54 protein-coding genes, 2 tRNA genes and 1 pseudogene (1 of these 57 running past the window's edge) are annotated in these 55,905 nt (G+C 66.0%); 34 read left to right on the top strand and 23 right to left on the bottom strand.

Annotated features, from left to right (window positions below):
- Together BT183_RS16825 and BT183_RS20305 are read left to right on the top strand one after the other, a co-directional pair.
- On the top strand, positions 1 to 772 hold the 3' portion of the coding sequence (locus tag BT183_RS16825; RefSeq protein ID WP_084603622.1) for a sensor histidine kinase. It extends 1,355 nt beyond the left edge of the window; 772 of the gene's 2,127 nt are visible here — the last part of the coding sequence; its start codon lies off the left edge, out of view; it ends in the stop codon at positions 770 to 772.
- A 304-nt stretch (positions 773 to 1,076) separates the two neighbouring features.
- Positions 1,077 to 1,262: pseudogene (locus BT183_RS20305) on the top strand (transposase); the annotation flags it as partial.
- A 144-nt stretch (positions 1,263 to 1,406) separates the two neighbouring features.
- On the opposite strand, the gene BT183_RS16815 reads toward BT183_RS20305, so the two are convergent.
- Both BT183_RS16815 and BT183_RS16810 read right to left on the bottom strand, forming a co-directional pair.
- Positions 1,407 to 1,667 carry a hypothetical protein gene (locus BT183_RS16815; protein ID WP_072345653.1) on the bottom strand — a complete coding sequence of 87 codons (261 nt, stop codon included), beginning with the start codon at positions 1,665 to 1,667 and terminating at the stop codon, positions 1,407 to 1,409.
- Positions 1,668 to 1,676: 9 nt separating this feature from the next.
- Positions 1,677 to 1,751, bottom strand: a tRNA-Thr gene (locus BT183_RS16810).
- Between the two features lie 451 nt (positions 1,752 to 2,202).
- On the opposite strand from BT183_RS16810, the gene murA reads away from it, so the two are divergent.
- From murA to BT183_RS16760, 9 genes are all read left to right on the top strand, one after another.
- On the top strand, positions 2,203 to 3,495 hold the full coding sequence (gene murA / locus BT183_RS16800) for a UDP-N-acetylglucosamine 1-carboxyvinyltransferase (protein ID WP_072345650.1): 1,293 nt from the start codon (positions 2,203 to 2,205) through the stop codon (positions 3,493 to 3,495).
- On the top strand, positions 3,495 to 3,905 hold the full coding sequence (locus BT183_RS16795) for a VOC family protein (protein WP_084603621.1): 411 nt from the start codon (positions 3,495 to 3,497) through the stop codon (positions 3,903 to 3,905). The genes murA and BT183_RS16795 overlap by 1 nt, the downstream gene beginning before the upstream one ends.
- A gap of 83 nt (positions 3,906 to 3,988) precedes the next feature.
- Positions 3,989 to 4,447 carry a DUF2948 family protein gene (locus BT183_RS16790; protein ID WP_072346321.1) on the top strand — a complete coding sequence of 153 codons (459 nt, stop codon included), beginning with the start codon at positions 3,989 to 3,991 and terminating at the stop codon, positions 4,445 to 4,447.
- Complete coding sequence (gene hisD / locus BT183_RS16785) at positions 4,447 to 5,742, top strand: histidinol dehydrogenase (RefSeq protein ID WP_072345648.1); 1,296 nt, start codon at positions 4,447 to 4,449, stop codon at positions 5,740 to 5,742. The genes BT183_RS16790 and hisD overlap by 1 nt, the downstream gene beginning before the upstream one ends.
- Before the next feature lie 3 nt (positions 5,743 to 5,745).
- The gene (locus tag BT183_RS21225) at positions 5,746 to 6,708 is read left to right on the top strand and encodes a UPF0262 family protein (protein WP_072345646.1); all 963 of its coding nucleotides are present in this window, start codon (positions 5,746 to 5,748) and stop codon (positions 6,706 to 6,708) included.
- A gap of 85 nt (positions 6,709 to 6,793) precedes the next feature.
- A complete protein-coding gene (gene infA, locus BT183_RS16775; RefSeq protein ID WP_035082742.1) occupies positions 6,794 to 7,012 on the top strand; it encodes a translation initiation factor IF-1 in 219 nt (72 codons plus the stop codon).
- Between the two features lie 24 nt (positions 7,013 to 7,036).
- Complete coding sequence (locus BT183_RS16770) at positions 7,037 to 7,675, top strand: Maf-like protein (RefSeq protein ID WP_072345645.1); 639 nt, start codon at positions 7,037 to 7,039, stop codon at positions 7,673 to 7,675.
- A 5-nt stretch (positions 7,676 to 7,680) separates the two neighbouring features.
- Positions 7,681 to 7,902, top strand: coding sequence for a DNA gyrase inhibitor YacG (gene yacG / locus BT183_RS16765; protein WP_072345644.1), 222 nt, complete (start codon positions 7,681 to 7,683; stop codon positions 7,900 to 7,902).
- 119 nt (positions 7,903 to 8,021) lie between these two features.
- Positions 8,022 to 8,097: transfer RNA gene (locus tag BT183_RS16760), tRNA-Phe, on the top strand.
- Positions 8,098 to 8,189: 92 nt separating this feature from the next.
- Here BT183_RS16760 and BT183_RS16755 read toward each other — a convergent pair.
- Positions 8,190 to 8,507 (bottom strand): hypothetical protein, encoded by a 318-nt coding sequence (locus tag BT183_RS16755; RefSeq protein WP_143145857.1) that lies wholly within the window; start codon positions 8,505 to 8,507, stop codon positions 8,190 to 8,192.
- A 595-nt stretch (positions 8,508 to 9,102) separates the two neighbouring features.
- Here BT183_RS16755 and BT183_RS16750 point away from each other — a divergent pair.
- The 4 genes from BT183_RS16750 (at position 9,103) to BT183_RS16735 (ending at position 12,922) form a co-directional block, all read left to right on the top strand.
- The gene (locus BT183_RS16750) at positions 9,103 to 11,025 is read left to right on the top strand and encodes an ice-binding family protein (protein ID WP_084603620.1); all 1,923 of its coding nucleotides are present in this window, start codon (positions 9,103 to 9,105) and stop codon (positions 11,023 to 11,025) included.
- An 80-nt stretch (positions 11,026 to 11,105) separates the two neighbouring features.
- Complete coding sequence (locus BT183_RS16745; RefSeq protein WP_072345641.1) at positions 11,106 to 11,627, top strand: L,D-transpeptidase; 522 nt, start codon at positions 11,106 to 11,108, stop codon at positions 11,625 to 11,627.
- Between the two features lie 63 nt (positions 11,628 to 11,690).
- Entirely contained in the window at positions 11,691 to 12,503 is an 813-nt protein-coding gene (locus tag BT183_RS16740) for a LicD family protein (protein WP_084603619.1), read from the top strand.
- Positions 12,500 to 12,922, top strand: a complete 423-nt coding sequence (locus BT183_RS16735; RefSeq protein ID WP_210185496.1) for an FAD synthase family protein — start codon at positions 12,500 to 12,502, stop codon at positions 12,920 to 12,922. The genes BT183_RS16740 and BT183_RS16735 overlap by 4 nt, the downstream gene beginning before the upstream one ends.
- A 2-nt stretch (positions 12,923 to 12,924) precedes the next feature.
- On the opposite strand, the gene BT183_RS16730 is transcribed toward BT183_RS16735, so the two are convergent.
- A complete protein-coding gene (locus BT183_RS16730; protein WP_072345639.1) occupies positions 12,925 to 13,836 on the bottom strand; it encodes a uroporphyrinogen decarboxylase family protein in 912 nt (303 codons plus the stop codon).
- Positions 13,837 to 13,961: 125 nt separating this feature from the next.
- Here BT183_RS16730 and BT183_RS16725 point away from each other — a divergent pair, with 125 nt between their 5' ends.
- Complete coding sequence (locus BT183_RS16725) at positions 13,962 to 14,327, top strand: DUF2200 domain-containing protein (RefSeq protein WP_072345638.1); 366 nt, start codon at positions 13,962 to 13,964, stop codon at positions 14,325 to 14,327.
- 1 nt (position 14,328) lies between these two features.
- Here the strand turns inward: BT183_RS16725 and BT183_RS16720 are convergent, their stop codons facing one another.
- From BT183_RS16720 to hemP, 9 genes are read right to left on the bottom strand one after another with little or no spacing between them, the layout of a single operon-like run.
- Positions 14,329 to 15,471, bottom strand: a complete 1,143-nt coding sequence (locus BT183_RS16720; protein WP_072345637.1) for an energy transducer TonB family protein — start codon at positions 15,469 to 15,471, stop codon at positions 14,329 to 14,331.
- Positions 15,471 to 15,917: an ExbD/TolR family protein gene (locus BT183_RS16715; RefSeq protein ID WP_072345636.1), complete on the bottom strand. Its 447-nt coding sequence runs from the start codon at positions 15,915 to 15,917 to the stop codon at positions 15,471 to 15,473. Before BT183_RS16715 ends, BT183_RS16720 begins: the two co-directional genes overlap by 1 nt.
- Positions 15,917 to 16,603: a protein TolQ gene (gene tolQ / locus BT183_RS16710; RefSeq protein ID WP_072345635.1), complete on the bottom strand. Its 687-nt coding sequence runs from the start codon at positions 16,601 to 16,603 to the stop codon at positions 15,917 to 15,919. The genes BT183_RS16715 and tolQ overlap by 1 nt, the downstream gene beginning before the upstream one ends.
- Before the next feature lie 3 nt (positions 16,604 to 16,606).
- Positions 16,607 to 17,041: a hypothetical protein gene (locus BT183_RS16705; RefSeq protein ID WP_072345630.1), complete on the bottom strand. Its 435-nt coding sequence runs from the start codon at positions 17,039 to 17,041 to the stop codon at positions 16,607 to 16,609.
- Positions 17,041 to 17,859 carry a heme ABC transporter ATP-binding protein gene (locus BT183_RS16700; protein ID WP_072346307.1) on the bottom strand — a complete coding sequence of 273 codons (819 nt, stop codon included), beginning with the start codon at positions 17,857 to 17,859 and terminating at the stop codon, positions 17,041 to 17,043. The genes BT183_RS16705 and BT183_RS16700 overlap by 1 nt, the downstream gene beginning before the upstream one ends.
- 5 nt (positions 17,860 to 17,864) lie before the next feature.
- The gene (locus tag BT183_RS16695) at positions 17,865 to 18,962 is read right to left on the bottom strand and encodes a FecCD family ABC transporter permease (RefSeq protein WP_425290580.1); all 1,098 of its coding nucleotides are present in this window, start codon (positions 18,960 to 18,962) and stop codon (positions 17,865 to 17,867) included.
- 15 nt (positions 18,963 to 18,977) lie between these two features.
- Entirely contained in the window at positions 18,978 to 19,841 is an 864-nt protein-coding gene (locus tag BT183_RS16690) for a heme/hemin ABC transporter substrate-binding protein (protein WP_177282602.1), read from the bottom strand.
- A complete protein-coding gene (locus tag BT183_RS16685) occupies positions 19,838 to 20,893 on the bottom strand; it encodes a hemin-degrading factor (RefSeq protein WP_244545365.1) in 1,056 nt (351 codons plus the stop codon). The genes BT183_RS16690 and BT183_RS16685 overlap by 4 nt, the downstream gene beginning before the upstream one ends.
- An 8-nt stretch (positions 20,894 to 20,901) precedes the next feature.
- Complete coding sequence (gene hemP, locus BT183_RS21060) at positions 20,902 to 21,015, bottom strand: hemin uptake protein HemP (RefSeq protein WP_244545364.1); 114 nt, start codon at positions 21,013 to 21,015, stop codon at positions 20,902 to 20,904.
- A gap of 238 nt (positions 21,016 to 21,253) precedes the next feature.
- Here hemP and BT183_RS16675 point away from each other — a divergent pair, with 238 nt between their 5' ends.
- From BT183_RS16675 to BT183_RS16655, 5 genes are all read left to right on the top strand, one after another.
- Complete coding sequence (locus BT183_RS16675; RefSeq protein ID WP_072345628.1) at positions 21,254 to 23,392, top strand: TonB-dependent receptor domain-containing protein; 2,139 nt, start codon at positions 21,254 to 21,256, stop codon at positions 23,390 to 23,392.
- A 427-nt stretch (positions 23,393 to 23,819) separates the two neighbouring features.
- Positions 23,820 to 24,305, top strand: a complete 486-nt coding sequence (locus BT183_RS16670) for a hypothetical protein (RefSeq protein ID WP_072345627.1) — start codon at positions 23,820 to 23,822, stop codon at positions 24,303 to 24,305.
- Between the two features lie 105 nt (positions 24,306 to 24,410).
- On the top strand, positions 24,411 to 27,281 hold the full coding sequence (locus BT183_RS16665) for a hybrid sensor histidine kinase/response regulator (protein WP_072345625.1): 2,871 nt from the start codon (positions 24,411 to 24,413) through the stop codon (positions 27,279 to 27,281).
- A gap of 8 nt (positions 27,282 to 27,289) precedes the next feature.
- The gene (locus BT183_RS16660) at positions 27,290 to 28,519 is read left to right on the top strand and encodes a threonine synthase (RefSeq protein ID WP_210185495.1); all 1,230 of its coding nucleotides are present in this window, start codon (positions 27,290 to 27,292) and stop codon (positions 28,517 to 28,519) included.
- A 74-nt stretch (positions 28,520 to 28,593) separates the two neighbouring features.
- Positions 28,594 to 29,337 (top strand): hypothetical protein, encoded by a 744-nt coding sequence (locus tag BT183_RS16655; protein ID WP_072345619.1) that lies wholly within the window; start codon positions 28,594 to 28,596, stop codon positions 29,335 to 29,337.
- On the opposite strand, the gene BT183_RS20840 is transcribed toward BT183_RS16655, so the two are convergent.
- Complete coding sequence (locus BT183_RS20840; protein WP_177282600.1) at positions 29,318 to 29,482, bottom strand: hypothetical protein; 165 nt, start codon at positions 29,480 to 29,482, stop codon at positions 29,318 to 29,320. The two genes, BT183_RS16655 and BT183_RS20840, sit on opposite strands and share 20 nt — an antisense overlap.
- A 228-nt stretch (positions 29,483 to 29,710) precedes the next feature.
- Between BT183_RS20840 and BT183_RS16645 the strand changes: the two genes are divergently transcribed.
- Positions 29,711 to 30,217: a CAP domain-containing protein gene (locus BT183_RS16645; protein ID WP_177282598.1), complete on the top strand. Its 507-nt coding sequence runs from the start codon at positions 29,711 to 29,713 to the stop codon at positions 30,215 to 30,217.
- Positions 30,218 to 30,389: 172 nt separating this feature from the next.
- Here the strand turns inward: BT183_RS16645 and glpK are convergent, their stop codons facing one another.
- Positions 30,390 to 31,937, bottom strand: a complete 1,548-nt coding sequence (gene glpK, locus BT183_RS16640; RefSeq protein ID WP_072345602.1) for a glycerol kinase GlpK — start codon at positions 31,935 to 31,937, stop codon at positions 30,390 to 30,392.
- Entirely contained in the window at positions 31,934 to 33,454 is a 1,521-nt protein-coding gene (glpD, locus tag BT183_RS16635) for a glycerol-3-phosphate dehydrogenase (RefSeq protein WP_072345600.1), read from the bottom strand. Before glpD ends, glpK begins: the two co-directional genes overlap by 4 nt.
- A gap of 57 nt (positions 33,455 to 33,511) precedes the next feature.
- Here glpD and BT183_RS16630 point away from each other — a divergent pair, with 57 nt between their 5' ends.
- On the top strand, positions 33,512 to 34,447 hold the full coding sequence (locus tag BT183_RS16630; protein WP_072345598.1) for an AEC family transporter: 936 nt from the start codon (positions 33,512 to 33,514) through the stop codon (positions 34,445 to 34,447).
- A 76-nt stretch (positions 34,448 to 34,523) separates the two neighbouring features.
- Here BT183_RS16630 and BT183_RS16625 read toward each other — a convergent pair whose 3' ends face one another.
- Genes BT183_RS16625 through BT183_RS16615 form a run of 3 tightly spaced genes read right to left on the bottom strand, consistent with a single transcriptional unit; the run spans position 34,524 to position 37,768 of the window.
- Positions 34,524 to 35,390, bottom strand: a complete 867-nt coding sequence (locus BT183_RS16625; protein WP_072345596.1) for a transglutaminase-like domain-containing protein — start codon at positions 35,388 to 35,390, stop codon at positions 34,524 to 34,526.
- 9 nt (positions 35,391 to 35,399) lie between these two features.
- Positions 35,400 to 36,350 carry an alpha-E domain-containing protein gene (locus tag BT183_RS16620; RefSeq protein WP_072345594.1) on the bottom strand — a complete coding sequence of 317 codons (951 nt, stop codon included), beginning with the start codon at positions 36,348 to 36,350 and terminating at the stop codon, positions 35,400 to 35,402.
- A complete protein-coding gene (locus BT183_RS16615) occupies positions 36,347 to 37,768 on the bottom strand; it encodes a circularly permuted type 2 ATP-grasp protein (RefSeq protein WP_072345592.1) in 1,422 nt (473 codons plus the stop codon). Before BT183_RS16615 ends, BT183_RS16620 begins: the two co-directional genes overlap by 4 nt.
- 139 nt (positions 37,769 to 37,907) lie before the next feature.
- Here BT183_RS16615 and BT183_RS16610 point away from each other — a divergent pair, with 139 nt between their 5' ends.
- Together BT183_RS16610 and BT183_RS16605 are read left to right on the top strand one after the other, a co-directional pair.
- Positions 37,908 to 38,840: a 2-hydroxyacid dehydrogenase gene (locus tag BT183_RS16610; protein ID WP_072345590.1), complete on the top strand. Its 933-nt coding sequence runs from the start codon at positions 37,908 to 37,910 to the stop codon at positions 38,838 to 38,840.
- Positions 38,841 to 38,931: 91 nt separating this feature from the next.
- On the top strand, positions 38,932 to 40,569 hold the full coding sequence (locus tag BT183_RS16605) for an alpha-glucosidase family protein (RefSeq protein ID WP_072346300.1): 1,638 nt from the start codon (positions 38,932 to 38,934) through the stop codon (positions 40,567 to 40,569).
- Positions 40,570 to 40,572: 3 nt separating this feature from the next.
- On the opposite strand, the gene BT183_RS16600 is transcribed toward BT183_RS16605, so the two are convergent.
- From BT183_RS16600 to BT183_RS16590, 3 genes are all read right to left on the bottom strand, one after another.
- Positions 40,573 to 40,878, bottom strand: coding sequence for a hypothetical protein (locus tag BT183_RS16600; protein WP_072345588.1), 306 nt, complete (start codon positions 40,876 to 40,878; stop codon positions 40,573 to 40,575).
- A gap of 147 nt (positions 40,879 to 41,025) precedes the next feature.
- On the bottom strand, positions 41,026 to 42,081 hold the full coding sequence (locus BT183_RS16595) for an AbrB family transcriptional regulator (protein ID WP_072345586.1): 1,056 nt from the start codon (positions 42,079 to 42,081) through the stop codon (positions 41,026 to 41,028).
- Positions 42,078 to 43,244: a M20 aminoacylase family protein gene (locus BT183_RS16590; protein WP_072345584.1), complete on the bottom strand. Its 1,167-nt coding sequence runs from the start codon at positions 43,242 to 43,244 to the stop codon at positions 42,078 to 42,080. Before BT183_RS16590 ends, BT183_RS16595 begins: the two co-directional genes overlap by 4 nt.
- A 195-nt stretch (positions 43,245 to 43,439) precedes the next feature.
- On the opposite strand from BT183_RS16590, the gene BT183_RS16585 reads away from it, so the two are divergent.
- The 7 genes from BT183_RS16585 (at position 43,440) to BT183_RS16555 (ending at position 51,765) form a co-directional block, all read left to right on the top strand.
- On the top strand, positions 43,440 to 44,624 hold the full coding sequence (locus BT183_RS16585) for an amino acid aminotransferase (protein ID WP_072345582.1): 1,185 nt from the start codon (positions 43,440 to 43,442) through the stop codon (positions 44,622 to 44,624).
- A gap of 88 nt (positions 44,625 to 44,712) precedes the next feature.
- A complete protein-coding gene (fsa, locus tag BT183_RS16580; RefSeq protein WP_072345580.1) occupies positions 44,713 to 45,366 on the top strand; it encodes a fructose-6-phosphate aldolase in 654 nt (217 codons plus the stop codon).
- A gap of 66 nt (positions 45,367 to 45,432) precedes the next feature.
- The gene (locus BT183_RS16575) at positions 45,433 to 46,509 is read left to right on the top strand and encodes an Mrp/NBP35 family ATP-binding protein (protein ID WP_072345579.1); all 1,077 of its coding nucleotides are present in this window, start codon (positions 45,433 to 45,435) and stop codon (positions 46,507 to 46,509) included.
- Between the two features lie 59 nt (positions 46,510 to 46,568).
- The gene (locus BT183_RS16570) at positions 46,569 to 47,876 is read left to right on the top strand and encodes a GH1 family beta-glucosidase (RefSeq protein WP_072345577.1); all 1,308 of its coding nucleotides are present in this window, start codon (positions 46,569 to 46,571) and stop codon (positions 47,874 to 47,876) included.
- A gap of 204 nt (positions 47,877 to 48,080) precedes the next feature.
- Positions 48,081 to 49,448, top strand: coding sequence for an ABC transporter substrate-binding protein (locus tag BT183_RS16565; protein ID WP_072345575.1), 1,368 nt, complete (start codon positions 48,081 to 48,083; stop codon positions 49,446 to 49,448).
- 104 nt (positions 49,449 to 49,552) lie between these two features.
- On the top strand, positions 49,553 to 50,569 hold the full coding sequence (locus tag BT183_RS16560; RefSeq protein WP_072345573.1) for a carbohydrate ABC transporter permease: 1,017 nt from the start codon (positions 49,553 to 49,555) through the stop codon (positions 50,567 to 50,569).
- The gene (locus BT183_RS16555; RefSeq protein WP_084603617.1) at positions 50,569 to 51,765 is read left to right on the top strand and encodes a carbohydrate ABC transporter permease; all 1,197 of its coding nucleotides are present in this window, start codon (positions 50,569 to 50,571) and stop codon (positions 51,763 to 51,765) included. Before BT183_RS16560 ends, BT183_RS16555 begins: the two co-directional genes overlap by 1 nt.
- A gap of 42 nt (positions 51,766 to 51,807) precedes the next feature.
- On the opposite strand, the gene BT183_RS16550 is transcribed toward BT183_RS16555, so the two are convergent.
- On the bottom strand, positions 51,808 to 52,887 hold the full coding sequence (locus tag BT183_RS16550) for a LacI family DNA-binding transcriptional regulator (protein ID WP_072345572.1): 1,080 nt from the start codon (positions 52,885 to 52,887) through the stop codon (positions 51,808 to 51,810).
- Positions 52,888 to 53,088: 201 nt separating this feature from the next.
- Between BT183_RS16550 and bglA the strand changes: the two genes are divergently transcribed.
- A complete protein-coding gene (gene bglA / locus BT183_RS16545; RefSeq protein ID WP_143145891.1) occupies positions 53,089 to 54,747 on the top strand; it encodes a beta-galactosidase BglA in 1,659 nt (552 codons plus the stop codon).
- 32 nt (positions 54,748 to 54,779) lie between these two features.
- Entirely contained in the window at positions 54,780 to 55,784 is a 1,005-nt protein-coding gene (locus BT183_RS16540; protein WP_072345568.1) for an ABC transporter ATP-binding protein, read from the top strand.
- Positions 55,785 to 55,905 lie beyond the last annotated feature (121 nt).

Here is a 55,905-nt window from a genome sequence, read left to right as displayed (position 1 = left end):
CGCTACGATGAACGCCGCGCTTCAGCAGGAGGTGGAGCGGCGCCAAGAGCTAGAACTCAAGCTCAGGCAATCGCTCGTTTCCATCAACGATGCTCTCTCGGCCCAGCGCGATTTCGTCGCTTTGGTCTCCCACGAATTCCGCGCCCCCCTGTCGGTCATCGCAGCGGCTGCCGACAATCTTTCCATGTCGGCATCGGCGGGGGCGGACTATGTCGTCTCCCGCGCCGCAAAGATCCGCCAGACGGTGTCGCGGATGTCTCTGCTGATCGAAAACGTCCTTGCCGGCGAGCGTCTGGATTCGGGTCGAACGCGTGAGGCTGCCGAGCCCTTCGAGCTCAGCGAGGTTCTAGTGGCCGTTGTGGGCGGGCTCGATGACAGTGCTGCCGATCGGATCCAGCTGGCAGTCAACGGCAGTGGCATGGTGGCCGGCGAACGCAATCTCATCGAGATCGTCGTGCTCAACCTCATTCAGAACGCTATTAAATATTCGCCTGCGGCCAGCCCGGTCAGCGTCGCATTGGCGACCGATGGCGCCCAGGCCATCATCGATGTCACCGATCACGGCGGCGGCGTGGCGGACGAGCACCGCGATCTCATCTTCACGAAATACTATCGGGGGCACACTGCCGGCGTCAGCGGTTCCGGGCTGGGCCTGTTCATCTCCCGGGAGGTAGCCCGGCACTATGGCGGCGAACTCACTCTAGCCGCCAGCTCCGAAGACGGTTCAACCTTTCGCCTCGTGCTACCCATCTCGGGGCAGGCGGGAGCATAGCGCCTGCGCCTAAGCTATCTCGTAGGTGGAGGTGTACTCGGCGGGCCCTGGTGGCGAGAACCCAGTCGACTGCCTGTGCGGCTCCACACTGGGCTGCCGGCTGATGCGTTACATGCTACCCGGAATGCGCTTATTTCTCCGCGCCATTGATCAGGATCAACGGCTTGCCCCTGCAGCCAGCAAAAGAGGCCTCGATCATTTCACCGTTCGGTTGAAACGGCGAAATGCTCCAAGCGGCTGTGACGTTGCCCCTTGGGCCTCATCCAGTTTGAAGGAGGCTCTGGCCCCCCGACAAGGGCCAGAGATGAAGCCCAGCAGCTTCACCGAAGAGCAGATCATCGGGGTATTGAAAGAGTACGAGACTGGCGTTCCGGTTGCGGAGCTGTGCCGCAAGCACGGCGTGAGCAACGCCAGCTTCCACAAGTGGAAGGCCAAGTATGGCGGCATGGATGTCAGCGAGGCCAGGAAGCTGAAGGCGCTCGAGGACGAGACCCTGCTCCCATCGCTCCAGCAGGTCAGGGCGACGGTGGCGGCCTGGCGGGCCGACTACAACATCATTCTCCATAGCCTTCCCGCGCGTCGGTGGTCGAGCGGCTGCCCATCATGACGTCACGCGCTTCCTTGTCCATTTCCCCTATGCGGCTTCCTTGGTGCCGAGCGAGACCTTCAGTTCTGCGCCGATTTTGTGCTGAGCGATTCGTCCAGCGATCACGACGGTGACCGTCTGGCCCTTCGCGGGGCGCTTTATGTCCGCTGAGACGCGCTCGCGGTACCACCAGACGCCAGTCTTGGGATGACGGTGGGGATGAGGCATTGAGAGAACCATGTCGATCACCGCTGTGTATAACCGGCAAGCCGATTTGTGCAGCGACTCCAGATCGTTCTGGATAATCAACGGGAAAAATGGTGCTGTGAGAGAGGATTGAACTCTCGACCTCTCCCTTACCAAGGGAGTGCTCTACCACTGAGCTACCACAGCAGGGATCAGCGGGGAACGCTGTCCGGAACGCCGGGGTTACTGCCACAGGCCCGGCGTGTGTGCAAGCGAAAATCCGCCGCGATCGACGTTGGAGCGATCGGTTTCATCTTTGGCCATGACGCGCTAGTGTCTGGAGACTGCGTTAACCATAAGCCGCTACCATCCGCCTCATGAGCACATCGGACAGCGCCGCCGAGGGCGCACGCCAGCGCGAGCAAAGATTGGCCGCAAAGCTTCGGGAGAACCTCAAGCGCCGCAAGACCCAGGCCCGGGCCCGCGCCGAAGGCGGGGGACAGCCGGCCTTGGAGGAGGGCGAGGACCGCCTTCCGGGGCACAACGAGCCGCCGGGACCCGCGCCGCAGGATTGACCGCCGGGCGTTCGCCCATCACAAGGCCGGGCTTCGTCCCGCCAGCAGTTACGGGCGCTTCGCCCCAATACAAGGACCGTTCCATGGATCGCATTCGCCTCGTCGGCGGCAACAGTCTCAACGGCGAGATTCCGATCTCGGGCGCCAAGAACGCCGCGCTGCCGCTGATGATCGCCTCGCTCCTCACCGACGAGCCGCTTGTGCTCGAGAACGTGCCGCGCCTCGCCGACGTCAAGCAACTCGAGCGCATCCTCGAAAATCACGGCGTCGATATCGCTGTGCATGGCCGGCGCCGCGGCGCCGACCAGATGGACGGGCAGCGCATGACCTTCCATGCCGGCGAGATCGTCGACACCACCGCGCCCTATGAGCTCGTGTCCACCATGCGCGCGAGTTTCTGGGTCATCGGCCCGCTGCTGGCGCGGATGGGTGAGGCCCGCGTTTCGCTGCCGGGCGGTTGCGCCATCGGCACGCGGCCGGTCGACCTTTTTCTCTTCGCGCTCGAGCAGATGGGCGCCGAGATCGAGATCGATGGCGGCTATGTGGTGGCCCGCGCCCCGGCCGGCGGCCTGCGCGGCGCGCGAATCACCTTCCCCAAGGTCACGGTGGGCGCGACCCATACCGCGCTGATGGCGGCGACCCTGGCACGCGGCACGACCATCATCGAGAACGCCGCCCGCGAGCCCGAGATCGGCAATGTGGCGCGCTGCCTCGTGGCGATGGGCGCAAAGATCTCCGGCATCGATACATCAACCCTCACCATCGAGGGCGTCGACCGCCTGCATGGGGCCACCCATGAGGTGCTGCCCGACCGCATCGAGACGGGCACCTATGCGATGGCGGCGGCAATGGCCGGCGGCGACGTGCTGCTGCGCAATGCACGGCCAGAGCATTTGCAGGCAGCGCTCGATGCCCTCTCACAGGCCGGTGTGCATATCGGGGTCGAGGAACGCGGCATCCGCATTGCGCGGAATGGCAACGGCCTCCTGCCCGTGGATGTCGAGACCCAGCCCTTTCCGGGCTTTCCCACCGATCTGCAGGCCCAGTTCATGGCGCTGATGACCATGGCGGACGGCACCTCGCGCATTCGCGAGACCATTTTCGAGAACCGCTACATGCATGTGGCCGAGCTTGCCCGCTTCGGAGCCGACATCAAGGTCGAAGGCCAGGTGGCGACCGTTACCGGCAAGCCCACCCTCAAGGGCGCCCAGGTGATGGCGACCGATCTGCGCGCCTCGGTGTCGCTGGTGATCGCCGGGCTTGCGGCAAGGGGCGAGACCATCGTCAACCGCATCTATCATCTCGATCGCGGTTTCGAGCGGCTCGAGGACAAGCTGTCGCGCTGCGGCGCAGAGATCGAGCGGGTGGCTGGCTGATGGAGATGCCGCAGATGGAGCTTTATGACGATCATGGCACCGTGGCGTGGTGCGAATGCCTGTCGCGCGACCCCGAAGCCGCGATGGCCTTCTTTGCCGCAACGCTGGGCTGGAGCTTCGAGCCCTTCGACATGGAGGCCGCTCCCTACTGGCTCATCCATTCGGGCGATCACCTCGTGGGTGGGCTCGGCGGACTTGCTGCCGGCGATATCGAGACCGGCGAGAGCTACTGGCTGACCTCGATCGAGGTGGACAATGTCGATGAGCGCTGGGCTGCGGCCATGGAGGCGGGCGGCACGGCCATCCGCCCACCCCATGACGTGCCGGGCGTGGGTCGCGTGGCGCTCCTGCGTGATCCGACCGGGGCGGCCCTCGGTATCATGACCAGCGCGTCCGACGACGACGAATGATTGCGGCGGCGGCCGCGAGCTTGTAGATCGGGCGGGGCGTGCCAATATCTCGCGGGCTCCGCCACAAGACCCGGATGACGCCGATGACCGATCTCAAGCTGCTCGCGCTGGATCAGGACGACCTCGCGGTCGTGTCTGCAGCCACCCAGGATGCCGTGTTGCGCGTCAGCGACATGGGCTTTGCCAAGGCGGACCGGCGCTTCGCGCTGCTGATGAACCGCTTCGCCTGGGAGGCCGGCGACGCACGGGGCAGGGGGCAGCGCAAGCGCGCCGCCCTGCGCTTCGAACGGGTCGAGAGCGTCAAGGTTTCGGGCATCGACACCAATGCGCGCGACGGGGTGTTGTCGCTCCTCGCCATCGTGTGCGAAGAGACCGATGCGCCATCGGGGCATGTCGAGCTGCGCTTTGCCGGCGGCGGTACGGTTCGACTGGCGGTCGAAGTGCTCGAGGCGCGCCTCGAGGATCTCGGGGCCGCATGGGCCGCCCGCGGTCGCCCCAGCCATGATGTGCCCAACCACGATTTGGACCAAGCGAAGGCCTGATCCCCTTGTACAGACTTGACAGCAGCGACGGCGATTTCGCCGCCCGGTTCGAAGACCTGCTCGGCTCCAAGCGCGAAGCCAGCCAGGAGGTTGGCGACGCGGTTGCAGCGATCATCGCGGCGGTGGCGGATCGTGGCGATGGTGCGCTCATCGACTACACCGCGCGCTTCGACCGGTTGACGCTCACCCCCGAGGGCCTGAGGTTTTCCGCCGCGGAGATCGCGGAGGCAGGCAGGGCCGTGCCGCAGGCGGTGACCGACGCGCTGCGCTTTGCCCATGACCGCATCCGCGCGCACCATGAAAAGCAGAAGCCTAGCGACCATGTCTACGAGGATGCACTCGGCGTGACGCTGGGCACGCTCTGGAGCCCGGTGGAGTCCGTGGGGCTCTACGTGCCGGGCGGCACGGCGGCCTATCCCTCCTCGGTGCTGATGAACGCGGTGCCTGCCAAGGTCGCCGGCGTCGAGCGCATCGCCATGGTGGTGCCGACCCCAGATGGCGTGGTCAACCCGACGGTTCTGGCCGCTGCCAGTATCGCCGGCATCACCGAAATCTACCGCGTCGGCGGCGCGCAGGCGGTTGCCGCTTTGGCCTATGGCACGCAGACGATCGCGCCCGTCGCCAAGATCGTCGGGCCCGGCAATGCCTATGTCGCGGCGGCAAAGCGGCAGGTGTTCGGGCGCGTCGGCATCGACATGATCGCCGGCCCCTCCGAGGTGCTGGTGATCGCTGATCGCAGCGCCAACCCGGCCTGGATCGCCGCTGATCTTCTGGCTCAGGCCGAGCATGGCGGGGGCGCGCAATCGATCCTTCTCACCACCGACAGCGGCATCGCCGAGGCCAGCATCGCCGAGGTCGAGCGCCAGCTGGCGCTGCTGCCGCGCCGCGATATTGCGGCTGCCGGCTGGGCCGAATTCGGCGCGGTGATCACCGTGTCATCGATGGACGAGGCCATCGCGCTCGCCAACCGCATCGCCTCCGAGCATCTCGAACTGATGGTGGATCGTCCGCGCGATCTCTTGCCGCTCATCCGCAATGCCGGCGCAATTTTCCTCGGGCACCATACGCCCGAGGCCATCGGCGACTATGTGGGGGGCTCCAACCATGTGCTGCCGACGGCGCGTTCGGCGCGCTTTGCCTCGGGCCTGGGCGTGCTGGATTTCATGAAGCGCACCTCGCTGCTGGGCTGCGACCCGGGCAGCCTCGCCGCGCTCGCCGATGCCGCCGTGACCCTTGCAGGCACCGAGGGGCTCGACGCGCATGGCCGGTCCGTATCCATCCGGCTCAATCGCTAGCCGATGCGGCGGCCGCGGGAGTTCGATCGCAAGACCGACCGCATCGTGACGGTGACGCTCGACCCCTCGACCATCACCTCGATCAACCCCGACGAGGTGCATGAGTGGCGCATCGCCATCTATGACCTTGTCGAGGACAATTGCTTTGCCCCCGCCCGGGTGGCGGTGGGCGGGCCGTTCGCGCTGCATCTCTCGATCATCGGCAATTATATCGTGCTCGATGTGCGGCACCCCGAGACCTACGAGCCGATCGCGGCCCACTATCTCTCCCTGACCCCGTTCCGACGCCTGATCCGCGACTATTTTCGCATTCGTGACAGCTATTACGAATCGATCAAGATCGCGCAGCCCTTCCAGATCGAGGCCGTCGACATGGCGCGCAGGGCTCTGCACAACGAGGCGGCCGAACTGCTGCGCACGCGGCTCGACAACAAGCTCGAGATGGATCTCAACACCGCGCGCCGGCTCTTTACCCTCATCTGCGCGGTGCAGCCCTATGCCTCGCGCATCGACGAGCGGGAATCCAAGCTCCCCAGCGTGCTCTTCGTCTGTTCGATGAACTCCGTGCGGTCGCCCATTGCTGCGGCCCTGGCCCGAAGGCTTTATCCGGGCCGCATCATCGCCCGCTCGGCCGGGGTGCGCTCGGGCAAGGCCGATGGCTTCGTGCACGAGGTGATGGAAGAGATCGGCATCGACATGTCGGTGCACACCCCCCACACCATGGACGAACTCGTCGCCAACCGCTTCGATCTCGTTGTCACCCTCTCGCCCGATGCGCCCGAGGCGGTGGCCCGGCGCGGGCTCGAAATGGGAGACGAGGAGCACTGGCCGACCGCCGATCCCTCGCAGGTGGAGGGCAATCGCGAGGCGGTGCTTTCGGCCTATCGGTCGCTGCGCGACACATTGCATGCCCAGGTGCGACAGCGGCTCGAGCCGCTCGTGTCCGGTGGTTCACAAAGCGCCTGACTTGCTATAGGTTGCGCGCGAATTCCGATCCCCCATCGCGCCTGGAACGCTCCGTTCCGGGCCGGTGGTCTTTGCAGGAGAGACAATGGCTAAGGAAGAAGTGCTCGAGTTTCCGGGCGTGGTGACCGAACTGCTGCCCAACGCGACCTTTCGCGTGAAGCTCGAGAATGAGCACGAGATCATCGCGCACACGGCCGGCCGCATGCGCAAGAACCGCATCCGCGTTCTGGCGGGCGACAAGGTGCTGTGCGAAATGACGCCGTATGACCTGACCAAGGGTCGCATCACCTACCGGTTCAAGTAAGAGCCTAGAGGGAGAGATCGCCTTATGGCGAGCCGTCCGGAACTCATTCTCGCCTCGGCCTCGCCGCGTCGCCTCGCTTTGCTCAACCAGATCGGCATCGAGCCCGAGCATCTGGTCGCCGCCCATATCGACGAGACCCCGGAAAAAGGCGAGCTGCCGCGCAAGCTGGCGCAGCGCCTCGCAGACCAGAAGGCGCTTGCCGCCCAGCTCAAGGCCCGCGAATCCGGCTTTGCCGATACCGCCGTGGTCCTGGCTGCCGATACAGTGGTCGCCGTTGGCCGGCGCATCCTGCCCAAGGCCGAAACCATCGAGGAAGCCAGCGACTGCCTGCGGATGCTCTCGGGGCGTGCGCACCGCGTCTTTACCGGCGTGACCCTCATGACCCCGTCGGGCGCGCAGAAGCGCCGGCTGGTGGAAACGCGGCTGCGTTTCAAGCGCCTGTCCCCGCGCGAGATGGAGTCCTATCTCGCCAGTGCCGAATGGCGCGGCAAGGCCGGCGGTTACGCCATCCAGGGCATAGCGGGAGCCTTCGTGGTCAAGCTGACGGGATCGTATTCGAGCGTCGTGGGCCTGCCCCTGCACGAAACGGTGTCGCTGCTGGCGGGTGAGGGCTATCCCGTACATTTCAACTGGCTCAACCAGTCCACCCTGACGGCCGTCTGAGGCCGATGGGCGCAACCGTCATCACGCTGAAGCCGGCCCGGCCCTGTCCGATCTGCGGCAAGCCCGCGACCCAGGCCGATCATCCCTTCTGCTCGCCGCGCTGTGCCGATATCGACCTCAATCGCTGGCTGTCGGGAGCCTATGTCATCCCCGCCGCGCCGGTCGACGAGGATGGTGCGGATGAGGAGGCCGGCGCGGGGCCCGACGGCGAAGATCCGGACGTCTGAGCGCCGGTTTCCCGTGCAGCGCCAAGAGGTTGAGAAAACCGCCAATTGCCGCTTGCACACGACGCGCGACGCCCCTATAAAGCGCCCACTTCACCGCGCCGCACGGCGCTGGTTCGAGTGCCCGGGTAGCTCAGTTGGTAGAGCAGCGGATTGAAAATCCGCGTGTCACTGGTTCGATTCCGGTCCCGGGCACCACAAATTTCCCAACGGCTTCAATGTCTTGCGCGTGAACCCCTGCAACGGGCCTGGTGATGGCCCTATTGCAAGGGTTGGCTACGCGCGTAGGATCAGAAGCGCCAGCGGCGGGTGCGGTCGGCCTGGCCGATGCCGGTGAGGTAGCCAGCGGCGAAGGCGAGGCCGGCGATGGTCAGGACGGCGGTCGAGGTGACGATGGGGTTTTCCCGCGCCGCGTCGGCCACGGCCGAGGCTTCGTGCTGGACGTGCCGCACGGCCACGCGGGTGTTGTCGGCGACCGAATGGAGGCCCTCTTCGGCCTGTTCGAGCAGGTCTTCGCCGCGGTCGGCGAGGACGCTGGTGATTCGCTCCATCTGGGAGCGGAGCTCGGTGATCTGCTTTTCGATGTCGGTGATGCTGGTTTCGGCCATGACGCTGGTCCCCATTTGTATCGCACCAGAACGGCCTGGTGATCATGAGGTTCCGTGCAGTAGCGATTCAGTCGAGCGCGATGGCGCGCAATCCCTAGCGGTCCGGTTCACTCTCAGGAAAAGATCAGGTCTCGCGTGGATGAAGCTTCGTCAAGCCCGGTCTCGGCAGAGCGATGCCGTCCATCCTGGGAGGCAGTCACGGCGCTCTTACCGCTCGCTGTCTTCGAGCCGCAGCGCAGCGCGGGCGAACGCGTCCCCGTCCTGATCTCACTCTGGGCTGATCTGCCTGCCACCGAGGGATCGAGAAATTGTGCTCTTCCGATTATTGCTTTGAACAATATTTTCTGGCCAGCTGGAGAGGGGCTTGTGAGAATCGATTGCCCAAGTCACCCGATAAATTTGCCACGCGCCTAAAATAAATAACCTGAAAATATTAATAGCCATTCGACGGAAAGCCAAAAAGTGTTTGGATCTTTGTGTGATATTTATATCACGGATTTGAATATTTCTGGATTGGGGTGAAGTCCTTCGGACAAACCCTGCGCAACATGACACGCTACCGCTTTGGCAGTGCTCAGGCAGCAAGGAGCGCAAGATGGCGTGGCTTTCCGGATCGTTCGCATGCGTGCCTTTGTCTGTTCTTGCTATCGCAGGTTCACTGCCGATCGCCACGGCAGCTTTGGCGCAGTATGAAGTGGTCGAGACATTTGCCGTTCTGGCCGGTTCGACCGTGACCAACACCGGCACGAGCGTGATTTCGGGCAATGTCGGGGTCAGCGCCGGCACTGCGATCACCGGCTTTCCGCCCGGCATCGTAACGCCGCCCTTCACCTTCCACGCCAATGATGCCGTGGCCGTGCTCGCCCAGAGCCAACTCACATCGCTCTACAACGTGCTTCAGGGGCAGACGCCTGATCAGGACCTGACAGGGCAGGATCTGGGCGGCCTAACGCTCAATCCCGGCGTGTACAGCTTTGATCAAGGCGCAGGCCTCAATGGTACCCTGACGCTCGATGGCCTTGGCGACCCCAATGCCATCTTCATTTTCGTTATCGATGAGGCGCTGACCACGGGCAGCAATTCCACCGTGGCGCTGCAGAACATGGCGCAGGGCGGCAATGTCTTTTTCGTCGTCGGATCTTCGGCGACGCTGGGAACGTCCACGACATTTGCCGGCCAGATCGTGGCGTTGACGAGCATCACCCTTAATACATCCGCCACGATCAACTGTGGCGCGGCCCTTGCCCGCAATGGCGCGGTAACGCTCGACAGCAATACAATCGGCATCTGCGTTCTTGATGCTGGCACGTTCGGCGACGGTCTAGAAGACGAGGACACCACCGACAACGCGCAGGCCATTGCCGATGCCCTCGACGACTATGTTGCCGGCGGTGGCGTGCTTCCGCCCGGCTTTGCCATTCTGGCTGCCACGCTTTCCCCGACCGAACTTGCCGACGCGCTTGCCCAGCTTTCGGGCGAAGTCGCAACGGGCGTCAGCCCCACCATCGGGCAGGCAACGGATTCGTTTCTTACTCTGGTCAGTGGCGGTCGCGGCGGCGGCGGCGTTTCCGTGGCGCGGCTCGGCGACACCGGACCGTCGCGCGGCACGGTCAGCGTCATGGGCTATTGGCCCGATGCGGGCAATGGCGCATTTGACAGTTTCGATCCCGGTGCAGCGCCTTACGCCCCGCGCTGGGAAGCCTGGATGGCCGGCTTTGGCGGCGTGACGCTGGTCGATGCCGACGCCGAGAGCGGCGCCGCGGGCCGCACAGCCAATGACTATGGCGTCGCGTTCGGCATTGATCACCTCACAGCCGATACGCGCTTCGGCTTTGCGCTGGCGACCGGTGGCACCGATTTCCAAGTGGGCGATGGCATGGGCAGCGGTAGAACCGACGCGCTGCAGGCGGCCATTCATGCGCGCGCCGATTTCGAGACAGGCTATGTGTCCGGTGCGCTGGCCTATGGTTCCCATCAGGTGGAAACCGTGCGCACCGTGGATTTCGCCGGCATCGATCGCCTGACTGCCGATTTCGACGCCCAGGCGCTTGCCGGGCAGATCGAGGCTGGTTATCGGCTGGGCGTGCTCACCCCTTATGCAGCCGCACGGGCCCAGGCGGTCGCCACGCCCGCCTATGCCGAAGTCAGCGAATTCGGCACGGCGAGTTATGCTCTGGCTTTTGACGAAGCCGTTGCGATCAGCCTGCGCAGCGAAATCGGCGCCCGTCTGGAGTGGTCGACCGCGCTCGATGATGGTGCGGTGGTCACATTCGATGCCCGCGCCGCATGGGTCCATGAGTTCGAGACGGACGCCTCCCTTACGGCCCGCTTCATTGCCGTGCCTGGCGTTGCCTTCGAACTGGATGGCGCCCGGGCCGGTGCCGATTCCGCCGTGGTTTCGGCCGGTGCGCGGGTGCGCAGCGCCCAGGGGGTAATCCTTGCCGCAGCGATCGAGGGGGCCTTTGCCGCCAATGCGCAGAGCTATGGTGGCAGCCTGACGCTGGGATATGCCTGGTAAGAGGTGGAAAACACGGGGATAGGAACAGTCTTAACGACTTTTCGGTAGGATCGGAAAGTTGAGCCGGCCAGACTGCCGGAATGGTCAAAGTCAAATTCCGCCTCGCCCTGCACCTTTTCTGCCTGATGGCAGGCGTCCTGGCGCCCTCGGCGCCAGCCAGGGCCGCCGGGGTGATGGTTGCCTTTGCCGGCGCCGCGGCCCCGGGTACGGTCATTGTGAGAACGGGCGAGCGCCACCTCTATTTCGTCATCGGCGACGGGCGGGCCTTGCGCTACAGCGTCGGGGTCGGACGGTCTGAACGGCAGTGGACAGGCAGCACGGCGATCGAGGCCAAGTTCGTCGAGCCGAACTGGGCGCCGCCAGCGGCGATACGGCGCGACAATCCCGCCCTGCCGGCCGTGATTGCTGGCGGCTCGCCGGCCAATCCGATGGGCGCGGCGGCCCTGACGCTGACCGGTGGGGTTTATGCCATCCACGGTACCAACGCGCCCGGCTCAATTGGGGGATTTGTCTCCTATGGGTGCATAAGAATGCACAATTCCGACGTCATGGACCTCTTCTCGAGGGTCGGCGTGGGGACCCGGGTCCTCGTCGAACTCTGAGCAAGGGGTCTTGTGCGGCAAGGGCTTGCGCCCCGGACAGGGTTCGGTGAGAAGCTCAGCGGTATGAGCGCCAAACTCCATTCCGAACCGATGACGCCTGCAGCCGCGCAGTCGGTCCTTCTGGAAATTCTCCGTGACATAACAAGGCTTTGCGACGCCCATGAGGTGGAATATTGCCTGATCGGCGGCGCGTGTCTGGGCATTGTGCGCCATGAAGGGCAGTTCGTGCCCTGGGATGATGACATCGACATTTCGGTGCGCTCGGAGGATATGCCCCGCTTTGACAAGGCGATGGCCGACTTGCCCCCGCATCTGGTTTTCGAAGCCAGCGCGCGACTTGATTCGGGCCGCCGCATCTTCGACGGCCGCACGCGGGTGACTGAAGCCGGCCGGATGACCGATCGTGGGTTGGCAATCGATGTCGCGCCGATGCGCAACTGGCGCTCGGTCTGGCACAAGCGAATCGAGAATGGTGTGTCGCGCGTTGCACTTGCGGGAATAATGCCCGACTCCAGTGTCGCCTGGAAAGGCAGGGCCAAGCGGCTGTTGCGGCAGAGCGGATTATACAGGCCGCTCAAGACACTTGCCGATCTTGTGATCTACCCCTGGCTGCGCGCCGAGGATCGGGCGCTTTACGCAAGGGGCACGGGCATCGTCTCGGGATCGATCGGCATGGCGTGGAAGGGGCGCTACCCGCATGAGGTGGTGTTTCCCTTGCGGGACGCGGTGTTCTGTGGGGTCAAAGTGGCGGTGCCCAACCAGTTGGAGCGGTTTCTCGAGATCCGCTATGGCCTTGATTTTATGGAGCTTCCGCCCGAGAATAAGCGCTGGCGACATTTCGAGGCGGCGTATTGGACGGGGGACGAACGGCCGTGAGGGTTGCGACATTCGGGGCTTTCGACCTGCTCCATTATGGCCATATGCGGCTTCTGGCGCGCATCGCTGCGGACGCCGACCATCTGGTTGTGGGGCTTGCGAGCGACGCGCTGATCGGCGCGAACGGCAAATCCGCGCCCGTGTATTCCTATGAGATACGGCGCGAAATGCTGCTGCACACGCGCCATGTCGATGAAGTCGTGTGCCATGATGCTGTGCCCGACGGAACGGGGCGGGTGAAGCTCGTCCAGGCCAAGATCGACCTCGTCAGAACGCACGCGATCAACGCGGTGGTGATGGGCGATGACTGGCAGGGGCACTATGATTTTCTGCTGCCCTTTTGCGCCGTGCGCTACCTGCCGCGCACCAATGGGATATCGACGACGCTGATCCGCAGCGCCATTGCGGCGGGGCGCTGACCTCAGGGGCGCCAGTCGCGGATGGTGGCGAGGGTGCGCCCCGAGACCGAGGGGGAGACGCTGCAGCCGGGGGCGAGCATAAGGCCGGCCGGACCGGCGGCGGTGATGGCGTCGATGATCGCCTGGCGCAGCGCCGGAAGGCCGAGCCCGGTGAGGGCGGTCGTCGGCAGGCCGCCCATGACGGCCCGTGCGCCAGCCATGCGCAGGGCGGCGAGGCCCGGATTGGCCGGATCGTGATCATCGCAATGGATGATCTCGCGGGGATAGGCCGCGACCCGGTCGAGCGCGATGCCGCTGCCATGCACATGCAGGATGCGCGCGAGGCCTTCGGCATGGGCGAGGATGCGGATGTCGCCTGCCGATTGCAGGAGGTGGGCGTCGCCTTCGGCCCCGGAAGCCGCCGTGGTGGCAAAAAAGACGCCGAACACACCCTCGTCACGGAGGCGGTCGATGTGGCGGCACGTGGCATCGGTCAGCCGCACGAGCAGCACTTGGGCGATATCGGGCCGGGCGAGCAGCGCTTGGCGCTGGTCGCGCCCCAGATGACGCAGGAGCTGCATCCACGGGCTGTAGAGCGTATCGAACAGGGGAATTGAGGGGCCGAGATCGGCGCGCAGCCAGGCGATCACCTGCCTCTGGGCTCTAAACTGCGCGTCCCAGTCGGTGCCGGTGAGCAGCAGGCCCGGATCGATGGCGTTGCCGGTGAAGGCGGCATCGGGCAGGGCGATGCGGTAATCGGCCATGACCTTGAGGAAATCCCAGCCATAGGCGCGCTGGTAATCGGCGTGCAGCCGCGCCACCGCTTCGGGGGGCAGGTGCTCGCTGCCGAAATGGAACCAGACGCTGGCCGGAATGCGGTCTGTGCGTTCGCCGGCGATGATGGCCTCGAGCCGCTCGACGGGCGTCAGCGCCATGGTGATGATCTCACGCGTATCGGCCCCTTCGCGGCGGCGTTTGTCGGGATGGGCACTGCCGGGTGGACAGGGCCGGCAGCCCGGTTATTCTGGGACGGCAACGAACAGCAGGCGCGCGAGACCCGATGAAAAGCAACCAGCGCATCTATGGCATGAGCGTCGCCTCGGTCTATCCGCTTTACGTCACCAAGGTCGAGCGCAAGGGCCGGACCAGGGATGAGGTGGACAAGGTCATCTACTGGCTTACCGGCCATGATGCGGAGAGCTTTGGCCGGGTGCTGGAAGACAAGACCAGTTTCGAGGATTTTTTCGCCACCGCCCCGGCCATGAACCCGGCGCGCTCGGCCATCACGGGCACGATCTGCGGGGTGCGGATCGAGGAGATCGAGGAGACCACGATGCGGGAGATCCGCTATCTCGACAAGCTGGTGGACGAGATCGCCAAGGGCCGGCCCATGGAAAAGATTTTGCGGCAGCCCAAACAGCCATAGCTCATCGCCGGAAGGCGAGGGGGACGTCGAAGGTCCAGCTCGAGCGGCCGGCTCCGGCCGGGATGGGCGGGAAGGGGGCGGCGCGGCGCACGAGCGCCAGGGCCGCCTGATCGAGCGCGCCATTGCCCGAGGAGCGCGCGATGCTGGCGCCCGAGAGGCTGCCATTGGCAGCAACGGTAAAGCGCACCATGACTTCGCCGGACTGGCCGCCGGCCCGCCGCAGCGCATTGCGCAGCTTGCCGATGACCTGGGAGGGATAGCGGGCGATTTCGGCCGAGCCGCCGCTGCCGGCCCCAGAGGCGCGCGGCGGCGAGGGGGCTGCGGCAGCCACCGAATCGGCATTGCTGTTGCCCCCGGCGCCCGGGTTGCTGCGGCGGGGCGGGGGCTGTTGCTGGCGCACGGAACGCGTCTCGGGCGGTGGCTCACGACGCGGAGGCGGCTCGGCTACCGGACGTTCGCTGCGCGGGCGCGGGAAGGGGGTGGGGGACAGCTCGGTCTCTTCCACGGCGGCAACGGTTTCCGGTGGCGTCTCGATGAGAGTTTCGGGCGGTGTTTCGGCGGCGAGTGTCGGGGGGGCCGGTTCTGCCGACTCGCTCGCTGCCTCGGCCACCGCAACAGGGGCGGGCGGGGCCGCCTCGGCGGGCAGCAGGGGAGCCGGGGCCGCGAGCGGCAGCGCGTCCTCGGCCGTGCTGGTGAGCTCGGCGAGGATCGCGTCGGGCGGCACGGGCTCGGCGACGGTTTCGGCAGGAACGGGCTCGGCGGGAGCCGCCGGCGCGGTCTCCGCGACCTCGGGCGGCGTCTCGGCGATGGCCTCCGGAGGCGGCGCGCCCTTGACGGGCTCGGCCTCAGCTTCGGCAAGCTGCTCGCTCTCGACCGGCTCGAGGGTTTCGGTCTCCTCGGTGACCTCTTCAGGCGTCTCGGGCTCGACCAGCGGCGCCTCGCTGCCGGCCGAGAGCGCGTTGACGGTGGCATCCGATTCCACGAGCTCGGTGGCGTTGCTCGTAACGCTCGACACGCTGACGACGCTGACGCTGACCGGGGCGGGCGCGGGCGCGTCCGCGGTCTCGGGCCAGGCGAAGCCCATGAGCAGAAGCGCGAGCGCGCCGCAGTGAAGGGCCGCCGAAGCCGGCAGAGCGAGCCGCATCAGGGGGCCTCTTTGCGTTCCGTGATCAGCCCGATCTCGGCATATCCGGCCGCCGACAGAGCGCCCATCACCTCCATGATGCGGCCATAGGCGACTTCGGCATCGCCGCGCACATAGAGACGCTCGTCGGTCTCTTCGCCCATCAGCGCGCCGACGCTGGCCACGAGCGTCTCCATGGTGACCGGGTCGCCTTCGATGGAGATCGCGCCCTCGGGGGTGACCGTGACGGTGATCGGCTTGCGCTCGAGCGGCATGGCCTGGGCGGCGGTGCGTGGCAGGTTGACGGGCACGCCCATCGTCATCAGCGGGGCGGCGACCATGAAGACGATCAATAGCACCAGCATGACATCGACGAGCGGGGTGACGTTGATCTCGCTGATCGGGCCGCCGCGCCCCCGGCCGCGCCTGCGGCCCCCGGCCTTGCTCCCGCCCGCCATCATGCCCATCAGAGGCCCTTCTGCGCGTCGAGCTGGCGCGACAGCATGGCGACCAGCCGATCGGCAAAGGCTTCGAGCCGGCCGATCAGCCTGCCGGCATCGGCGCTCAGCATGTTGTAGGCGATGACGGCGGGGATAGCTGCGAGCAGCCCGAGCGCTGTGGCGAGCAGGGCTTCGGCGATGCCGGGGGCGACCACGGCGAGGCTGGTGTTCTCGCTCGTGGCGATGGCGGTGAAGGCGTTCATGATGCCCCAGACCGTCCCGAAAAGCCCGATGAACGGGCCGGCGCTGCCGATGGTGGCGAGGAAACCCAGGCGCTTTTCCAGCGCGGCGCTCTGCTCTGCGACGGCGAGATCGAGCACGAGTTCGAGCCGGCCGCGCAGGCCCTGCGGATCGGCGGCCTTCTGGGCGTGGCTGCGATCCCACTCATCCATGCCGGCGGCGAGGACGGCCGAAAGCCCGGTGCCGGTCTTGCTGCCCTGTCGGTCGCGCAGATCGGCCAGCGACAGGCCCGAGGCGAAGGCGCGGTCGAAGGCCGCCATGTCGCGCCGGGCCCGGCCATAGGCGGCCATGCGGTTGGCGATAATCGCCCAGCACCAGACCGAGGCGACAAAGAGCCCGATCATGATGGATTTGACCACCCAGTCGGCCTGCATGAACAGGCCGATGATGGAAAAATCATGCGCGGTTTCCATGCCTTAGACCCCGAAGGCGATGTCGGGGCGGGCAGACGGCGCGAGGCCGGCAAGGCAGGCGGTGGGGGCCAGACCTTCGCCCTCGCAGGCGGTGATGTCGTTGACGAGCACCCGGCTCACCGCCGCGCAATCGAGCCGCGCCAGCTGGAATTGCAGCACCTTGGTCTTGCCCTCGGCAAGGGCGCGGAAATCAAGCGTGACGATGCGATCGATCGCCCCGCTGGCCCCGAAGAACGCCATTTCCACCGCCGCGCGATCGAGCGGATGGCCGAGCCCGTTGGTGGCAAGGAAGGTGACGCGGCAGCCGTCTTCCACCGGCTGGAGGGCGTTGAGCTCGAGGCTGAGGGCGGGCGCGGGTGCGCTCGCTTCTTGTGCGACCGCGAAGCCTGAGCCGACAAGAAGGACGCAGAGCGCGAGGGCGAGGAGGGCGGTTTTCATCAGGCTACCCGAAAGGTTTGCGTGGAACGAGCGAGTGTCGATTGCGGCAGGACGAATGGCGCGCCCGCAGGCGGAAGGGCGCCGACGCGCAGGGGGGCTTCGAATAGCGACTGAATGGTCTCGTCGGTGAGCACCGCGATCGGGGCGCCCGCAGCCACGAGGCGACCGGCGCGGAGCGCGAGGATCTGGTCGGCATACATAGCGGCGAGGTTGAGATCGTGCAGCACGACGAGCACGCCGCCGCCCGTATCGGCAAAGCGGCGGGCCTCGTCCATGATCAGCAGTTGGTGGCGGATATCGAGGCTGGAGACGGGTTCGTCGAGAAAGAGGAAGCGCGGGAGGCCGTCGAGCACCGGGGTCCAGACTTGGCAGAGGACGCGCGCCAGTTGCACGCGCTGCTGCTCGCCGCCCGAGAGCGCGCCATAATAGCGGCCGCCGAAGCCCGAGAGATCGACGCGTTCGAGTGCCTCTTCGGGCAGGCGGGCAACGCGCTGGGCATTGGGGCCGGGCCGGCCGGCGGTGAGCCCCATGGCGACCACTTCGCGCACGGTGAAGGGAAAGGGCAGGGTGCTCGATTGCGGCAGCACGGCGCGGTGGCAGGCGGCGGCGACGGGGGAGAGGGTTCTGAGGTCGTGGCCGTTGAGCGTGATGGTGCCGCTAAAGGGCAGATCGCGGCAGAGCGCCTTGAGCAGCGTCGACTTGCCCGAGCCATTGGGGCCAATGATGGCGGTGAGCCGCCCGGCCGGGATGGTCGCGGAAATGTCGGCGACGATGGGTGTGCCGTCGATGGCGACGCTGACGTCGGAGAGCGTGATCATGCCGCTCACCACGCAAGGTTGCGCCGCCGCTGGAGCAGCAGCCAGAGGAAGAAGGGTCCGCCAAAGGCGGCGGTGACGATGCCGATGGGTAACTCCGCCGGGGCGACGATGACGCGGCTCAGCGCATCGGCCATGAGCAGGAAGCTCGCGCCCAAAAGCGCGGTCGCGGGCATCAGGTAGCGGTGATCGGGCCCGATGACGAGGCGCAGGAGATGCGGCACGACGATGCCGACAAAGCCGATGCCGCCGCTGACCGCCACCGAGGCGCCGGTGGCGCCCGCCACCGCGAGGATGGCGAGGATCTTGAAGCGCTGCACCGGCACCCCGAGATGGGCGGCGGTGGCTTCGCCCAGCGTCAGGGCGTTGAGGCCCTTGCCGAGGAATGCCGCGACGATGAGGGATATCGCGATGATCGGGCCGGCGGCGAGGATCTTGACCCAGGTGGCGCCGGCCAGTGACCCCATTCCCCAGAAGGTCAGGTCGCGCAGCTGGTTGTCGCTGGCAATATAGACGAGCACGCCGCTGAAGGCGCCGGCCATGGCGCCGATGGCGATGCCGGCGAGCAGCATGGTGGCGATCGCCGTCTGTCCGGCGCGGGTGGCGACCCGGTAGAGCAGGGCAGTCGTCGCGACCCCGCCGCCGAAGGCCGCGAGCGGCAGGGCGAAGATGCCGAGCGGGGCAATGACGGGGGCGAGTAAGCCGCCCCCGAGCACGATGATGATGATGGCCCCGAGCGCGCTGCCGCTCGAGACGCCGACAAGGCCCGGATCGGCGAGGGGATTGCGGAAGAGCCCCTGCATCAGGAGGCCCGAAACCGCGAGCCCGGCCCCGATCAGCATGCCCAGGAGCATGCGCGGCAGGCGGATGTTGAGGATCACCACCTGGTCGCGGAGCAGCGTATCGGGCGCGGCTTGCGTCAGGCCCAGCCAGTGGCGGGCGAGCGCAAGGGCCGAGGCGCCCGAGGCGCCGGTGGTGAGCGAGACGACCATCGCGAGGACCAGCACGCCCACGAGCCCGAGCACCACGGCGCGGCCGAGATGGCTGCGATCACCTTCGGCGCGGTGCGCGAGGGCGGGCAAGGCGGAGGTGGAGAGGCTGGTCACGGGCGATGATCCTCGTCACTGCGTGCCGTAGATGAGGTCGGCGAGCTCTGTAGCGGCGGCGGCCGTGCGCGGGCCGAAGCCGAGGAGATAGGCCCCGTCGAGCCGGTAGATGGCGCGATCCCGGCCGGCCGGAGTGAGGGCGATGGCCGGATGGGCGAGGAGGTCCTCGTCGCTGGCCGCATGGTCGCCGCCCCGGTCCATCATGACGATGGCGTCGGGGGCGGCGGCGGTGATCGCTTCCTCCGACAGCGGCCGATAGCCCTGATACTGGGTGATGGCATTGACCGCGCCCGATAGCGCGATGATGCCATCGGCCGCCGTGCCGGTGCCCGAGGCCTGGATCTGCCCGCCCTGGTTGGAGAGGACAAAGAGCACGCGCTTGGGCGTGGCGATGGCCGCAGTGCGGGCGGCGAGGGTATCGAAGTCGGCGGTAAGCTGAGCGACAAGAGCATCGGCCTCCGCCTCGAGCCCGAGCGCATCGCCGACGGCGCGAACCTTTTCGATGACGCCCTCGGCCGAATAGCGTTCGGGCACGGTGCGATAGGCGACGCCGGCGCTTTCAAGCACGGCGAGGGCTTCGGGCGGGCCCGAGCCTTCGAGCACGAGGAGCGCGGTGGGGTTGACCGAGAGCACGCCTTCGGGCGCCAGCGCCCGCATATAGCCGACATCGGGCAAAGCCATCGCCTCGGGCGGGAAGGTCGCAGTCTGGTCACGCGCAACGAGCCGATCCTCGGCATCGAGCGCAAAGATGATCTCGGTCAGCGAACCGCCGATGGAGACGAGGCGCGAGGCATCGGGCAGGGGATCGGCCGACGCCGGGGCGAGCCCGCACAAAAGCGCGAGCGCGGAGGCGGCGAGTAAAGTGCGCAGGGCCATCATGCGGCATCCTTGCCGGCGGCGGCCGGCAGGGCCTCGACGATGCCGCGCCACACCGGGCGCTCGTCGATGCCCTCATGGCGCTTGCCGAAGAACTGGATGATGAGATTGTCCTCGGCGTCGTAGAGCTCGACCGAGGTGACGTGCCCGTCCTTGGTGGGCTTGCGCACCGCCCAGGCGGCCACGACCTGGTCGAGCCGCAGATGCAGGTGGAAGGTCTCGTCCATCACGTTGAGCCAGGGGCCAATGGGCGCGACCTTGGTGATCGGGCCCGCGTGGATCTGGATGCAGCCGCGATTGCCCACGAACACCATGACGGGCAGGCCGGTACCGGCGACGGCTTCGAACAGGCCCGCCACGGCCTCGTGCTCCAGCCGCCAGGCATAATCGGTGCCGATCATTTCCAGCGCCCGCAACCTGTCGAGCTTGAGCCGCTTCAGCATCGGATAGAACTGATGGGTATCGGTCATGCCCAGCCAGCTTTCGCGCAGCTCGGCCGCGCCTGCCGGCTGGCCCTCGGCCAGAACCGGCGTCAGCGTCTCGACCGGAATGGTGTCGGACTGCTGGACGTGGCGCAGATTGTCGACCAGCATCGACCAGGCTTCAAGATTGGTGCCGGGCCGGGCATGCACCTTGTGCACGGCCGTGCCGGCGGCATCGAAGAACTGCAGCGAGCGCTTGATGGCGCCATCCTCGCCCCGCTTTTCGACGGCAAAGCCGAAGGCCCATTCCTTGGGGAAGATGCGCAGGTCGATCTCGTCGCCCAGAACCATCGAGGCGGCCGGCCCGATCACCGGCTTTTCATAGGGCCCGATCTTTTCGTGCACGGCGCTCTCGTTGCGGGTAAGCGCCATGACTTCGCCGGCGGCGGTGAGCCCGTTGAGCAGCATTTCGAGATCGATGCGCAGCCGCGTCGCGGTGTGCCCGACTTCGGCGGCGACCAGCTCGGCCTCGGAGATCTTGTGGATGCGGGCGAAGTCGCGCTCGCGCATCTCGGGATTGCGGGCCCTGAGGGTGCGGATCATCTCGGCGGATTTCTGTTCGGTCTGGGTCACGGCTGAGCCTATTTGGTGAGGATGAGCTTGCCTTGGCGGGTGATGCGCAGCCGGTACGGGACGCCATTGTGGACAATGACGATCTCGGTCTCTCCGGCGAAAAGCTCTGCGCTGTCGACCACCTTCAGTCGCTCCGGTGTTGCGGTTGCGGGCTCAGGCACAATCCTTCGCCCCGGCAAATGAGAAGCCAATTCAAAGCCTTGCGTTCTATGTTCGCCGTTCTGGCGCCCATCAGAAAACTTGACTCGAATAGACAACTTCTCTAGGTGACGCAATAGGTGATTTAAAGAGTCATCTTTTATCGCGCCGCCAGCCAGCCTCCCGCCAGCCCGCAGCCGATCCCGACACATGGAGACTGATATGGGGCTCGTAAGAATGCGCTCGGCCGCCCTGATGGGTGGCGTGGCGCTTGCGGTGGTGGCGGCTCAGGTCGCTTTCGCGCAGACCGTCAACACGACAAATGTAACGCTGCTGGAGCGGCTGGTGATCGGGCTCGGGGCGCCCAAGATCGCCATCGACACCCCACAGGCGGTGACGGTGGTCGACCAGGAGGACCTCGACCGGTCGCAGCCGACCACCATCGGAGATGCGCTCAAGACCGTGCCGGGCGTGACCATGCTGGGCTCGGACAATGTTCTGGGGCAGGCCTTCAACATCCGTGGCATCGGCACCACCGAGAACACCGCGGATGCCGCGCGCATCGTGGTGACGGTGGATGGCGCGCCCAAATTCTCCGAACAGTACCGGATGGGCTCGTTCTTCTCCGATCCCGAGCTTTACAAGCAGGTGGAAGTGCTGCGCGGGCCGGCGTCATCGACGCTTTATGGCGCGGGCGCCATCGGCGGGGTGATCAATTTCACCACCAAGGATGCCTCGGACTTCATCGCGCCGGGCATGACCGGGGCCGTGCGGCTCAAGACCCAGTATGACTCGAACGGCAACGGCACGCTGGCCTCGGGCATCCTCGCGCACCGGCTCACCGACAATTTCGACGTGCTGGCCGCCGGCAACTGGCGGCGGGCCGATGATTTCACCTTCGGGGGTGGCGATCTGGCCGAGGGCACGGATTTCTCGACGCTGTCGGGGCTTTTGAAGGGCACCCTGCGCTTCGGGCAGAATGACGAGCAGGTGGTGCGGCTTTCCTACCAGCACTGGACCTCGGACGATCCGGACCAGCCCTATGTGCAGACCCAGATCGATCCGATCCTCAACGGCACCTTCGGCAATATCGATCGGCTCGTGACCGACGACACGGTGGTGCTCTCCTACGAGAACCCGGCCAGCGACAATCCCTGGCTCGATACCAAGATGTCGCTGTCTTATTCCAACACCACCAACAGCCAGACCGGCTCGACTGCCGATCTCTCGGGCTTCCCGCCCTCGCCGACCTTCCGCATTCTCGACGACACCGACTACACCTACGAAAATCTGCAGTTCAAGGTCGACAACACCGCCGAATACATCACCGAAGGCTTCGAGAATTATCTGACGGTGGGCCTGCAGGCGAGCCATCAGAACCGGCTGGCCGAGCGCACCGCGACGACGCTTCTGCAGCAGCATCCCGAAGGCACCGAGGACAAACTCGGGCTCTATTTCCAGAACGAATCGATCTGGAACGACCAGCTGACGGTGATCGGAGGCGTCCGCGCCGATTTCAGCACCATCAACCCCTCCGAGGAGATTCCGGGCGCCTATGAGGTCTCGAACGAAGCGATCTCGCCCAAGATCGCGGCGCTCTATGACGTGACCGAGAATTTCGGCGTCTTCGGCTCGCTTTCCTACACCGAGCGCATGCCGACCATCGACGAGCTCTACAGCTACAGCGCCAACAATGCCGAAACCGTGTTCACCCGCAATATGAACATGGACCTCGAAAAGGAGAAGTCGATCAATTACGAAGCCGGCTTCACGCTCTCGGGCAATGATCTGGTGCAGTCGGGCGATGCGGCATCGGTCAAGATGACGGCGTTCTACAACGATCTCTACGACCTGATCGCCACCAGCGGCACGCGGTCGTCGCCGACCTTCCCCACCGATGTCTATTACGCCAATATCGACCGGGCGGAGATCTATGGCATCGAGGTGGAAGGGGCCTATAATTCGGACCTGTTCTTCGCCAACCTCGCCTATACGGCGACCTGGGGCAGCGACCTGACCACCGGCCTGCCGCTGCGCACCATTCCCGCCCACCGCGTGGCCCTGACGGTGGGCGCACGGGTGCCCGAACACAACCTCGAATTCGGCGCACGGGCGAGGCTCGTGGCGGACGCGGAGAACTCGATCGGGGCCACGAACACCACCCAGGTGGTGCCGGTGGAAGGCTACCAGACCTACGATCTCTTCGCGGCCTGGAAGCCCGATACGGGCGTGATGGCGGGCACCGAACTCCGCGCGTCGGTCGAGAATCTGTTCGATGCTTCCTATCGCGACAATCTGGCCAGCGCCGACGCCAAGGGCCGCACCTTCAAGCTGAGCCTCTCCAAGCAGTTTGATTATTGAGGTTTGGTTTCGGCCACCTCCCCCGTGAAGAGGGAGGTGGTGTGGCCGGTTGGGGCGGGGGCGGTGCGGGCGGCCCTCGCCCTTCGAGACGCGCCGTTGGCGCTCCTCAGGGTGAGGACCGCTTTGAATTGCCCGAGAGACCTCATGGTGAGGAGCGCCGCTAGGCGCGTCTCGAACCATGGGGGCGGAGCACGGTGCACTTGCCCTACCACCGGGTCGTTCCAGCGCAAGCAGGAACCTCTGTTGGGGGTGCGGAAGCATGAAGTGCCCGGCCCTCGCCCTTCGAGACGCGCCGTTGCCGCTTCTCAGGGTGAGGACCTCCAAACGGGGGTGAGGGGCTCGGCGGGCGGTCGAAGGCTTGCCTGGCCGCGCTTACGGCTCTTTCACCGCTTGGAGCTACCACTCGGGCAAATCCGAGGACCTGCTCATGAGCCGAATCGCCTGGCCCTTTATCCTTGTCGCGCTGTTCACGCTGGCGCTCGCCGCGCTGGGCTATGGACTGGCGATCAAGGGCTATGGCATCGGAATGACGGGGGTGGAGCGGCTCGATGCGATCGCGGCGCCCGCCATGTTCATGCCGCTGGCCGCGCTTTATGCGTTTTCGGCGGCGCTGGTGGCGCTTCTGCCGCTGCGGGCGGCGAGTTTCACCCATGCCAGCGCGTCGGTTCCGCTCTATTCGGCCACGCTGATCCTGCTCGCCACCATCGTGGGGGTGGTGCTGGCGCGTGTCATCCTCGTAGATCGCGACACGATCCGGCAAGTGCTCGACTGGCACCTGCTGTTCGCGCTGGCGGTGATCGGGGTGCATCTGCTGACCAACCAGCTGCGCAAGAACCTGCTCATCCGCTCGCTGGCGGTGATCGCGCTTCTGGCCGCTTCGGGGGCGTGCCTCTTCTGGTCGTTCCGGCTCTGAGGCCCGGTGCGGCCGATCGCCCTTGAGGCCCGGATGCATCACGGGGACTGGTCGGGCAGCCGCCCAGTTGCTAGTGCTCGTGCGCCAGCCAGCAGGGAAGCCTTGATGCCAGCCTTCGGTCCTTATCTCTCCGCCGAGACTTTGTTCAACGCTTCGCCCAACGCCTATATGGTGATGGATGCCGATTTGGTGATCGTCTCGGCCAACCGCACCTATCTTGCGACCACGGCGCGACGGCTCGACGAAATCGTCGGCCGGCTGGTGTTCGATGCCTTTCCGGCCGAGGGCGCGGCGGGACAGCTGCTCAGGGCCTCGCTCGAACGGGCGGCGCGCGACGGGGTCGTCGACTATCTGCCGGTGATCGCCTATCCGGTGTCGCGGCCCGACGGGGTGGTGGAACACCGCTACTGGAGCGCCACCCACACCCCGATCAAGGACGTTGAGGGCAAGGTGGCCTTCGTGCTCCAGCACACCGAGGACATCACCGAACTGCATCGCCTGCGCGAGCGCGACCCCGACGAGGGCAAGGCGGCCAAGGTGCTCGCGCGCGCCAGCGCCGCCGACAGCGCCGTGCGCACGCTCACCGCCGAGCGGCATTACCTGCGCGAACTCTTCGACAAGGCACCCAGCTTCATGGCCGTGCTGGCGGGGCCCGAGCATGTGTTCGAGATCGCCAACGCCGCCTATCTGCAGGTGGTGGGGCACCGCCAGGTGCTGGGCAAGACGGTCGACGAGGCTTTGCCCGAAGTGGCCGGGCAGGGCTTCATCGAGCTGCTCGACACCGTCTACCGCACCGGCGAGCGCTATGTGGGCAGCGGCATCAGGGTGCTGCTCACCCACACCCCCGGCGCCGAGCCGGTCGAGCGCTTCCTCGATTTCGTCTACCAGCCCATCCGCAACGAGGCGGGCGAGGTGGTGGGCATCTTCGTGCAGGGCCACGACATCACCGACCAGAAGGCGGCCGAGCTCAAGGCGCTTGAAAGCGAGGCGAATTTCCGTGACCTGGCGCAATCGCTGCCCAACCATGTGTGGACGGCGCTGCCCGATGGCCGGCTCGACTGGTTCAACGACCAGGTCTATGCCTTCAGCGGCACCGAGCCGGGCATGCTCGATGGCCATGGCTGGGTCAGCATGGTGCATGAGGACGACAGCCCCGCCGCCGGCCGCAGCTGGGCGGCGGCGCTGGGAGCGGCGGCCCCTTACCAGACCGAATTCCGCCTGCGCCGCGCCGACGGGGTCTATCGCTGGCACATCGCGCGCGCCAAGCCCACCTTCAACGCCGACGGCACGGTGCGGCGCTGGGTGGGCACCAATACCGACATCCACGATCAGAAGCTGCTCGAGGCGGAGCTCGCCGCCCTCAACGCCTCGCTCGAGGCGCGGGTCGAGGCGCGCACATCGGAGCTGATGCACACCGAGGAGGTGCTGCGCCAAAGCCAGAAGATGGAGGCGGTGGGCAATCTCGCAGGCGGCATCGCCCATGATTTCAACAATCTGTTGCAGGTGATCAGCGGCAACCTGCAATTGCTGCAAAAGACCGTTGCCCATGACGGTACGGCCTCCACCCGGCTCGGCCACGCGCTCGAGGCGGTGCAGCGCGGCGCGCAGCTTTCGAGCCAGCTTCTCGCCTTCGGCCGCCGCCAGCCGCTGGCGCCCAAATCGCTCAATGTCGGGCGGCTGCTGCGCTCGATGGACGACATGCTGCGCCGCTCGCTCGGCGAGGCGATCGAGGTGGAAACGCTGATCGCCGGAGGTCTGTGGAACACCCTCGTCGACGAGGGCAATGTGCAGAACGCCATCCTCAACCTCGCCATCAATGCCCGCGACGCCATGCAGGGGCGCGGCAAGCTGACCATCGAGGCGGGCAATGCCTTTCTCGACGATCACTATGCCCGCACCCATGCCGATGTGACGCCGGGCCAGTATGTGATGATCGCGGTGACCGATTCCGGGTCCGGTATCCCTCCCGAGATCCTCGACAAGGTCTTCGAGCCCTTCTTCACCACCAAGCCGGAAGGGCGCGGCACCGGCCTCGGGCTCTCGATGATCTATGGCTTCGTCAAGCAATCGGGCGGCCATGTGAAGATCTATTCGGAGGTGGGCAGTGGCACGACCGTCAGGCTCTATCTGCCGCGCTCGGACCGGCCCGAGGACGAAAAGCCGATGACCGGCCAGACAGCGCGCGGCGGCACCGAACTCGTGCTCGTGGCCGAGGACGACCCGCGCGTGCGCGAAACCACCGTCGCGCTCTTGACCGAGCTCGGCTACCAGGTGGTTTCCGCCAAGGATGCCGATGCGGCGCTCGCCATTGTCGAAAGTGGACTGGCCATCGATCTTCTGTTCACCGATGTGGTGATGCCCGGCAAGCTCAAGAGCACCGAGATGGCCAAGCGGGCGCGGCAGGTGCGGCCCGGCCTCGCGGTGCTGTACACCTCGGGCTATACCGAAAATTCCATCGTGCATGGCGGCCGGCTCGACCCTGGCGTGCATCTTCTGAGCAAGCCCTACAGCTCCGATGCGCTGGCGCTGAAGGTGCGCGAGGTGATCGACGCCGAAAAAGCCCGCAATCCCTCGGCGCAGCCTTCACCCGCGCCGGGGCCTGAGGCCGAAGCGGAGCCCCGGACGCTGTCGGTGCTGGTGTGCGAGGACGAGTTCCTCATTCTGATCAACACCAGCCAGATGCTGGCCGATAGCGGCCACACCGTCGCCGAAGCCGCCAACGGGGCCGAGGCGCTCGAACATCTGGCCACGGGCCGGTTCGATGCGATGGTCATCGATGTGGGGCTGCCCGACATGTCGGGCGTGGAGCTTGCCAAGAAGGCGCGGCAGGCCCATCCCGGGATTGCCATCGTCTTTGCCTCGGGCCATGCGAGCGTGCCGGGCATGGACGCGATAGCGGGCGCCCATGCGGTAACAAAACCCTATCAGGCGGCCGAACTCGAGGCCGCCCTGCGCGGGGCCACGGCCGGACGGTGAGTGCGAGGATGACGATGACCGATAATCTTTCAGCCAACCGCGCCAATTTCGTCACCCATCTCGAATGCGCGATGACGGGCGAGCGCTATGAGGCCGGGCGGCTGCACGGGCTCTCGCGGGTCGGGCGCCCGCTGCTGGTGCGCTACGACCTGGCCGCGCTCGGGGCCTCGATCGATCGCGATGCGATTGCGGCACGCGCGCCCGATCTCTGGCGCTGGCGCGAATTGCTGCCGGTGGTGAACACGGCCAATATCGTTTCGCTGGGCGAGATCGAGACCCCGCTGATCGCCATTCCGCGCTCGGGCGGAAAGGGCGTTCTGGTCAAGGATGAGGGCCGGCTGCCGACGGGCTCGTTCAAGGCGCGCGGGCTGGTGATGGCCGTGTCGATGGCCAAGGAACTGGGCGTTACCCGCATCGCCATGCCCACCAACGGCAATGCGGGGGCGGCGCTCGCCGCCTATGCCTCGCGCTGCGGCATCGAGACCATCGTGCTCTGCCCCGAGGAAACCCCTGAGATCAATGTGCGCGAGATCGCGGCGCAGGGCGCGCGCGTCTGGCGCGTCAACGGACAGATCGACGAGTGCGGCGCCATTGTCGGCAAGGGCGCGGCCGAGGGGCGGTGGTTTGATTTTTCAACCCTAAAGGAGCCCTATCGCATCGAGGGCAAGAAGACGATGGGGCTCGAACTGGCCCTGCAGTTCGGCTGGGACCTGCCCGATGCGATCTTTTATCCCACGGGCGGGGGCACCGGGCTCATCGGCATGTGGAAGGCCTTCGACGAGCTCGAAAAGCTGGGCTGGATCGGCAGCAAGCGGCCCCGCATGTATGCGGTGCAGGCCGAGGGCTGCGCCCCGATGGTGCGGGCTTTCGAGCAAGGGCTCGAGCATGCCGAACGCTGGGAAAATGCCGCGACGGTGGCCGCCGGCATCCGCGTGCCCAAGGCGGTGGGCGATTTCCTCATCCTGCGGGCGGTGCGGCAATCGGGCGGGCGGGCCCTCGCGGTCAGCGATGCCGAGATCCTGCGGGCGGTGGACGATACGGCGCGGCAGGACGGGCTGCTGATGTGCCCCGAGGGCGGGGCGACGCTTGCGGCCTTGCGCAAGGCGCGGGCAGAGGGGCTCGTGGCCGAGGGCGAGCGCGTGGTGCTGTTCAACTGCGCCACGGGGCTCAAATATCCCATGCCGATGGCCGGCGAGCCGCTCGACCGGACAAAAGAGATCGACCTCTCGCGGCTCTGAGCCTCATCAGCATGTGACTGGACAGATCCGCCCGGCCCGCGCCTCTATGGGGCCCAACCAAGCACAGGCCCGCCATGAGCTTTTACGCCGCCATCGCCTTTGCCGTTACCGGGGCCGTCGCCCTCGCTTCCGGCTTCGCCATGGGAAAAATGAGTGGGCGCAGCACCGCTGTTTCCGGAACGGCGGCGGGCGCCGCATGGCTTGCCGCCGGGCTGATCGTGCTGCCCTTCCTCCCCTGGCCGACGCCCTTGATGCTGGGCATCGGGGTCGTGGCCTGGCTCTTCGGGGTGCTGGTCGATCACCGCCCCGTGCCCGCCGCCCTGCGCCACGGCGTGGCGCTGGTGCTCTTCGGGGTGCTGATCGTGGGCGGTGTCCCGGTTTTCCTGTTGCGCACCGCGCTGGGGCTGAACCTGCCGGCGCCGGTGCTGATCGGGGCGATCCTCGTGGTCGGGCTGGTGCTGCGGCTTTCAAGCGACAGGATCGTGGTGCCCGAGACGCACCGCTTGCAGGCCTATGGGGTGCTGCTCGTGGTGCCGACGCTCGTGATGCTGGCAATGGTGCCGAACATCGCCACCCAGCCCTCCTTCTGGTGGCAGGCCGGCATCGCGGCCATGCCGCTGGCGATGCTGGCGCTGAAACCTCTCGCGGGGGCCGGGCCGATGGGCGAGGCCGGCGGGCTGATGCTGGGCTTTGCCACCGGCTTCGTGGTGCTCAACACCCTCGCTTTCAGCTGGGTAAACCCGCTCGTCTGGATCGGTATCGGTGTCTTGGCGCTCGTGGTCGAACTGCGCAGCCGGTTCAGGCCAGCGCGCGCATGAAGAGCCCGGCGAGCCCGAGGATCATCACCGCGCCGAGTGTCAGGCCGGCGGCCATGGCCAGAGCCTCCTGCCGGTAGCGGCGCAGGGCCCGCTCCACGGTGCTCGCAGCGCGTGGTTGAGTGTGGCTGAAGTCCAGATGCGTCATGTGCACGTCCCCCATTCCTCCGAGCAGATACTGCGCGCCCGCCCGAAAAATGCCAAATGAAGGCCACAAGTATTCTTAATGAAACGGCAACGTTAATACGTATGAAGAAGATGTTGATGCTTGACTTTGGGCGTGTGCGTTCGGGTCGGCCATGCCGCAGGCAGGCGGGGCCAGGGCTGTGCCAGAATGGCCTGCAGTGATCGCAGCGATTCGCAGTCCGGACCCATGATGACCAGCCTCTCCCGCCGACGCCTTCTCGCCGGCAGCGCCCTCCTGCTGCTTGCCGCCTGTTCGCCCGCCGGTCCGCCGCTGACGCGGACATCGCCCGCCGAACTGTCGACGGCCAGCATCATGGCGGCGATCAACGGGGTGCGGCAGGCCAATGGCCGCGAACCCCTGAGCTACAATGGCAAGCTCGCCGCGGCGGCGCGCCGGCAGGCCGACCTCATGGCCTCGCGCGACCAGCTGTCGCACAATCTGGGCGTCACCCTGCGCCAGCGCGTCACCGATGCCGGCTATGTCGGGGCGGTGGGCGAAAATGTCGCGGGCGGCCAGCAGACGCTCGAGGCCGCCATCCAGGGCTGGCTCGATTCCCCATCCCATCGTTCGACGCTGCTGAGCGACAAATTCACCGAATTCGGCCTCGCCGTGGCGCGCGTGCCGGCGGGCCGCAAGAGCCGATACGGGATTTACTGGGCGTTCGTGGCGGGTGGCGATTTCGCGGCTTGGTTGTGAGGGGGGCGAATGGTGCAAGCTGTGCAAGCGGCCCTCGCCCTTCGAGACGCCCCTTTCGGGGCTCCTCAGGGTGAGGTCCTCAACGGCTGCCGCGGGCATGAGGGGAGAAGGGAAGGGGGGCCACGTTTCAGCCTCAGGGGAGAAGGGAGGGGTGATGGTCTCACGGAACCGTTCACCCGTTCGTCAATGTACGGCGGACGGCGTCTTTCCAGCCCTTGACGAGGCGGCGGCGGTGTTTGTCGTCCATTTCGGGGGTGAAGCGGCGGTCGGCGGACCAGCTTTTGGCAAAGCCCTGGCGGTCGGGCCAGAGGGCGGCGCGGGAGGCGGCGAGCCAGGCGGCGCCGAGCGCAGTGGTTTCAAGGCTCTGAGGGCGATCGACAGGCGCGCCGAGGATGTCGGCGAGGCGCTGCATCGTCCAGTCAGAGGCGACCATGCCGCCATCGACGCGGAGCACGGTGGCCTCTTTTGTCGCGTTTCCGGACGGCGAACCGGTATCCACTTCGCCTGGAAACGCTTTGGCGCCTTTGCGCCAGTCCTTGCGCATGGCCTCGAGCAGGTCGCGGGTCTGGTAGCAGACCGATTCGAGGGCGGCGCGGGCCAGTTCCGCCGGGCCGGTGTTGCGGGTGAGCCCGTAAAGGGCGCCGCGCGCCTCGGGGTCCCACCAGGGGGCGCCGAGGCCCACAAAAGCGGGCACGAGATAGACCGATTGGGCCGGATCGGCCTGCTCGGCGAGGGGGCCGGTCTCGTCGGCGCGGGCGATGATGCCGAGCCCGTCGCGCAGCCATTGCACGGCGGCACCAGCCACGAAGATCGAGCCTTCGAGCGCGTAGGTGGTCTCGCCATCGAGCCGGTAGGCGATGGTGCCCAGGAGCCGGTTGCGCGAGCGCACCAGCGTGTCGCCGGTGTTGAGCACGGCGAAACAGCCCGTGCCATAGGTGGATTTCAGCATGCCGGGGGCAAAGCAGGCCTGCCCGATGGTGGCGGCCTGCTGGTCGCCCGCAACCCCGAGGATGGGAATGGCGGCGCCAAAGAGCGCCGGGTCGGTGACGCCGAAATCATCGGCGCAGTCGCGCACTTCGGGCAGGATTTCAGCAGGGATGTCGAGCATGCCGCAGAGGTCCGCATCCCAGCGGTTCTTGCGGATATCGTAGAGCATGGTGCGGCTGGCATTGGTGGCATCGGTGAGATGCGCCGCCCCGCCGGTGAGGCGAAAGATGAGGAAGCTGTCGATGGTGCCAAAGCAGAGTTCGCCCTTTTCGGCCCGCTTTTGCGCCCCGGGCACCGCATCGAGCAGCCAGCGCAGCTTTGTGCCGGAAAAATAGGGGTCGATGACGAGCCCGGTCTTGCGCATCACCGCCGGCTCGGCCCCGGCGCGCCGCAGGCGGGCGCAGAGGGAAGCCGTGCGCCGATCCTGCCAGACGATGGCGTTATGGATGGGCTTGCCGGTCGTCCGCTCCCACACCAGCGTCGTCTCGCGCTGGTTGGTGATGCCGATGGCTGCGATTTGGGTGGCGTCGATACCGGCTTTCGCGATGGCTTCGCGCACGCTGTCGACCACCGAGGTCCAGATCTCCTCGGGATCGTGCTCGACCCAGCCCGAGCGCGGAAAATGCTGCGGGAATTCGCGCTGTCCGGTCGCGACCTGGCGCTGCGAGGCATCATAAAGGATGGCTCGGCTCGAGGTGGTGCCTTGGTCGATCGCCAGCACATAGCCGCTCATGATGGGATTTCCGCAGGCTTAGTTTCGAGATAGGCCGAAAGCCGCCCGAGCGCTTCGGGCGAAAGGCGCAGGCCGAGCTTGGTGCGGCGCCAGACTATGTCGTCCACCGTCACCGCCCATTCGTGCTGGCACAGATAGTCGACCTCGCGGGCAGAGAGCCCGGCGCCGAAACTTTCCCCGAGATCGGCTTCGCTCACCGCATCGCCGAGAATGGCGGGAACGAGCGTGCCGTGCTGGCGGGCGAGCCGGGTGATGAGGGCGCGCGGCAGGCGCGGATATTTCGCGCAGAGCCGGTCGGTGAGGGCGGCAAAGCCTTTGGGCGAAAAATCCCCGCCCGGCAGATGTGCGTCTTTGGTCCAAGCCGGGCCTCGAGGGCCGAGGATCGCCTCGATGCGCTCCAGCGCCTCTTCGGAGAGCCGGCGATAGGTGGTGAGCTTGCCGCCATAGACATTGAGCAGCGCGCCCGCGCTGGCGCTGCCTTCGGTTTCAAGCACATAGTCGCGGGTGGCATCCTTGGCGGCGCTCTTGTGATCATCAAACAGCGGCCGCACGCCTGAAAAGCTCCAGACCACATCGGCGGGGGTGACCGGCCTGGCGAAGTAATCGCTGACCGCGGCGCAGAGGTAATTGGTCTCGGCTTCGGAGATGCTGGCGGTTTTCGGATCGCCGGTGAAATCCTCATCGGTGGTGCCGATGAGGGTGAAATCCTGCTCATAGGGAATGGCAAAGACGATGCGGCCATCGCCATTCTGGAAGATGTAGCAGCGATCGTGATCGAAGAGCTTTCTGGTGACGATGTGGCTGCCCTTGACCAGCCGCAGATGCGCCCGGCCGTTGTGGCCGGTGCGCCCGAACACCTCGTCGACCCAGGGGCCGGCGGCATTGACCAGCATGCGGGCATGGATGTCGCGCGTGGTGCCCGATGCATCGGTGATGGTGGCGCGCCAGCCGCCGTCTTCGCGGGCCGCCGACACCAGCCGCGTGCGGGTGAGGATGGTGGCGCCGCGATCGGCGGCATCGCGCGCGTTAAAGACGACGAGCCGCGCATCATCGACCCAGCAGTCGGAATATTCGAAGCCCTTGCGATAGTCCGGCTTCAAGGGCCCGCCCGCGACATCGCGCGACAGATCGAGACTGCGCGTGCCGGGCAGGCGTTTGCGCCCACCCAGAAGGTCGTAGAGCCCGAGCCCGGTGCGCAACACCCAGGCGGGCCGCAAGCCATCATGATGGGGGAGCACGAAGCGGAGCGGCCAGACGATGTGCGGGGCCGAGGCCCAGAGCACCTCGCGCTCGCCCAGCGCCTCGGACACGAGGCGGAACGCGTAATGTTCGAGATAGCGCAGCCCGCCATGCACGAGCTTGGTCGCGGCCGATGAGGTGCCGGAGGCCAGATCGTTCATTTCGACAAGCGTGACCGAGAAGCCGCGTCCGGCGGCATCGCGCGCGATGCCCGTGCCGTTGACCCCGCCGCCGATGACGAGCAGGTCGATAGGGGCAATTGTGGTGGCGTCCGTCATTGACCGGGTGCCCCTGCTGTGCCAGTCCGGGCAGGTTCAGCCAACGGACCTCCGGCCATGATCGCCATCATCAATGTCGTCGCGCCGGTCTTTGCCTTGATCGCCATCGGCTATCTTTCGGTTCGCTATCGGCTCTACCCCGCTGCCGGGGTGAAAGGCCTCATCGCCTTCGTCAATAATTTCGCAACGCCGTGCCTGCTCTTCCAGTCCATGCTGCATGCGGATTTTTCGCGCGCCTTCAATCCCTCGATCCTGATACCGTTTTATGTCGGCGCCTTCGTGTCGCTGATCTTCGGCTCGCTGGTGGCTCATAAAATCTTCGGCAATCGGCCGGGCGAGAGCGTCGCCTCGGGCTTTTCGGCCTGTTTCACCAATTCGGTGCTGATCGGGTTTCCGCTGCTGCAACGGGCTTATGGCGATGCGGCGCTGCCGGTGATCTTCTCGATCATCGGGCTGCATGCCCCGCTGCTGATCACGGCGGCGACCGTGGGCATCGAGATGGTGCGGCGCGATGCGCGCCCGATGCGCGAGGTGTGGCGCACCATCGCCATCCGCTCGGCCCAGAACCCGCTGCTCTGGGGCATCGGGCTGGGGCTTCTGGGCAATTTTGCCGGATTGCGGCTGGTCGAGCCGGTGGAGGCGGTGATCGGCATGCTGGCCGGGGCTGTGATGCCGGCGGCGCTGTTCGGGCTGGGCGGGGCGCTCAACGAATACCGGCTGGCCGAAAACTGGCTGCAGGCCCTCGCCATGAGCGGCTTCAAGCTCGTGCTGCATCCGGTGATCGCGTGGGTGCTGCTCGTGCCGGTGCTGCGGGTCGATGCGGAACTGGCCCGCTACGCGGTGCTGCTGGCGGCGATGCCGACCGGCATCAACGCCTATGTGTTTGCCACCTATTACAATCGCGGGGTGAGCGTGGCGGCCAATACGGTGCTGCTGACCACCGTGCTCTCGATGGTGACGGTCAGCATCTGGCTGCTGATCCTGGGGCACTGAGCCTTCGCTCAGTCGCGCTTTTGGACGGCGAAGCGGTGCCCGCTTCGCCTCGAACCGCTCTCGGGCCCGGCAGAGGTCACGCCTCGGCAACGGAGAGGCTGGTGGTTTCGACCTCGCCAATTGTTGGTGAGGTGCGCACCAGCGCCGCCGACATCGCATCGAGCCCGATCGCCAGCCGCACATGCCGCTCGGTGGGGCAGAGGAGAAGGGCGGCGTCGAACCCGATCCAGCCCAGCCCGTCATCCCAGGCTTCGGCCCAGGCGTGGCCGGGGGCATCCCCACCCAGGAGATAGCCGCTGACATAGCGGGCGGGAATGTCGAGGGCCCGGCAGGCCCCGATAAAGGCGTGGGCGAAGTCGCGCGCCGTGGCGGGCGTGCGCCGGTCGGCCGGCTCGCCCAGCGACTGGCTCTGCGTCATGGTGCCCAGGGTCTGCGTCTGGGTCTGGGTGGGGGCAGGACGTACCGATTCTGTGGTGCCCTCGATCGAGGGCACGACGCCATCGGGCGCAAAGACGTGGAACTCGTTGATGCGCTCCATCACCTGGTGGAGGAGCCCGATACGGTCGCGTCCATCGCGCGGGGTGGAGCGGAACTTGCCGTAGACGGTGACGGGCGAGCGGGTGAGGGGCGTGATGCGGCGAAACAGCGCCGGCACCGGCTCGCGCCCGATGCGGCCGACAACGCCGTGTTTGTCGCTGGTTTCAACCAGCCCCTCGAGCAGAAGGCTCACCGGGCTCTCGGGCCGCCTCAGCGTCACGAGCCTTGCATCATTGCCATAGGCATCGGGAAACGCCGCGGCTGTCGCGATATCGGGCCCCTCGACGGCCCAGTGCCGGATGTGCTGGCCCGCGAAGGCCACCGGATGGGCCAGAAGGTGCATCTGCACGCGCGTCGCCCCCTGGGGCACGGGCACTGCGAGCTCATGGCGGATGGCGATCTTCATGGGCGCGCCTCAGTAGAAATTGTAGCTTTCCGAGAGCGCATCGGTCACCCGGTTGTTGCGGGCGATGAATTCGGTGAGGAATTCATGCAGCCCATAGGCGAAGATCTTTTCCATCGAATTGCCCTCGAGCATGGCGCGGGCCTCGTCGGCGGCCATATGGGCATCGCTGCGGGCACCATGCACCTCGGTCAGCATGTCGAGCGTGCGGTTGATGTTGGAAAAGCAGAAGGCCAGCGAGCGCGGCATCTCGCTCCTCAAGATCAGATAATCCGCGATGTTCCAGGCCTTGTAGCGGTCGTGATAGACGTGCCGGTAGCTGCGATGGGCAGAAGCCGCGCGCAGGATCAGCGTCCATTGCTGGATATCGACATCCCCGCCCACGAGGTTGGCGCGCGGCAGCAGCACGTAATATTTCATGTCGAGGATGCGCGCAGTGTTGTCGGCCCGCTCAAGATAGCCGCCCATAGTGGCAAAGGCATAGCCTTCGTCGCGCAGGATGGTGCCCATCAGCGCCCCGCGGAACTGGTGGCTGACCTGCTTGACCCATTGCAGCGCCTCCTGCAGGCGCGGGCCGGTGACGTCGCGCGGCCGCATCTGGGCGAATTCGAGCCAGGCGGCATTGAGGCTCTCCCACATGTCGAGGGTGAGCGCGGTGCGCACCGAGCGGGCATTGGTGCGCGCCGCCTTGAGGCAGGAGCGGACCGAGGAGAAATTGTCCTCGTCGAACAGCATGAACTGGGCCACCGAGGCGATGTCGGCGACCTCGTATTTGGCGTTGAAGGCCTCGTCGACCTCGGCGGCCTGCATCATCGAGACGAGGTGCTCGCTGGGCCCGCCTTCGCGCCGTGCGGTGAGGCTCATGCGGTAGCCCACTTCGAGGAGGCGGGCCATATTCTCGGCCCGCTCGATATAGCGCGAGAGCCAGAAGAGGTTCTGTGCGGTGCGGCCGAGGATCGTCATTCTTCGAGCACCCAGGTGTCCTTGGTGCCGCCACCCTGGCTGGAATTGACCACCAGCGAGCCTTTCTTGAGCGCCACGCGGGTGAGCCCGCCCGGTGTTATGCGGATTTGGTCGCCCACGAGCACATAGGGCCTCAGATCGACATGGCGCGGGGCGATGCCGCGATTGACATAGGTGGGACAGGTGGACAGGGCGAGGGTGGGCTGCACGATGTAATTGTCGGGCCGCGCGATGATGCGGTTGCGGAATTCCTCGCGCTGCGCCCTCGTGGAAGTGGGCCCTACCAGCATGCCGTAGCCGCCCGAGCCATGCACCTCCTTGACCACCAGGTCCCCGATATTGGCGAGCACATAGGCGCGCTCGTCGTCATTGGTGCAGTTGTAGGTGGGCACGTTGGAGAGCAGCGGCTTTTCGCCCAGATAGAATTCGATGATCTCGGGGACGTAGGTATAGACCGCCTTGTCGTCGGCGATGCCGGTGCCCGGCGCATTGACGAGGGTGACCGTGCCGGCGCGATAGGCATCGAACAGCCCCGGAACGCCCAGCATGGAATCAGGCTTGAAGGTCAAGGGGTCGATATAGTCATCGTCGATGCGCCGGTAGATGACGTCGACCCGCTCGGGCCCGGACGTGGTGCGCATGTAGACGAAGCCGTCTTCCACGAACAGATCCTGCCCCTCGCAGAGCTGGGCCCCCATCTGGTCGGCAAGAAAGGAGTGCTCGAAATAGGCCGAATTGTAGATGCCGGGCGTGAGCACCACGATGGTGGGCGAGGCGCCGGCCCCTTCGGGCGCGACGCTTTCGAGCGTGCGCATCAGGTTTTCGGTATAGGTCTCGACGGGGGCGACCTTGTGGCGCTGGAAGAGATCGGGCGCCAGTTGCAGCATCGCCTCGCGATCCTCCAGCATGTAGGAGACCCCGGAGGGAGTGCGCAGATTGTCCTCGAGCACGTAAAAATCATCGGGCCCGGTGCGCACGATATCCACCCCGATGATATGGGCATAGACGGCGCGGGCCGGATCGATGCCCATCATCTCGGGGCAGAAGGCGGCGTTCTGCAGGATCAGCTTTTCGGGCACGCGGCCCGCCTTGAGGATCTCCTGCCGGTGATAGATGTCGTGGAGGAACGCGTTGAGCGCCCGCACGCGCTGCTCGATGCCGCGCGCCAGCCGCCGCCATTCGGCCGCCGAGATGATGCGCGGGATGACATCGAAGGGAATGAGCTTTTCGGTGCCCTCATTGCTGCCATAGACGGCAAAGGTGATGCCCAGCCGGCGGAAAATGCCCTCGGCATCGGTGGCCATCAGGTTGAGCGCCTGGGGCGGCTGCTCGCGCAGCCATCGGTCCAGTTCCCGATAGGGTTCGCGGATGGAGCCATCGGCATTGTGCATTTCGTCGAACGGCGTCGGTTGGGTCATCAACTCCCTGCGGAACGGTTCAAGGCATCCACACTGCCTTGCCATTGCTGCATATTTGCCGCGATCCGTCCAGCGGGGTTCGACAGCGCCACGGGCGAACTGTATGGAGAAGGACAGCCCGGGAAGGAGCCCTTGACCCATGCCAATCGAAATCCTGCAGACCCAGCCGATGATCGACACGACCCAGCAGGCGCTGGGCAAATCCTTTGTCGTGCACCGCTATTTCGAGGCCGCCGACAAGGCCGCGATGATCGCCGAGATCGGCCCGCGCATCCGCGGCATCGCCTGCCAGGGCCCGGTTTCGGGCGAGCTGATCAATGCCCTGCCCAATCTCGAGATCATCGCCTGCTTCGGGGTGGGCTATGATGCGGTTGACGTGGCTGCCGCCAAGGCGCGCAAGGTGCGCGTGACCAACACCCCCGACGTGCTCAACGACGCGGTGGCCGAGTTGACCCTCGGCATGATGATCGCGCTCGCCCGCCACATCCCGCAGGCCGACCGCTTCGTGCGCGACGGGCGCTGGGAGAAGGAAAAATATCCGCTGTTTTCGGAGTTGACCGGCAAGACCGTCGGCATTCTGGGGCTGGGGCGCATCGGCAAGGAGATCGCTACGCGCTGCCAGGCCATGAAGATGCGGGTGGTCTATCATGGCCGGCGCGAGCAGCCGAACCTGCCCTTTCCCTATTATGCCGATCTCGAGGCCATGGCCCGCGACTGCGACTGGCTGGTGGTGATCGCCCCCGGCGGGCAGGACACCAAGGGCATCGTGTCGCGCAAGGTGCTCGAGGCGCTGGGGCCCGAGGGCCGCATCGTCAACATGGCGCGCGGCAGCCTGATCGACGAGGTCGCGATGGTCGAGATGCTGCAATCGGGCGCGCTGGGCGGGGCTGCGCTCGATGTGTTCGTGGACGAACCCAAAGTGCCGCAGGCGCTGTTCGGCCTCGAAAATGTCGTGCTCTCGCCCCATCAGGGCAGCGCGACGCGCCAGACGCGCGAGCAGATGGGCCAGCTGGTTGTCGGCAACCTCCTGGCCCATTTCGAGCGCGGACTGGCACTGACCCCGGTCGTCTGACCGGGAACGCCTTTGCCGCCGCGCTGTTGAATAGCTCCGCGCCATGGCCCAGCATGATGTCGGGCATGGCGCGGCGACAGAGGAGACAGGCATGGATGAATGGTGGCGTGGCGCGGTGATCTATCAGGTCTATCCGCGATCTTTCCAGGACAGCAATGGCGACGGGATCGGCGACCTGCCGGGCATCCTGCGGCGCCTCGATTATCTTGCCGGCCTCGGGATCGATGCCATCTGGCTTTCGCCCATCTTCCCCTCGCCGCAGGCGGATATGGGCTACGACGTCTCGAACTATACCGATATCGATCCGCTCTTTGGCAGCCTCGAGGATTTCGACAGCCTGATCAAGGGCGCCCATGAGCGCGGGCTCAAGGTGATCATCGATCAGGTGCTGAGCCACACCTCGGACCATCATCCCTGGTTCCGCGAGAGCCGGGTGAGCCGCACCAATGCGCGGGCCGACTGGTATGTGTGGGCCGACCCCAAGCCGGATGGGTCCCCGCCCAACAACTGGCCCTCGGTGTTCGGGGGCAGGGCGTGGGAGTGGAACGCCACGCGGCGGCAATATTACCTGCACAATTTCCTCGGCAGCCAGCCCGACCTCAACTTCCACAACCCCGCCGTGCAGGACGCGGTGCTGGACGTGATGCGGTTCTGGCTCGAGCGCGGCGTCGACGGCTTCCGCTTCGACACGGTGAACTATTATTTCCACGACGCGCAGCTGCGCTCCAACCCGCCCGCCAGGCGGCCCGAGCACCTGCCCTATGCGGTCAACCCCTATGACATGCAGGAGCACAAATTCTCGAAAAGCCAGCCGGAAAACGTCGCCTATCTCAAGCGCGTACGCCAGCTGATGGACGAGTTCCCCGGCACCACCACGGTGGGCGAGGTGGGTGACAGCCACAAGGCGGTGCAGCTGATGGCCGAGTACACCTCGGGCACCGACAAGCTGCATATGTGCTATTCCTTCGAGTTCCTGAGCGAGGCCTTTACGGCCAGGCATTTCCGCTCGCGCATCGAGGCCTTCTTCAAGGCCGGGCCCGATGGCTGGCCGTGCTGGAGCTTTTCCAACCACGACGTCATCCGCCACATCACGCGCTGGGCGCCCAATGCCAGCGATGCGGGAGCGCTCGGCCGGCAGGCCATCGCGCTGCTGCTGACCCTCAAGGGTTCGGTCTGCCTCTATCAGGGCGAGGAACTGGGCTTGCCCGAGGCGGAGCTGCTGTTCGAGGAACTGACCGACCCGCCGGGCATCCGCTTCTGGCCCGAATACAAGGGGCGCGACGGTTGCCGCACCCCGATGGTGTGGGACGAGGGCGAGGCCCCCAACGGCTTTACCACCGGCACGCCCTGGCTGCCGGTCAAGGCCCCGCACAGCGCGCTGGCGATGGCGACGCAGGCCAATGCCGGCGATTCCATGCTGTCGGCCTATCGCGAGGCGATCGCCTTCCGCCGCCAGCGCCCCGAATTGCGCCATGGCGAGATCGCCTTCCTCAAGACCGCCGAGCCGGTGCTGGCCTTCCGGCGGATCTCGGAGGGCAGCCAGTCACTCTGCGTGTTCAACCTCTCGGCCGAGCCGCAGACGCTCAGGCTGCGCGGCAAGGGCGAGCTCATCTTCTCGCAGGCCGCAACGCAGGAGGGGTCCGCGTTGCAGCTGGGGGCCAATGGCTATGCCATCTTCGCGATGACCGAGGGCAAGGCGCTGTCGGTCGCGACCGAAACTGACGCCTGACGGTCAACCGACGCGGCGCAGGCTGTTGGGATCGTAGAATTCCTCGGCCTGCCCGCCCCCCGGCTGGCGGACCCAGGCGCGGATGCAGCCGTTCCAGTAATCGACCGAAATGGCTTCGACGCCGATGCGACGCAGGCGCATCTGGTCGGTCTGGGCCTTTTCCTGGATCGGGTCGACGCTCGAAAAGCCCAACGAGGGCCGGTTCGAGAAGGTCGGGCGATTATCGGTGCAGAACGGCACCTGCGCCAGCGCCGGGCCTGCGGCCAGCGCGATGACGCCCGAAACCAGGGCGATCTTGAGTGCTCTCATGAGTGTCTCTCCACATATCTGGCCGGAGCGGCGTGATGCTGAAACTGGCGAGCAGGCCCCGGCGTTCCCGCGCGGGAGGGGCCACACCCGCTATATGAGGTCGCGCGGCGTGCTTTGAAAGCTGTTCACGCTTTGCGAGGCAACGCGTCACAGACGCTTTCGCTCGTGCCGGCGCACCAGCATGACCACGAGCGGAATGCTGATGGTGAGGATCAAAAGCCGCGTGACGTGATGGGCCGCAATGAAGGCTGTATCGAACCCCATGGCGATGCCGAGCGCGCCCATGCCTTCGAGCGCACCGGGCGAGAGCCCCAGCCAGATATGGCCGAAGGGCATGTCGACGAACTGCGCGCAGATGATCGCCATGACCGTGGTTATGCCCACCGCGATGATGGTGGCCACGAGGCCCGCAAGCAGGGCGCCGCGGAATTCGCTGCCGGTGATGCCCTTGAGGCGGATGGCGATGTTGCAGCCGATGAGCACGAAGGCGGCGATGGTGACGGCCGGGGGCAGGGCGCCCTCGAAATTGCCGGTGAGCCGCGCCGTCGTCGCCATGAACATCGCCCCCAGCACATAGCCGGCCGGAACCCGCAGCCGGGTAAAGACGAAGCCGGTGAGCGCGCAGGCGGCGCCAACCGCGACGAGCGTGCCGATCGCCATCTGCGGCTCGACGGGGCCCTGCGGCGCCGACGCGGAAAACAGCAGCAGCGCCAAGGGTGCGGAGGCGGTGAGAAACAGGATGCGCACCACCTGGATGATGGCGATCTGCCGGCTGTTGCCCACCCCGGCCGAGGCAATCGCCATGACAAAGGAGAGATGGCCGGGAAAGGCGCTCATGAAGCTCGTGCCCGGATCGAGCCTAAAGAGCTTCTGCAGCGCCCAGCCGGTGGCCGAGATGATGAGCGCCAGCTCGATCGCCAACGCCAGCATGGTGACGGGCCATTGCACGATGAGGGTGAGGCTGTCGCGCGCGACATTGCCGCCCATCACCAGCCCGACGAGCACGAAGGCGATGTCGCGCAGCCAGCCCGGCATGGCGACGGGTGCGCCCGCGAGGGCGGCGATGGCAACTGAGATCATGCCGCCAATGAGCCAGCCCGCCGGCATGCCCGCCGCCTGGGCCAGCCCGCCACCGGTCGCCGAGATCGCAAGCGCCAGAAGCGTCGGCCCCGCGCCTTTGATCGGCTCAATGAGCGCGCTCACCGTATCGGCAGGGCGGTCTCGACCAGGCGCACCCAGAAGCTCGAGCCCACCGGGATGATCTCGTCGTTGAAATCATAGGTGTCGGTGTGCAGCTCCCCGGTATTGCCATTGCCCAGGAAGATGAAGGCGCCCGGCCGCTGGTTGAGCATGAAGGCGAAATCCTCGCCCCCCATGCTGGGCGGGGTCTCGGCATCGACGGCGCGTTCGCCCGCGACCTCGCGGGCGACGCGCGCAGCAAGTTCGGTTCCCTCGCGATGGTTGACGACGACGGGATAGCCGATCTCGTAATCCACCGTCGCCGATCCGCCAAAGCCGGCGGCGAGCAGCGGCACCATCTCGCAGAGCCGCTCCTGCATGAAGCTGCGCACCCCTTCGTCGAGGGCGCGGATGGTGCCGAGCAGGGTAACTTCGCGCGGGGTGACGTTGAAGGTCTGCCCGGCGTGGATCGAGGTGATCGAGAGCACGGCGGGCAAGAGCGGATCGCGGTTGCGCGACACGATGGTCTGGAGTGCCGTGATCATGCTGGCGGCGATGATCACCGGATCGGTGGAGAGGTGCGGCCGCGCCGCGTGCCCGCCCACCCCTTCGATGGTGATGGTGAACTTGTCGCTCGAGGCCATGATGGCGCCCTCGCGGATGGCGAAGCTGCCCGGCGTGAGGCCCGGCATGTTGTGCATGCCATAGACTTCGTCGATGCCGAAGCGCTCGAGCAGCCCGTCCTCGATCATGGTGCGCGCGCCGGCCCCGCCTTCCTCGGCGGGCTGGAAGATGAGCGCGACGCTGCCCTCGAAATTGCGCGTTTCGGCAAGATAGCGCGCCGCACCCAAAAGCATCGCGGTGTGCCCGTCATGCCCGCAGGCATGCATCTTGCCCGGGGTGAGGCTGGCATGGGGCTTGCCGGTGCGCTCGAGGATGGGCAGCGCATCCATGTCGGCGCGCAGCCCGATGGTGCGGGTTCCAGGCTTGCGCCCGTGGATCAGCCCGACGACGCCGGAGCGCCCGACGCCGGTGGTGATCTCGTCGACCCCGAAGCCCTGCAACAGTTCGGCGACGCGTGCGGAGGTGCGCGGCAGGTCGTAGAGCAGTTCGGGATGGACATGGAAATCACGTCGCCACGCCACGACGTCGTCGTGGAATTCGGCAATGCGGTTGATGACTGGCATGGACGGACCGGATCGGCGCTGGGAAAAATCCAGTCTGGCCTGCCCCTTGCCCCAACGTCAACCCGCGCCGGTTCCGCAAGGCGGTATCCTTTTGTCGCGTGACGATGGGCTCTCGCTAGACCTCAGTCGCGATTGCAAATCGTGGCGTGGTCCCTATAAAGGCCACGCCTTGACCGTCCCCGGAAGCTGCCCGAAATGTTCGAAACCCTCAAGAAGGCCACGCTCGACAAGATCTTCGTGCTGATGGCCGAATATGCCGCCGACCCGCGCACCGACAAGATCGATCTGGGTGTGGGCGTCTACAAGGACGAAACGGGCCTGACCCCGATCATGAGCGCCGTGCGCAAGGCTGAGCAGCGCATGGTGGAGACGGCCAAGACCAAGACCTATGTCGGGGTCGTCGGCAACAAGGGCTTTTCGGCCGCGGTGGTCGATCTCGTGCTGGGCGGCACGGTCGACAAATCCCGCATCCGCACTGTCAACGGGGCGGGCGGCACCGGCGCGCTGTCGGTTCTGCTCAATGTGCTGGCGCGCGCGCGGCCCGGCGGGCGGATCTACCTGTCGGACCCGACCTGGCCCAATCACTGGCCGCTGGCCGAATTCTGCGGCCTTTCGCCGCGCACCTATCCCTATTTCAACGCCGAGACGCGCAGCGTCGATTTCACCGCCATGATGCAGGTGATCGACGGGCTGGGGCCCGACGACATCGTGCTGCTGCATGGCTGCTGCCACAACCCGACGGGCGCCAACCTCACGCCCCAGCAGTGGGACCAGGTGGCCGAGAGCCTCAAGCGCACCGGCGCCTTCCCGCTGATCGATCTTGCGTATCTGGGCTTCGGCGACGGGCTCGAGCCCGATGCCTATGGCGTGCGCAAGATTGCCTCGAGCGTGCCCGAGACGCTGATCGCCTTCTCCGGCAGCAAGAATTTCGGGCTCTATCGCGAGCGCGTCGGCCTGGCGATCGCCATTGCCGCCGATGCCGAGGCGGCCGAGATCGTCTCGAGCCAGATGCAGAACATCATCCGCGCCACCATCTCGCAGACCCCCGACCATGGCGCCGAAGTCATCCGCATCATCCTCGAGGATCCCGCGCTGCGCGCCGAGTGGCAGCAGGAGCTCGAGGCCATGCGCAGCCGCATGAACCGGCTGCGCCAGAAGCTGGCCGACGCGATCCGCGAGCGCTCGAACGCCACCGATTTCGATTTCATCGCCGAACATTCGGGGATGTTCTCGCTGCTGGGCCTGCCCCAGGAGACGGTGGAGGCGCTCAAGGTCAAGTTCGGCGTCTACATGATCAATGACAGCCGCATCAACGTGGCCGGCATCCCCGAGGACCGGATCGGCGAGCTCGCCGACCACCTCATCGCCGCGACGCGCTGATATCCCATCGTGCTGAACGGGGTTGCGCCTTGCACGGGCAAGGCGCACATCAGGGGCAGGATGGCCCCGACCCCCGCTGGAGGAACCCATGAAATTCTTCGTCGATACCGGTGACTTCAAGGAAATCGAAGAGCTGAGCGCCACGGGCCTGCTCGACGGGGTGACGACAAATCCCTCGCTGATCGCCAAGGCGGGCCGCGACTTCAAGGAACTGATCGGCGAGATCTGCCGCATCGTGCCCGGCCCGGTCTCGGCCGAAGTCGCCTCCACCGAATATGAGGGCATGATCGCCGAGGGCGAAGTGCTGGCAAAGATCGCCGAGAATGTGGTGGTCAAGCTGCCCCTCACCATGGATGGGCTCAAGGCCACCAAGTATTTCTCGACCAGGGACATCAAGACCAACGTCACCCTGTGCTTTTCGGCCAATCAGGCGCTCTTGGCCGCCAAGGTCGGGGCGACCTATGTGTCGCCCTTCATCGGCCGGCTCGACGACATCAACCTCGACGGCATGGACCTGATCGAAGACATCCGCACCATCTTCGACAACTACGCCTTCTCCACAGAGATCCTCGCCGCCTCGATCCGCTCGCCCAACCATGTGACCCAGGCGGCGCTGGCGGGCGCCGACGTGGCCACCATGCCCCCGGCGGTGATCCGCAAGCTCGCCGAGCACCCCCTGACCAAGTCGGGCCTCGAAGCCTTCGTCAAGGACTGGAAGTCGACCGGCCAGTCGATCCTCTAGGACTCGCCTCCAAGACCCGCGCGGCCCGCTTCACGGGTCGCGCCGTCGCTGATTTGGGAAAGCCCCATGGCAAACGAAACCCTCGCCAAGACGATCAAGGATGCGCTGTCCACGGTCGAAATCCCCGGCGGGGACAGTCTTGCGGGCTATGGCGGGCTCTCGGACATCATCGTCACCGAAAGCGCGGTGGCTTTTGCCATTTCGGTGGCGCCGGGCATGGAAGCGGCCTTCGGACCGGCCCGTGACGGCGCCCGCGCCGTGGCCGAAAAGGCCGCGCCCGGCCGCAAGGTGCTGGTTTCGCTGACCTCCGACCGCCAGCAGGCGGCCCATGCTCATGCCCAGAAGCCCGCTGCCGGCCCACGCCGCGAGCCGGTCGAGGGCGTCAAGCACATCGTCGCGGTCGGTTCGGGCAAGGGCGGGGTGGGCAAATCCACCGTCGCCGTCAATCTCGCGCTCGCCTTTGCGGCGCGCGGATTGCGTACGGGGCTGCTCGATGCCGATCTCTACGGCCCCTCTGTGCCGCGGCTCCTCGGCATCGAAGGCAAGCCGGCGATGCGCTCGGACGGCATTTTCACGCCCCATGAGGCCCATGGGCTCAAGGCCATGTCGATCGGCTCGATGCTCGGCCCCGACCAGGCGGTGGTGTGGCGCGGCCCGATGGCGACCTCGGCGCTGCGGCAATTGCTGCGCGAGACCCATTGGGGCGGGCTCGACATGCTGGTCATCGACCTGCCACCCGGCACCGGCGACATCCATATCTCGCTCTTCCAGCAGGTGGCGCTCGATGGCGCGGTGATCGTCTCGACCCCGCAGGATCTGGCGCTGATCGATGCCAAGAAGGCCATCGACATGCTGCGTCGGGTGGATGTGCCCATTCTCGGGGTGGTCGAGAACATGAGCTATTTCGTCGCCCCCGATACCGGCACCCGCTACGACATTTTCGGCCATGGCGGGGCGAAGACGGCGGCGATGCGGCTGGGGCTGCCCTTCCTCGGCGAGATCCCGCTGGTGATGACCATCCGCGAGACCTCGGATGCCGGCACCCCGGTGATGGCCGGCAACCCGGACGGCCCCGAGGGCGAGGCGTTCGCGGCCATCGCGGGCCGCGTGCTCACCAGCATGGCGGATGTCGCCCGCACCTGACGGCACGGTGACAGTGACGGCGGCGACTGCTAAGTCCTCACCCCAGGAGGACTTCCAGCATGTTCACCCATGATCGTTCGCAATTCGGGTCGGGCTTCATCTTCGGCACCGCCACCTCATCCTATCAGATCGAAGGGGGACAGGCCGACGGGCGGGGTCCGTCGATCTGGGACAGCTTTTCGATGACGCCGGGCAATGTGCGCGGCGCCGAATCGGGTGTCATCGCCTGCGACCATTACAATCGCTGGGAGGAGGATCTCGACCTCATCCGCGATGCCGGCTTTGATGCCTATCGCTTCTCCTTTGCCTGGCCGCGCATAATGCCCGACGGTCGCGGTGCGGTGAACGCCGCCGGCCTCGCCTTTTACGACCGGCTGATCGACGGCATGCTGGCGCGCGGCCTCAAGCCCTTCGCGACGCTCTATCACTGGGATCTGCCCAGCGCGCTGCAGGACATGGGGGGCTGGACCAATCGCGACATCGCCGGCTGGTTTGCCGATTATGCGCAGATCATCGGCCATCATTTCGGCGACCGGCTGCACGCCACCGCCACCATCAACGAGCCGTGGTGCGTTGCCTTTCTCAGCCATTTCCTCGGCAAGCACGCCCCCGGCCTGCGCGATGTGCGCGCCGCCGCACGCGCCATGCACCATGTGCTGCTCGCCCATGGCACGGCGGTGGGTGCGCTGCGGGGCGAGGGTGTCAAGAACCTCGGCATCGTGCTCAATCTCGAGGCCACCGAGCCGCGCAGCGGATCGGATGCCGACCGCAAGGCGGCAGAACTGGGCGACGGCATCTTCAACCGCTGGTATCTCGACGGTCTGTTCAAGGGCCGCTATCCCGCCGACGTGCTCGCCATGCTGGGCCCGCACATGCCCGAAAACCACGCCGGCGACATGGCCATCACCGGCGCGCCGCTCGACTGGCTGGGGATCAACTATTACACGCGCTCGCTCTATTATTCCGATCCGGCCGTGCCGGTGCTCGGCTTTTCGCAGGAGCGGGGCGGGCTCGCCAAATCCGACCTCGGCTGGGAAATCTATCCCGAGGGGCTGACGACCCTCGTGACGCGCGTGGCGCGCGACTACACCAAGCTGCCCCTCTACATCACCGAAAACGGCATGTCGGAAACCGACGACCGGCGGCGCGTCGACTTCTACGACCAGCATCTGGGCGCCTGTCTCGACGTCATCCGGGCAGGCGTCGACCTCCGGGGCTATTTCGCCTGGTCGCTGCTCGACAATTTCGAGTGGGCCGAGGGCTATGCTTCTCGCTTCGGGCTGGTGGAAGTGGACTACGAGACCCAGAAGCGCACCCCCAAGGGCAGCTACCGCGCGTTCCAGGGCCTGCTGCACAACAGCCGGTGAGGCGGGTGGCTGGGCTCATCATACCGGCTTGGCAAGGCCGGTGCTTTGTGCGACGCTGGCAGCACCGCTAAATGCCCAAATGCGCAGACAATAATCGTCTGCGGCGCCCGCGTCCGAAAACGTTTTGGTGCCGGCAGGGGCAGGCGGGGATGACGTGCGAATCGCAATCGCGCGCGTCCCAATGGTGCGATGGGAGGACAACACATGCAGAAGACTTTCCTTTTAGGCATTTCGGCGATGGCCATCGCCCTGGCCGCCCCGGCCGCTATGGCGCAGGACCTGCAGTTCACGCCCGGCGAGGGTGGGTTCACCTGGGAGTCCTACGAGGCTTTCAAGGCCGCCAATTCCGGGCTTCAGGGCCAGACGCTGTCGATCTGGAACGCCTGGTCCGAGCCGGGTGACAAGGCGCAGTGGGAAGCGGTGCTGTCCTATTTCACCGCCGCGACGGGCGTGACGCTGCAGAACGGCTCGTCCAAGAATTATGAGGAGCAGGCCCGCATCGACATCGCCGCAGGCAGCCCCGCCAACATCACCATCCTGCCCCAGCCGGGCCTGATGGCCGACTTCGCCGCGCAGGGCGCGCTGGTCGACCTGGGCGCCGAGACCACCAGCTGGCTTGAGGAAAACTACAGCGCCGGCCCGTCCTGGGCAGCGCTTGGCCAGTATGCCGGTCGTGACGGCACGGTTGCGCAATACGCCTTCCCCTACAAGCAGGAAGTCAAATCCCTCGTCTGGTACTCGCCCGACAACTTCGCCGAGATGGGCTACGAAGTGCCCGAGACGATGGAAGACCTGCTCGCTTTGCAGGACCAGATCATCGCCGATGGCGGCACGCCCTGGTGCATCGGGCTCGAATCGGGCGGCGCGACCGGCTGGCCGGCCACCGACTGGATCGAAGACATCATGCTTCGCACACAGAGCCCCGAGGATTACGATGCGTGGGTCAGCAACGAGCTGAAGTTCAACGACCCCAAGGTCGTGGAAGCCATCGAACTCTTCGGTTCGATCGCCAAGGATGACAGCAAGGTCGCCGGTGGCGTTGCCGCCGTCGTGACCACGGCGTTCGGCGACAGCCCGAAGGGCCTCTTCACCGTCCCCCCGCAGTGCTATCTGCACCGCCAGGCCTCGTTCATCCCGTCCTTCTTCCCTGAAGGTTCGGTGTCGGGCGAGGATTACGACTTCTTCTACTTCCCCGCCTTTGCCGAAAAGGATCTGGGCACCCCGGTGCTGGGTTCGGGCAACCTTGCCGCGATCACCAAGGACTCGCCGGCCGCCCGCGCCTTCATCGAGTTCCTCAAGACCCCGCTGGCCCATGAAATCTGGATGGCCCAGGACAATGGCAGCTTCCTCTCGGCGCATCGCGGCGTGAATCCGGAAGTCTATTCCACCCAGGCCAACAAGGATCTCGGGCAGATCCTGCTCAATGCCACCACCTTCCGCTTCGATGGTTCGGACATGATGCCCGGCCCGATCGGCGCGGGCGCCTTCTGGACCGGCATGGTCGACTTCGTCAACGGCAAGTCGGCCCAGGAAGTGGCCGACCAGATCCAGGCGGCCTGGGACGCGCTCTGACCACTGAAAGAGGGGGCTGGCGCCAATGGCGCCAGCCCCTGCTTGCCGCAGGCAGTTGCGGGGCAGTGGCCCGGATAAGGGCCCGCTCCTGAGGGGGGTCGGGTATGGTTGAGCAGATCTTGGGTGCGGTGCTGGCGGTAGCCGTCGCGCTTGCAGCATGCGTCGCCTATTTCTGGGGCACCAACTGGCTGCTCGACAGGTGGTTCGCCGATCCGCCGGGCCGTGTCTCCGACGATGTGAGCACCGAGCGCGACCTGATGCGCAGCCGTATCCGGCCCTGGCTGTTCATCTTCCCGGCCATGCTGTTTCTCACCGTCTACCTCGTCTATCCGGTGTTCGAGACGCTGAGGCTGTCGTTCTTCGATCGCTTCGGCCAGCGTTTCATCGGCTTTGACAACTATATCTGGGCGTTTGGCGACGGCATTTTCTGGCAGTCGGCGCTCAACAATCTCGCCTGGCTCCTGATCGTGCCCTCCTTTGCCACCGCCTTCGGGCTGGTGATCGCCGTGCTCGCCGACAGGCTGTGGTGGGGCAATATCGCCAAGACGCTGATCTTCATGCCCATGGCGATCTCGTTCGTGGGCGCATCGGTGATCTGGCGCTTCGTCTATGCCTATCGCGGCCCCGACCAGGAGCAGATCGGCGTGCTCAACGCGCTGGTCACCGGCATGGGCTTTGCGCCGCAGGCCTGGATGACCATCCCGTTCTGGAACTCGGTGATGCTCATGGTCATCCTGATCTGGATCCAGACGGGCTTTGCCATGGTCATCCTGTCGGCGGCGCTGCGCGGGGTGCCCGAGGAGACGCTGGAGGCGGCCCGCATCGACGGGGCGAGCGACATCCGCATCTTTTTCGACATCATGATCCCCCAGATCTGGGGCACGATCATCGTGGTGTGGACCACCATCACCATCACCGTGCTCAAGGTCTTCGACATCGTCTATGCCATGACCAATGGCGAGTTCCAGACGCAGGTCCTGGCCAATCTCATGTATCGCTGGATGTTCATTTCGGGCGATTACGGCCGCGGCTCGACCATCGCCGTGATCATCATGCTGGCCGTGGTGCCGATCATGATCTGGAACATCCGTCGCGCCAATGCCGAGCAGGGGACACGCTGATGACATCGCTGGCCTCCACCGACGCCCCCGCCGCCACCCAGGCCGAAACCCGCCGCTGGCCGCGCGTCAGCATCGGCACGATCATCGCCAATCTGGCGCTGCTCTTCCTCGTCCTGCTCTGGACCTTTCCCACGGCAGGCCTGCTCATCTCCTCTGTGCGCGACAAGGACCAACTCGCCGTATCGGGCTGGTGGACGGCGCTCACCCCCTCGGTCACCCAGAATGCCGCCCGTCTCGGGCGGGGCGACGAGCAGGTGGAAGAGAACGGCACCTTCATCATTCGCGGCAATATCCTCGGCGAGCTCGGCAGCGGGCGGACGGTCGAGGCGTTCGGCACCACCAATGCCGACGTCGCGGCGGCCGAGGCCGGCGAGACCCTGCCGATGCGCGCCGGCGGCGAGGTGACGGTCGCGAGCGACGGCAGCTATGAATGGCGCTCTGCCACCGCCTTCACCCATTCGGCCGGCCCGCGCATCTATTTCGTCGCCGGCAGCCCGCCCCGCTTCACCCTCGACAACTACGCCACGGTGCTGGCCACCAGTGGCATCGCGCAGTCCTTCATCAATTCCATCGCGGTGGCCATTCCGGCAACCGTCATTCCCATCCTGGTCGCGGCCTTTGCCGCCTATGCGCTGGCGTGGATGAATTTCCCAGGCCGCGGGCTGATGGTGGCGGTGGTGGTGGGGCTGCTCGTGGTGCCCCTGCAGATGTCGCTGATCCCGCTTTTGCGCATGTATAACGGCATTGCCGGAGCCTTCGGGCAGGACAGCAAGGGCTATCTCGGGGTGTGGCTGGCCCACACCGCGTTCGGCCTGCCGCTCGCGATCTATCTCTTGCGCAACTACATGGCCGGCCTGCCGCGCGAGATCATGGAATCGGCGCGTATCGACGGGGCCAGCCATTTCCAGATCTTCACCGGCATGATCCTGCCGCTGAGCTTTCCGGCCCTCGCCTCCTTCGCCATCTTCCAGTTCCTGTGGATCTGGAACGACCTTCTGGTGGCGCTTGTCTTCCTCGGCGCCCAGGACGACAAGGTGGTGCTCACCGGCCGGCTCGTGAACCTGCTTGGCACGCAGGGCGACAACTGGGAGCTGCTGACCGCAGGGGCCTTCATCTCCATCGTCGTGCCGCTGATCGTGTTCTTCTCGCTCCAGCGCTATTTCGTGCGCGGGCTGCTCGCCGGCTCGGTGAAATAGAACCGCGCCGTTGCCGGGGCGGGGCCGCAAGGCCCCGTCGCGTCAGAGCCGGTGCGGGGGCAGGGGTAGGGCGAGGCTCTCCTCCCGCAGGCCCGGAACGATCGAGAAGGTCGAGGGAATGAGCTTGCCCCTCGGCCCGCCGCCCGTGTCGCACTGGCGCAGCAACTCCCCGATCAGCGCCACACCCGCATCGCGCAGCGAGGAGCGCACGAAGCTGATCATCGCGCCGAAGGGCGAGAGGTTGAGATAGTGCAGCTCGTCATCCATGGTTGCGACCGACAGCGCCCGGCCCGAGCGCTGAATGGCCGGGTGGCTTTCCATTGCCATCAGCGTCGAGGAATAGATGATGGCCGTCACCGCCTCGTCCTCGAGCGCCTTGGAGGTGAGCGCAAGGCCGGCATCGCCCATCGGATGATGGGCGGCAAAATAGCTCACCGCCTGTTCGGGCATGCCCAGATCGGCAATGGCGTCGGCAACCCCGCGCCGCCGGTAGAGCGCATAGGTGTAGCGCTCATCGCCATTGATGAAGGCGATGCGGCGATGGCCATTGGCCACCATCAGCCGGGCCAGCTTGTAGAAATTGCCGTAATTGTCGACATCGACCCAGCCATAGCGGCCATGCCGGCTTTCGCGCCCATGCACCACGAAGGGCCGGCCCCGCTCGAGCAGGTAGCTGATGCGCGGGTCATCCTCGCGCGGCAGGTCGAGAATGAAGCCATCGACACTGTTGTCGTTGACATAGCGATCATAGACGTCGAGCTCGTGCTCGGGCGTGTCGCTGGTGAGAACGATGTCATAGGCGGCGCTGCGCGCGCCCCTGAGCACCCCGGCCATGACCTCGACGAAATGCGGGTCGACGAATTTCCGGTCATTATCGGCCTGCACCCAGGCCACGGCGTGGGTCTTGCGGGTCACGAGGCGCTGGGCGTTGCGATTGGGCCGATAGCCCATGCGCTGCGCCGCTTCCACGACGCGCGAGCGCGTCGCTTCGCCCACGTCCGAATAGCCGTTGAGCGCGCGCGACACGGTGGTGATCGACACCCCCAGCGCCTCGGCCAGCTGCTTGATGGTGACGGTGCTGCCGGGGCTGGCGAGGGGGCGGGCGGCGCGCGGCGACTGCATGGAGTGATCGGTTCCGAAATCCGGTGGATGGGCGGCGCCCGGGCGCCATGCGGGCTTATCGCGCGAGTTGACGACGCGGTACCCCCATGGCTAAGAATAGTTCAACTAAAACGTTTTGGCATATGCGTCTTTCGTCGTCAGAGGAGGCGACGGGCGCAGGGCCTGCTTCCCGGAGAATGAGCTGTGTTCGGCGCATCCATGATGACCGAGACCCGATCGGTCAACGACCTTCGTGCGGATCGCAACTGGTGGCGGGGGGCGGTGATCTATCAGATCTATCCGCGCTCCTTCCAGGACCATAATGGCGATGGCATCGGCGACCTCGTCGGCATCACCGAGCGGCTCGGCTATGTCGCCGATCTGGGGGTGGATGCCATCTGGCTCTCGCCCTTCTTCACCTCGCCGATGCGCGATTTCGGCTATGACGTCTCGAACTATCGCGATGTCGACCCGACCTTCGGCACGCTTGGCGATTTCGACCGGCTGCTCGAAAAGGCGCATGCGCTGGGCATCCGCGTCATCATCGACCAGGTGATCAGCCACTCTTCGGACCGGCATCCCTGGTTCGCCGAAAGCCGGCTGAGCCGCACCAATGAGCGCGCCGACTGGTATGTCTGGGCCGATGCCAAGCCCGATGGCACCCCGCCCAACAACTGGCTCTCGATCTTCGGGGGCTCGGCCTGGGCCTGGGACAGCCGGCGCATGCAGTATTACCTGCACAATTTCCTCGCCAGCCAGCCCGATCTCAACTTCCACAACCCCGCCGTGCAGGATGCGCTTCTGTCGGAAATGCGCTTCTGGCTCGAGCGCGGCGTAGATGGCTTCCGGCTCGATACCGTCAATTTCTATTTCCACAGTCAGGGACTCGAAAACAATCCCGTCGTCCGGCCCGAGGATTTCAACGCCTCGACCGCCCCGGCGGTGAACCCCTATAATTTCCAGGAACATCTCTACGACAAGAGCCGGCCGGAAAATCTTGAGTTCCTCAAGCGCTTGCGCGCGCTGATGGACGAGTATCCGGGCACCACCACGGTGGGCGAGATCGGCGACAGCCAGCATCAGCTCGAAGTCATGGCCCAGTACACATCCGGCGAAGACCGGCTGCACATGGCCTATACCTTCGACTATCTCGGCGGCGAGTTCAGCGCCGGGCATTTCCGCAAGTCGATCGTCGAGACGGAGACGGCGGCGCCCGATGGCTGGATCTGCCTTGCCTTCTCCAACCATGACGTGGTGCGCCATGTGAGCCGCTGGGCCGCTCGCGAGCATCAGGATGGCTTCATCCGCATGGCGCTGCTGCTCATCCTGTCGATGCGCGGCTCGGTCTGCCTTTATCAGGGCGAGGAGCTCGGCCTGCCCGAGGCGGAACTGGCCTTCGAGGATCTGGTCGATCCCTACGGCATCGAATTCTGGCCCCAGTTCAAGGGGCGCGACGGGTGCCGCACGCCGATGGTGTGGCAGGCTGCCGCCCATCTCGGGGGCTTTTCGAGCGCGCCCAAATCCTGGCTGCCGGTGCCCAACAACCATCTGATGCGCGCCGTCGACCAGCAACTGGGCGTCGAGGGCTCGGTGCTGAGCTTTTACCGCGAGGCCATCGCCTTCCGGAAAATGCATCCGGCGCTGCGGGGCGGCGATATCGCGATGATCGAGAGCCCCGATGGCGTTCTGGCGTTCACCCGCTCGGATGACACCGAGACAGTGCTCTGCGTCTTCAACATGACCGAGACCGAGGTCATCGTGCCGCTCGAAGGGCTTGCGCCCACTGCATCGGGCGCGCCGGGCAATTCGCCCGAGCCGGTGGATGGCAAATTGAGCCTTGCGCCTTTTGGTGCGTATATTGGGCTGATCGACCGGAGCTGATCCGGAAGACGCCGCAGGGAGGGAGGCCCGGCATGTCCGATCTCAAGATCACAAATCTCTACAAGCGCTATGGCGCCGTGGAAATTCTCAAGGACGTCAATCTCGAGATCGCCTCGGGCGAGTTCATCGTGTTCGTCGGGCCCTCGGGCTGCGGAAAATCGACGCTGCTGCGCTGCATCTCGGGGCTTGAAAACATCTCCTCGGGCACGCTGGCCATCGATGGGCGCGTCGTCAACGATGTCGCGCCCTCAAAGCGCGGCATTGCCATGGTGTTCCAGTCCTATGCGCTCTATCCGCATATGAGCGTCTACGACAACATGGCTTATGCGTTGAAGCTGCAGAACATCGACAAGGCCAGCCTCGACCGCAAGGTGCGCGAGGCGGCCGAAAAGCTGCAGCTCACCAAATATCTCGATCGCCTGCCCAAGGCGCTGTCGGGCGGGCAGCGCCAGCGCGTCGCCATCGGGCGAGCGATCGTGCGCGATCCCAAGGTGTTCCTCTTCGATGAGCCGCTCTCCAACCTCGATGCGGCGCTGCGCGTGCAGATGCGCATGGAGATCGGCCAGCTCAAGGAGCAGTTGCCCAACACCACCATGATCTATGTGACGCACGACCAGGTGGAGGCCATGACCATGGCCGATCGCATCGTGGTGCTCAAGGATGGCGTGGTGCAGCAGGTGGGCAGCCCGATGGAGCTTTACGAGCGGCCGCAATCGCTGTTCGTGGCCGGCTTCATCGGCAGCCCCAAGATGAACTTCCTCACCGGATCCTATGCCGATGCCTACAAGGCCCACACGGTGGGCGTGCGTTCGGAACATCTCGACGTGGTGCCGGACGGGGTGTGGTCGGGCAAGGTGATCTATTCGGAGAACCTGGGGTCCGACAGCTACATCTATGTCGATATCGGCTCGGGCGAGCCGGTGGTGGTCCGCCAGACCGGCAAGGCCAGCTATCACGCCGGCGACCGCCTGAGCTTCTCCCCCCGCGGCAACCTCTTCCACCGCTTCGACCAGAGCGGCCAGCCGATGGCCCATTGAGGGAGGCTGCGTAAGCGGCCTCTTGGTGAGGACCTCTTACCTCTCCCTCTGGGGGAGAGGTCGGCGCGGTAGTGCCGGGTGAGGGGGCCTTGCCGCTTGCGCGATCTCAGAGCTCCCAGCA

This window comes from Devosia enhydra (assembly GCF_900119845.1).
Lineage (GTDB): Bacteria > Pseudomonadota > Alphaproteobacteria > Rhizobiales > Devosiaceae > FPKU01.
Note: the sequence above shows the minus strand (reverse complement) of the source record. Positions and strands in the feature narration are given on the sequence as shown.

Coding starts and splice junctions, on each gene's coding strand:
- murA (WP_072345650.1), top strand. CDS start 2,203: ATGGATCGCATTCGCCTCGTCGGCGGCAACAGTCTCAACGGCGAGATT.
- BT183_RS16795 (WP_084603621.1), top strand. CDS start 3,495: ATGGAGATGCCGCAGATGGAGCTTTATGACGATCATGGCACCGTGGCG.
- BT183_RS16790 (WP_072346321.1), top strand. CDS start 3,989: ATGACCGATCTCAAGCTGCTCGCGCTGGATCAGGACGACCTCGCGGTC.
- BT183_RS21225 (WP_072345646.1), top strand. CDS start 5,746: ATGCGGCGGCCGCGGGAGTTCGATCGCAAGACCGACCGCATCGTGACG.
- infA (WP_035082742.1), top strand. CDS start 6,794: ATGGCTAAGGAAGAAGTGCTCGAGTTTCCGGGCGTGGTGACCGAACTG.
- BT183_RS16770 (WP_072345645.1), top strand. CDS start 7,037: ATGGCGAGCCGTCCGGAACTCATTCTCGCCTCGGCCTCGCCGCGTCGC.
- yacG (WP_072345644.1), top strand. CDS start 7,681: ATGGGCGCAACCGTCATCACGCTGAAGCCGGCCCGGCCCTGTCCGATC.
- BT183_RS16755 (WP_143145857.1), bottom strand. CDS start 8,507: ATGGCCGAAACCAGCATCACCGACATCGAAAAGCAGATCACCGAGCTC.
- BT183_RS16750 (WP_084603620.1), top strand. CDS start 9,103: ATGGCGTGGCTTTCCGGATCGTTCGCATGCGTGCCTTTGTCTGTTCTT.
- BT183_RS16745 (WP_072345641.1), top strand. CDS start 11,106: ATGGTCAAAGTCAAATTCCGCCTCGCCCTGCACCTTTTCTGCCTGATG.
- BT183_RS16740 (WP_084603619.1), top strand. CDS start 11,691: ATGAGCGCCAAACTCCATTCCGAACCGATGACGCCTGCAGCCGCGCAG.
- BT183_RS16730 (WP_072345639.1), bottom strand. CDS start 13,836: ATGGCGCTGACGCCCGTCGAGCGGCTCGAGGCCATCATCGCCGGCGAA.
- BT183_RS16725 (WP_072345638.1), top strand. CDS start 13,962: ATGAAAAGCAACCAGCGCATCTATGGCATGAGCGTCGCCTCGGTCTAT.
- BT183_RS16720 (WP_072345637.1), bottom strand. CDS start 15,471: ATGCGGCTCGCTCTGCCGGCTTCGGCGGCCCTTCACTGCGGCGCGCTC.
- BT183_RS16715 (WP_072345636.1), bottom strand. CDS start 15,917: ATGGGCATGATGGCGGGCGGGAGCAAGGCCGGGGGCCGCAGGCGCGGC.
- tolQ (WP_072345635.1), bottom strand. CDS start 16,603: ATGGAAACCGCGCATGATTTTTCCATCATCGGCCTGTTCATGCAGGCC.
- BT183_RS16705 (WP_072345630.1), bottom strand. CDS start 17,041: ATGAAAACCGCCCTCCTCGCCCTCGCGCTCTGCGTCCTTCTTGTCGGC.
- BT183_RS16700 (WP_072346307.1), bottom strand. CDS start 17,859: ATGATCACGCTCTCCGACGTCAGCGTCGCCATCGACGGCACACCCATC.
- BT183_RS16690 (WP_177282602.1), bottom strand. CDS start 19,841: ATGATGGCCCTGCGCACTTTACTCGCCGCCTCCGCGCTCGCGCTTTTG.
- BT183_RS16675 (WP_072345628.1), top strand. CDS start 21,254: ATGGGGCTCGTAAGAATGCGCTCGGCCGCCCTGATGGGTGGCGTGGCG.
- BT183_RS16670 (WP_072345627.1), top strand. CDS start 23,820: ATGAGCCGAATCGCCTGGCCCTTTATCCTTGTCGCGCTGTTCACGCTG.
- BT183_RS16665 (WP_072345625.1), top strand. CDS start 24,411: ATGCCAGCCTTCGGTCCTTATCTCTCCGCCGAGACTTTGTTCAACGCT.
- BT183_RS16660 (WP_210185495.1), top strand. CDS start 27,290: ATGACGATGACCGATAATCTTTCAGCCAACCGCGCCAATTTCGTCACC.
- BT183_RS16655 (WP_072345619.1), top strand. CDS start 28,594: ATGAGCTTTTACGCCGCCATCGCCTTTGCCGTTACCGGGGCCGTCGCC.
- BT183_RS20840 (WP_177282600.1), bottom strand. CDS start 29,482: ATGACGCATCTGGACTTCAGCCACACTCAACCACGCGCTGCGAGCACC.
- BT183_RS16645 (WP_177282598.1), top strand. CDS start 29,711: ATGACCAGCCTCTCCCGCCGACGCCTTCTCGCCGGCAGCGCCCTCCTG.
- glpK (WP_072345602.1), bottom strand. CDS start 31,937: ATGAGCGGCTATGTGCTGGCGATCGACCAAGGCACCACCTCGAGCCGA.
- glpD (WP_072345600.1), bottom strand. CDS start 33,454: ATGACGGACGCCACCACAATTGCCCCTATCGACCTGCTCGTCATCGGC.
- BT183_RS16630 (WP_072345598.1), top strand. CDS start 33,512: ATGATCGCCATCATCAATGTCGTCGCGCCGGTCTTTGCCTTGATCGCC.
- BT183_RS16625 (WP_072345596.1), bottom strand. CDS start 35,390: ATGAAGATCGCCATCCGCCATGAGCTCGCAGTGCCCGTGCCCCAGGGG.
- BT183_RS16620 (WP_072345594.1), bottom strand. CDS start 36,350: ATGACGATCCTCGGCCGCACCGCACAGAACCTCTTCTGGCTCTCGCGC.
- BT183_RS16615 (WP_072345592.1), bottom strand. CDS start 37,768: ATGACCCAACCGACGCCGTTCGACGAAATGCACAATGCCGATGGCTCC.
- BT183_RS16610 (WP_072345590.1), top strand. CDS start 37,908: ATGCCAATCGAAATCCTGCAGACCCAGCCGATGATCGACACGACCCAG.
- BT183_RS16605 (WP_072346300.1), top strand. CDS start 38,932: ATGGATGAATGGTGGCGTGGCGCGGTGATCTATCAGGTCTATCCGCGA.
- BT183_RS16600 (WP_072345588.1), bottom strand. CDS start 40,878: ATGAGAGCACTCAAGATCGCCCTGGTTTCGGGCGTCATCGCGCTGGCC.
- BT183_RS16590 (WP_072345584.1), bottom strand. CDS start 43,244: ATGCCAGTCATCAACCGCATTGCCGAATTCCACGACGACGTCGTGGCG.
- BT183_RS16585 (WP_072345582.1), top strand. CDS start 43,440: ATGTTCGAAACCCTCAAGAAGGCCACGCTCGACAAGATCTTCGTGCTG.
- fsa (WP_072345580.1), top strand. CDS start 44,713: ATGAAATTCTTCGTCGATACCGGTGACTTCAAGGAAATCGAAGAGCTG.
- BT183_RS16575 (WP_072345579.1), top strand. CDS start 45,433: ATGGCAAACGAAACCCTCGCCAAGACGATCAAGGATGCGCTGTCCACG.
- BT183_RS16570 (WP_072345577.1), top strand. CDS start 46,569: ATGTTCACCCATGATCGTTCGCAATTCGGGTCGGGCTTCATCTTCGGC.
- BT183_RS16565 (WP_072345575.1), top strand. CDS start 48,081: ATGCAGAAGACTTTCCTTTTAGGCATTTCGGCGATGGCCATCGCCCTG.
- BT183_RS16560 (WP_072345573.1), top strand. CDS start 49,553: ATGGTTGAGCAGATCTTGGGTGCGGTGCTGGCGGTAGCCGTCGCGCTT.
- BT183_RS16555 (WP_084603617.1), top strand. CDS start 50,569: ATGACATCGCTGGCCTCCACCGACGCCCCCGCCGCCACCCAGGCCGAA.
- BT183_RS16550 (WP_072345572.1), bottom strand. CDS start 52,887: ATGCAGTCGCCGCGCGCCGCCCGCCCCCTCGCCAGCCCCGGCAGCACC.
- bglA (WP_143145891.1), top strand. CDS start 53,089: ATGACCGAGACCCGATCGGTCAACGACCTTCGTGCGGATCGCAACTGG.
- BT183_RS16540 (WP_072345568.1), top strand. CDS start 54,780: ATGTCCGATCTCAAGATCACAAATCTCTACAAGCGCTATGGCGCCGTG.